Source organism: Rhodococcus sp. RD6.2, from assembly GCF_001040705.1.
Taxonomy (GTDB): Bacteria; Actinomycetota; Actinomycetes; order Mycobacteriales; family Mycobacteriaceae; genus Rhodococcus_G.
In genome coordinates, this window is sequence record NZ_CVQP01000005.1 from 114,805 (window position 1) to 169,725 (window position 54,921).

59 protein-coding genes and 1 pseudogene (1 of these 60 only partly in view) are annotated in these 54,921 nt (G+C 67.9%); 28 read left to right on the forward strand and 32 right to left on the reverse strand.

Annotated elements, in window-relative coordinates; genetic code table 11:
* The first annotated feature begins 66 nt into the window (after nt 1–66).
* Both RHCRD62_RS07010 and RHCRD62_RS07015 read left to right on the forward strand, forming a co-directional pair.
* Nucleotides 67–723, forward strand: coding sequence for a M50 family metallopeptidase (locus RHCRD62_RS07010; protein WP_050063991.1), 657 nt, complete (start codon nt 67–69; stop codon nt 721–723).
* Between the two features lie 112 nt (nt 724–835).
* Nucleotides 836–1,975 (forward strand): metallophosphoesterase, encoded by a 1,140-nt coding sequence (locus RHCRD62_RS07015; protein ID WP_050063992.1) that lies wholly within the window; start codon nt 836–838, stop codon nt 1,973–1,975.
* A gap of 75 nt (nt 1,976–2,050) precedes the next feature.
* Here the strand turns inward: RHCRD62_RS07015 and RHCRD62_RS07020 are convergent, their stop codons facing one another.
* From RHCRD62_RS07020 to RHCRD62_RS26340, 3 genes are all read right to left on the reverse strand, one after another.
* Nucleotides 2,051–2,626, reverse strand: a complete 576-nt coding sequence (locus RHCRD62_RS07020; RefSeq protein ID WP_050063993.1) for a type I restriction-modification enzyme R subunit C-terminal domain-containing protein — start codon at nt 2,624–2,626, stop codon at nt 2,051–2,053.
* Nucleotides 2,571–2,987, reverse strand: coding sequence for a hypothetical protein (locus tag RHCRD62_RS26040; RefSeq protein WP_172671018.1), 417 nt, complete (start codon nt 2,985–2,987; stop codon nt 2,571–2,573). The genes RHCRD62_RS07020 and RHCRD62_RS26040 overlap by 56 nt, the downstream gene beginning before the upstream one ends.
* A 234-nt stretch (nt 2,988–3,221) precedes the next feature.
* Nucleotides 3,222–3,518: a hypothetical protein gene (locus tag RHCRD62_RS26340; protein WP_253277274.1), complete on the reverse strand. Its 297-nt coding sequence runs from the start codon at nt 3,516–3,518 to the stop codon at nt 3,222–3,224.
* 78 nt (nt 3,519–3,596) lie between these two features.
* Here RHCRD62_RS26340 and RHCRD62_RS26345 point away from each other — a divergent pair, with 78 nt between their 5' ends.
* Nucleotides 3,597–3,755, forward strand: a complete 159-nt coding sequence (locus tag RHCRD62_RS26345; RefSeq protein WP_253277263.1) for an Ltp family lipoprotein — start codon at nt 3,597–3,599, stop codon at nt 3,753–3,755.
* A gap of 172 nt (nt 3,756–3,927) precedes the next feature.
* Here RHCRD62_RS26345 and RHCRD62_RS07030 read toward each other — a convergent pair whose 3' ends face one another.
* Entirely contained in the window at nt 3,928–5,400 is a 1,473-nt protein-coding gene (locus RHCRD62_RS07030) for an HNH endonuclease signature motif containing protein (RefSeq protein ID WP_050063994.1), read from the reverse strand.
* 71 nt (nt 5,401–5,471) lie between these two features.
* Nucleotides 5,472–6,456: pseudogene (locus RHCRD62_RS26350) on the reverse strand (N-6 DNA methylase).
* A 94-nt stretch (nt 6,457–6,550) separates the two neighbouring features.
* On the opposite strand from RHCRD62_RS26350, the gene RHCRD62_RS07045 reads away from it, so the two are divergent.
* Nucleotides 6,551–7,771 (forward strand): hypothetical protein, encoded by a 1,221-nt coding sequence (locus tag RHCRD62_RS07045; protein WP_050063997.1) that lies wholly within the window; start codon nt 6,551–6,553, stop codon nt 7,769–7,771.
* A gap of 20 nt (nt 7,772–7,791) precedes the next feature.
* On the opposite strand, the gene RHCRD62_RS07050 is transcribed toward RHCRD62_RS07045, so the two are convergent.
* The 3 genes from RHCRD62_RS07050 to RHCRD62_RS07060 are packed head-to-tail and all read right to left on the reverse strand — an operon-like array spanning nt 7,792 to nt 9,869.
* Nucleotides 7,792–8,454 (reverse strand): DUF6308 family protein, encoded by a 663-nt coding sequence (locus RHCRD62_RS07050; RefSeq protein WP_050063998.1) that lies wholly within the window; start codon nt 8,452–8,454, stop codon nt 7,792–7,794.
* Nucleotides 8,447–9,019 carry a hypothetical protein gene (locus RHCRD62_RS07055; RefSeq protein ID WP_050063999.1) on the reverse strand — a complete coding sequence of 191 codons (573 nt, stop codon included), beginning with the start codon at nt 9,017–9,019 and terminating at the stop codon, nt 8,447–8,449. The genes RHCRD62_RS07050 and RHCRD62_RS07055 overlap by 8 nt, the downstream gene beginning before the upstream one ends.
* 40 nt (nt 9,020–9,059) lie before the next feature.
* The gene (locus RHCRD62_RS07060; protein WP_050064000.1) at nt 9,060–9,869 is read right to left on the reverse strand and encodes a protein phosphatase 2C domain-containing protein; all 810 of its coding nucleotides are present in this window, start codon (nt 9,867–9,869) and stop codon (nt 9,060–9,062) included.
* A 187-nt stretch (nt 9,870–10,056) separates the two neighbouring features.
* On the opposite strand from RHCRD62_RS07060, the gene RHCRD62_RS07065 reads away from it, so the two are divergent.
* The 5 genes from RHCRD62_RS07065 to RHCRD62_RS07085 all read left to right on the forward strand — a co-directional run bounded on the left by RHCRD62_RS07065 (nt 10,057) and on the right by RHCRD62_RS07085 (nt 14,894).
* The gene (locus tag RHCRD62_RS07065; RefSeq protein WP_253277231.1) at nt 10,057–11,004 is read left to right on the forward strand and encodes a metal ABC transporter substrate-binding protein; all 948 of its coding nucleotides are present in this window, start codon (nt 10,057–10,059) and stop codon (nt 11,002–11,004) included.
* The gene (locus RHCRD62_RS07070) at nt 11,001–11,744 is read left to right on the forward strand and encodes a metal ABC transporter ATP-binding protein (RefSeq protein WP_050064002.1); all 744 of its coding nucleotides are present in this window, start codon (nt 11,001–11,003) and stop codon (nt 11,742–11,744) included. The genes RHCRD62_RS07065 and RHCRD62_RS07070 overlap by 4 nt, the downstream gene beginning before the upstream one ends.
* Entirely contained in the window at nt 11,741–12,610 is an 870-nt protein-coding gene (locus tag RHCRD62_RS07075) for a metal ABC transporter permease (protein WP_050064003.1), read from the forward strand. Before RHCRD62_RS07070 ends, RHCRD62_RS07075 begins: the two co-directional genes overlap by 4 nt.
* A 227-nt stretch (nt 12,611–12,837) precedes the next feature.
* Nucleotides 12,838–13,761 (forward strand): SMP-30/gluconolactonase/LRE family protein, encoded by a 924-nt coding sequence (locus tag RHCRD62_RS07080; RefSeq protein WP_253277232.1) that lies wholly within the window; start codon nt 12,838–12,840, stop codon nt 13,759–13,761.
* A 197-nt stretch (nt 13,762–13,958) separates the two neighbouring features.
* Nucleotides 13,959–14,894 (forward strand): alpha/beta fold hydrolase, encoded by a 936-nt coding sequence (locus tag RHCRD62_RS07085; protein WP_084734131.1) that lies wholly within the window; start codon nt 13,959–13,961, stop codon nt 14,892–14,894.
* 61 nt (nt 14,895–14,955) lie between these two features.
* Here the strand turns inward: RHCRD62_RS07085 and RHCRD62_RS07090 are convergent, their stop codons facing one another.
* Nucleotides 14,956–16,461, reverse strand: a complete 1,506-nt coding sequence (locus RHCRD62_RS07090) for a flavin-containing monooxygenase (protein WP_084734132.1) — start codon at nt 16,459–16,461, stop codon at nt 14,956–14,958.
* A 140-nt stretch (nt 16,462–16,601) separates the two neighbouring features.
* On the opposite strand from RHCRD62_RS07090, the gene RHCRD62_RS07095 reads away from it, so the two are divergent.
* Nucleotides 16,602–17,057 carry a MarR family winged helix-turn-helix transcriptional regulator gene (locus RHCRD62_RS07095; RefSeq protein ID WP_050064004.1) on the forward strand — a complete coding sequence of 152 codons (456 nt, stop codon included), beginning with the start codon at nt 16,602–16,604 and terminating at the stop codon, nt 17,055–17,057.
* Nucleotides 17,054–17,437, forward strand: coding sequence for a DUF5313 family protein (locus RHCRD62_RS07100; RefSeq protein ID WP_050064005.1), 384 nt, complete (start codon nt 17,054–17,056; stop codon nt 17,435–17,437). Before RHCRD62_RS07095 ends, RHCRD62_RS07100 begins: the two co-directional genes overlap by 4 nt.
* Here the strand turns inward: RHCRD62_RS07100 and RHCRD62_RS07105 are convergent.
* Both RHCRD62_RS07105 and RHCRD62_RS07110 read right to left on the reverse strand, forming a co-directional pair.
* Complete coding sequence (locus RHCRD62_RS07105) at nt 17,434–17,742, reverse strand: rhodanese-like domain-containing protein (RefSeq protein WP_050064006.1); 309 nt, start codon at nt 17,740–17,742, stop codon at nt 17,434–17,436. The two genes, RHCRD62_RS07100 and RHCRD62_RS07105, sit on opposite strands and share 4 nt — an antisense overlap.
* 29 nt (nt 17,743–17,771) lie before the next feature.
* Nucleotides 17,772–18,506 carry a lysophospholipid acyltransferase family protein gene (locus RHCRD62_RS07110; protein ID WP_050064007.1) on the reverse strand — a complete coding sequence of 245 codons (735 nt, stop codon included), beginning with the start codon at nt 18,504–18,506 and terminating at the stop codon, nt 17,772–17,774.
* 127 nt (nt 18,507–18,633) lie between these two features.
* Between RHCRD62_RS07110 and RHCRD62_RS07115 the strand changes: the two genes are divergently transcribed.
* Nucleotides 18,634–19,071, forward strand: a complete 438-nt coding sequence (locus RHCRD62_RS07115; protein ID WP_050064008.1) for a 6,7-dimethyl-8-ribityllumazine synthase — start codon at nt 18,634–18,636, stop codon at nt 19,069–19,071.
* A gap of 79 nt (nt 19,072–19,150) precedes the next feature.
* Here the strand turns inward: RHCRD62_RS07115 and RHCRD62_RS07120 are convergent, their stop codons facing one another.
* Together RHCRD62_RS07120 and RHCRD62_RS07125 are read right to left on the reverse strand one after the other, a co-directional pair.
* The gene (locus tag RHCRD62_RS07120) at nt 19,151–20,119 is read right to left on the reverse strand and encodes an alpha/beta fold hydrolase (protein WP_050064009.1); all 969 of its coding nucleotides are present in this window, start codon (nt 20,117–20,119) and stop codon (nt 19,151–19,153) included.
* A 4-nt stretch (nt 20,120–20,123) separates the two neighbouring features.
* Nucleotides 20,124–20,960 (reverse strand): alpha/beta hydrolase, encoded by an 837-nt coding sequence (locus tag RHCRD62_RS07125; RefSeq protein ID WP_050064010.1) that lies wholly within the window; start codon nt 20,958–20,960, stop codon nt 20,124–20,126.
* A 76-nt stretch (nt 20,961–21,036) separates the two neighbouring features.
* Between RHCRD62_RS07125 and RHCRD62_RS07130 the strand changes: the two genes are divergently transcribed.
* Nucleotides 21,037–21,996 carry a DUF5996 family protein gene (locus RHCRD62_RS07130; protein ID WP_050064011.1) on the forward strand — a complete coding sequence of 320 codons (960 nt, stop codon included), beginning with the start codon at nt 21,037–21,039 and terminating at the stop codon, nt 21,994–21,996.
* On the opposite strand, the gene RHCRD62_RS07135 is transcribed toward RHCRD62_RS07130, so the two are convergent.
* From RHCRD62_RS07135 to RHCRD62_RS07155, 5 genes are all read right to left on the reverse strand, one after another.
* Nucleotides 21,981–22,700, reverse strand: coding sequence for an SIMPL domain-containing protein (locus tag RHCRD62_RS07135; protein ID WP_050064012.1), 720 nt, complete (start codon nt 22,698–22,700; stop codon nt 21,981–21,983). The two genes, RHCRD62_RS07130 and RHCRD62_RS07135, sit on opposite strands and share 16 nt — an antisense overlap.
* Nucleotides 22,697–23,989, reverse strand: a complete 1,293-nt coding sequence (locus RHCRD62_RS07140; RefSeq protein ID WP_050064013.1) for a YhgE/Pip domain-containing protein — start codon at nt 23,987–23,989, stop codon at nt 22,697–22,699. The genes RHCRD62_RS07135 and RHCRD62_RS07140 overlap by 4 nt, the downstream gene beginning before the upstream one ends.
* Nucleotides 23,990–24,064: 75 nt before the next feature.
* The gene (locus tag RHCRD62_RS07145; RefSeq protein ID WP_084734133.1) at nt 24,065–24,733 is read right to left on the reverse strand and encodes a DedA family protein; all 669 of its coding nucleotides are present in this window, start codon (nt 24,731–24,733) and stop codon (nt 24,065–24,067) included.
* Nucleotides 24,730–25,323 carry a TetR family transcriptional regulator gene (locus tag RHCRD62_RS07150; protein ID WP_050064014.1) on the reverse strand — a complete coding sequence of 198 codons (594 nt, stop codon included), beginning with the start codon at nt 25,321–25,323 and terminating at the stop codon, nt 24,730–24,732. Before RHCRD62_RS07150 ends, RHCRD62_RS07145 begins: the two co-directional genes overlap by 4 nt.
* A gap of 53 nt (nt 25,324–25,376) precedes the next feature.
* On the reverse strand, nt 25,377–26,237 hold the full coding sequence (locus RHCRD62_RS07155; RefSeq protein WP_050064015.1) for an alpha/beta fold hydrolase: 861 nt from the start codon (nt 26,235–26,237) through the stop codon (nt 25,377–25,379).
* Between the two features lie 96 nt (nt 26,238–26,333).
* Between RHCRD62_RS07155 and RHCRD62_RS07160 the strand changes: the two genes are divergently transcribed.
* The 9 genes from RHCRD62_RS07160 (at nt 26,334) to RHCRD62_RS07200 (ending at nt 35,596) form a co-directional block, all read left to right on the forward strand.
* A complete protein-coding gene (locus RHCRD62_RS07160) occupies nt 26,334–27,122 on the forward strand; it encodes an SDR family NAD(P)-dependent oxidoreductase (protein ID WP_253277233.1) in 789 nt (262 codons plus the stop codon).
* A gap of 95 nt (nt 27,123–27,217) precedes the next feature.
* A complete protein-coding gene (locus tag RHCRD62_RS07165; protein WP_050064016.1) occupies nt 27,218–28,183 on the forward strand; it encodes a pirin family protein in 966 nt (321 codons plus the stop codon).
* Between the two features lie 16 nt (nt 28,184–28,199).
* Complete coding sequence (locus RHCRD62_RS07170) at nt 28,200–28,934, forward strand: pirin family protein (RefSeq protein ID WP_050064511.1); 735 nt, start codon at nt 28,200–28,202, stop codon at nt 28,932–28,934.
* A 157-nt stretch (nt 28,935–29,091) separates the two neighbouring features.
* A complete protein-coding gene (locus tag RHCRD62_RS07175; protein WP_050064017.1) occupies nt 29,092–29,868 on the forward strand; it encodes a pirin family protein in 777 nt (258 codons plus the stop codon).
* A 72-nt stretch (nt 29,869–29,940) separates the two neighbouring features.
* Nucleotides 29,941–30,882 (forward strand): PaaI family thioesterase, encoded by a 942-nt coding sequence (locus tag RHCRD62_RS07180; protein ID WP_050064018.1) that lies wholly within the window; start codon nt 29,941–29,943, stop codon nt 30,880–30,882.
* Nucleotides 30,879–31,784, forward strand: a complete 906-nt coding sequence (locus tag RHCRD62_RS07185) for a PaaI family thioesterase (protein ID WP_050064512.1) — start codon at nt 30,879–30,881, stop codon at nt 31,782–31,784. Before RHCRD62_RS07180 ends, RHCRD62_RS07185 begins: the two co-directional genes overlap by 4 nt.
* Nucleotides 31,785–31,849: 65 nt before the next feature.
* Nucleotides 31,850–32,476: a DUF4190 domain-containing protein gene (locus RHCRD62_RS07190; protein WP_084734134.1), complete on the forward strand. Its 627-nt coding sequence runs from the start codon at nt 31,850–31,852 to the stop codon at nt 32,474–32,476.
* Between the two features lie 91 nt (nt 32,477–32,567).
* Nucleotides 32,568–33,557: a peptidase associated/transthyretin-like domain-containing protein gene (locus RHCRD62_RS07195; RefSeq protein ID WP_050064019.1), complete on the forward strand. Its 990-nt coding sequence runs from the start codon at nt 32,568–32,570 to the stop codon at nt 33,555–33,557.
* A gap of 71 nt (nt 33,558–33,628) precedes the next feature.
* Nucleotides 33,629–35,596, forward strand: a complete 1,968-nt coding sequence (locus tag RHCRD62_RS07200; protein ID WP_050064513.1) for a M13 family metallopeptidase — start codon at nt 33,629–33,631, stop codon at nt 35,594–35,596.
* Nucleotides 35,597–35,620: 24 nt separating this feature from the next.
* On the opposite strand, the gene RHCRD62_RS07205 is transcribed toward RHCRD62_RS07200, so the two are convergent.
* Complete coding sequence (locus RHCRD62_RS07205; RefSeq protein WP_050064020.1) at nt 35,621–37,000, reverse strand: DUF2252 domain-containing protein; 1,380 nt, start codon at nt 36,998–37,000, stop codon at nt 35,621–35,623.
* Between the two features lie 59 nt (nt 37,001–37,059).
* Nucleotides 37,060–38,862: an ABC transporter ATP-binding protein gene (locus RHCRD62_RS07210; protein WP_253277234.1), complete on the reverse strand. Its 1,803-nt coding sequence runs from the start codon at nt 38,860–38,862 to the stop codon at nt 37,060–37,062.
* A 78-nt stretch (nt 38,863–38,940) separates the two neighbouring features.
* Between RHCRD62_RS07210 and RHCRD62_RS07215 the strand changes: the two genes are divergently transcribed.
* Complete coding sequence (locus RHCRD62_RS07215; protein ID WP_050064022.1) at nt 38,941–39,519, forward strand: TetR/AcrR family transcriptional regulator; 579 nt, start codon at nt 38,941–38,943, stop codon at nt 39,517–39,519.
* A 66-nt stretch (nt 39,520–39,585) separates the two neighbouring features.
* Here the strand turns inward: RHCRD62_RS07215 and RHCRD62_RS07220 are convergent, their stop codons facing one another.
* The 5 genes from RHCRD62_RS07220 to RHCRD62_RS07240 all read right to left on the reverse strand — a co-directional run bounded on the left by RHCRD62_RS07220 (nt 39,586) and on the right by RHCRD62_RS07240 (nt 44,063).
* Complete coding sequence (locus tag RHCRD62_RS07220; RefSeq protein WP_050064023.1) at nt 39,586–40,173, reverse strand: HdeD family acid-resistance protein; 588 nt, start codon at nt 40,171–40,173, stop codon at nt 39,586–39,588.
* Nucleotides 40,174–40,264: 91 nt separating this feature from the next.
* Nucleotides 40,265–41,305, reverse strand: a complete 1,041-nt coding sequence (locus RHCRD62_RS07225) for a DNA polymerase domain-containing protein (RefSeq protein ID WP_050064024.1) — start codon at nt 41,303–41,305, stop codon at nt 40,265–40,267.
* Nucleotides 41,305–42,369, reverse strand: coding sequence for an ATP-dependent DNA ligase (locus tag RHCRD62_RS07230; RefSeq protein ID WP_050064025.1), 1,065 nt, complete (start codon nt 42,367–42,369; stop codon nt 41,305–41,307). The genes RHCRD62_RS07225 and RHCRD62_RS07230 overlap by 1 nt, the downstream gene beginning before the upstream one ends.
* Before the next feature lie 47 nt (nt 42,370–42,416).
* Nucleotides 42,417–42,629 (reverse strand): dodecin, encoded by a 213-nt coding sequence (locus tag RHCRD62_RS07235; protein WP_050064026.1) that lies wholly within the window; start codon nt 42,627–42,629, stop codon nt 42,417–42,419.
* Between the two features lie 279 nt (nt 42,630–42,908).
* Complete coding sequence (locus tag RHCRD62_RS07240; RefSeq protein WP_050064027.1) at nt 42,909–44,063, reverse strand: magnesium and cobalt transport protein CorA; 1,155 nt, start codon at nt 44,061–44,063, stop codon at nt 42,909–42,911.
* 469 nt (nt 44,064–44,532) lie between these two features.
* On the opposite strand from RHCRD62_RS07240, the gene RHCRD62_RS07245 reads away from it, so the two are divergent.
* Nucleotides 44,533–45,699, forward strand: coding sequence for an Ig-like domain-containing protein (locus RHCRD62_RS07245; protein WP_172671021.1), 1,167 nt, complete (start codon nt 44,533–44,535; stop codon nt 45,697–45,699).
* A 90-nt stretch (nt 45,700–45,789) separates the two neighbouring features.
* Here the strand turns inward: RHCRD62_RS07245 and RHCRD62_RS07250 are convergent, their stop codons facing one another.
* The 7 genes from RHCRD62_RS07250 to RHCRD62_RS07280 form a co-directional block, all read right to left on the reverse strand.
* Nucleotides 45,790–45,996 (reverse strand): MTB12 C-terminal domain-containing protein, encoded by a 207-nt coding sequence (locus RHCRD62_RS07250; RefSeq protein ID WP_216596617.1) that lies wholly within the window; start codon nt 45,994–45,996, stop codon nt 45,790–45,792.
* A 126-nt stretch (nt 45,997–46,122) separates the two neighbouring features.
* Nucleotides 46,123–46,821 (reverse strand): signal peptidase I, encoded by a 699-nt coding sequence (locus RHCRD62_RS07255; protein WP_050064029.1) that lies wholly within the window; start codon nt 46,819–46,821, stop codon nt 46,123–46,125.
* Between the two features lie 16 nt (nt 46,822–46,837).
* Nucleotides 46,838–47,377 (reverse strand): hypothetical protein, encoded by a 540-nt coding sequence (locus tag RHCRD62_RS07260; protein WP_050064030.1) that lies wholly within the window; start codon nt 47,375–47,377, stop codon nt 46,838–46,840.
* Nucleotides 47,378–47,382: 5 nt separating this feature from the next.
* Nucleotides 47,383–47,910 (reverse strand): alternate-type signal peptide domain-containing protein, encoded by a 528-nt coding sequence (locus tag RHCRD62_RS07265; protein ID WP_050064031.1) that lies wholly within the window; start codon nt 47,908–47,910, stop codon nt 47,383–47,385.
* 65 nt (nt 47,911–47,975) lie between these two features.
* Nucleotides 47,976–49,694 (reverse strand): signal peptidase I, encoded by a 1,719-nt coding sequence (locus tag RHCRD62_RS26160; RefSeq protein ID WP_216596618.1) that lies wholly within the window; start codon nt 49,692–49,694, stop codon nt 47,976–47,978.
* Between the two features lie 7 nt (nt 49,695–49,701).
* Nucleotides 49,702–50,313: a SipW-dependent-type signal peptide-containing protein gene (locus RHCRD62_RS07275; RefSeq protein WP_050064032.1), complete on the reverse strand. Its 612-nt coding sequence runs from the start codon at nt 50,311–50,313 to the stop codon at nt 49,702–49,704.
* Between the two features lie 172 nt (nt 50,314–50,485).
* Nucleotides 50,486–50,992: an alternate-type signal peptide domain-containing protein gene (locus tag RHCRD62_RS07280; RefSeq protein ID WP_050064033.1), complete on the reverse strand. Its 507-nt coding sequence runs from the start codon at nt 50,990–50,992 to the stop codon at nt 50,486–50,488.
* A gap of 569 nt (nt 50,993–51,561) precedes the next feature.
* Here RHCRD62_RS07280 and RHCRD62_RS07290 point away from each other — a divergent pair.
* From RHCRD62_RS07290 to RHCRD62_RS07305, 4 genes are all read left to right on the forward strand, one after another.
* Nucleotides 51,562–52,251: a response regulator transcription factor gene (locus RHCRD62_RS07290; RefSeq protein ID WP_050064514.1), complete on the forward strand. Its 690-nt coding sequence runs from the start codon at nt 51,562–51,564 to the stop codon at nt 52,249–52,251.
* Nucleotides 52,248–53,432: a sensor histidine kinase gene (locus tag RHCRD62_RS07295; RefSeq protein ID WP_050064035.1), complete on the forward strand. Its 1,185-nt coding sequence runs from the start codon at nt 52,248–52,250 to the stop codon at nt 53,430–53,432. Before RHCRD62_RS07290 ends, RHCRD62_RS07295 begins: the two co-directional genes overlap by 4 nt.
* The gene (locus RHCRD62_RS07300) at nt 53,429–54,499 is read left to right on the forward strand and encodes a hypothetical protein (protein WP_050064036.1); all 1,071 of its coding nucleotides are present in this window, start codon (nt 53,429–53,431) and stop codon (nt 54,497–54,499) included. Before RHCRD62_RS07295 ends, RHCRD62_RS07300 begins: the two co-directional genes overlap by 4 nt.
* Nucleotides 54,500–54,626: 127 nt before the next feature.
* Nucleotides 54,627–54,921: the 5' portion of a response regulator transcription factor gene (locus RHCRD62_RS07305; RefSeq protein WP_253277235.1), read on the forward strand. It continues 17 nt past the right edge of the window; 295 of the gene's 312 nt are visible here — the first part of the coding sequence; it begins with the start codon at nt 54,627–54,629; its stop codon lies beyond the right edge, outside the window.

Here is a 54,921-nt window from a genome sequence, read left to right on the forward strand (position 1 = left end):
GGCAAATTCCTCGGAAACCGTTTTCGGCGTGAGCATTCACCTCGAACACCTTGGCACCATGGTCCGGTGAACTCGTACTGGGCCGACTGGTCGGCGTACCTGCCCCTCGCACTGGCGGCGCCGCTCGTCCTGTGGCGTCCGCTGTGGAATCTGACGCGGCACGTGGTGACGCTGGCGCACGAGGCGGGGCATGCGATCGCCGCGGTCGCGACGGGACGCCGACTCACCGGCATCCGCCTGCACTCCGACACCTCGGGGCTGACCCTCTCCCGCGGCAAGCCGCGGGGTCCGGGCATGGTGGTGACCGCTGCCGCCGGCTATCTCGCCCCGTCGCTGCTCGGCCTCGCGGGCGCCGCCCTCATCGCCGCCGGACGCCTGCCGATCCTCCTGTGGGGCGCGGTGGCACTGATCGCCCTGATGATCCCGTTCATCCGCAACGTCTTCGGGTTCCTCGTCCTCGTCGCCGCGGGCGGAGCCGTCGGCGTCGTCGCCTGGTACGGCTCCGACCCCCTGCAACTGCACTTCGCCTACACCGCGATCTGGCTGCTCCTCGCGGGCAACCTCCGCACCATCGTCGAAGCGGCCCGCACCCGCAGCGGGAACTCCGACCTCGACCAGCTCCGCCGGCTCACCCACCTCCCCCGATTCCTGTGGACGGCAACGCTCATTGCCATTGCCGTCGGCACCGGCATCCTCGCGTGGCGGGCGCAGTACCTGGCGTGACGGGCGAAACCTTCCTTCCACTATTGAACATTCGTCCACATTCAGGTTTGCGGCCCTGTTAACTCGTGGGCGAGTCAGCCATGCCCACCCCTTCCCCGAGGAACGAGGACACATGACGGAGTTCAACGGAATCGATCGACGCCAATTCCTGACCGGTGCCGCGGCTGCGGGCGCCGCCCTTCCGCTCGCCGCGATGATGCCGTCCATCGCGTCCGCAGCCGACACCGGCAGCGCCGATTCCCTGTCCGCCGCCGTGGCCGGTACCGGCAGCGCCGATGCCCCGTTCCCCACCGACCTCGACAAGTTCCCCTTTCCCACCGAGTCGACGCTCCGCGTCCTTCTCTGCGGTGACGCAGGCACCGGGGCGCCGCCGCAGTGGGCGGTGGCCAACGCGATTCGCGACCTCCACGCCCGCGAACCCCTCTCCCTGGCGCTGGGCCTCGGCGACAACATCTACGAGAGCGGTCCGACCAGCGACACCGACAACCAGTTCGCCACCAAGTTCGAGGACCCGAACCACGGCCTCGACTTCCCGTGGGTGATGGCACTGGGCAACCACGACAACAGCGCGGTCTTTCCCGGCGACGGCGGCTGGCTGGGACGGGGCGACGAGGAGGTCGACTACCACCGGCGCTCCCGGAAGTGGTGGATGCCCAGCCGGTACTACTCGGTGCGGCTGCCCGAGCAGAACCCGGTTGTCGAGTTCTTCGTCCTCGACCTCAATCCGCTCGCCGCGTACCTTCCGCCGCTGTTCTCGCCGTACTGGGCACCCGACGGACCTTTCATGACAGAGCAGCGGGCCTGGCTCGACGCCGCGATCTCCTCTTCGACGGCGAAGTGGAAGATCGCGGTCACTCATCATCCGTACCTCAGCAACGGATCCCACGGCGATGCCGGCATGTACGACGGGATCCCCATCGAACCGCTGAACGGCGTTCACGCGAAGCGGTTCTACGAGGATCACGTCGTCGGCCGATGCAACCTCATCCTGTCCGGGCACGATCACTCGATGCAGATCCTCGAGCCGACGACAGCGTCCAAGGGAACCCGTCAGATCGTGTGCGGCGCATCGGCGAAGAACAGCCACGGCAAGGCCGGCCCCGCCGTCGATCGCCCGAACCTCTTTCAGAACTACACGGATGTCGGATTCATGGTGATGGACCTCGACCAGGATGCCGTCACCGTCCGGGTGTACACGGTGGACATCGCCACCGCGACGTCGAGGGTGGCGTTCGAGCGCCGCCTGGCCTGATCGACCGGCCGTCGCACCGGCGCACGTTCGCGCCGGCTGCGACGGCCCGTCAGCCGGGCATCGCAGAACGGGCGGCTACGCCGTGGCGGCGTCGGCCGCGTCGTTGATCGACGTGATGACGTCGACGAGCTTGCGCGTCTGATCGAGGTCGAACAGCTGCGTCGGCCCCTGGGGTGCGGTGTCGGTGAACGGCGCCTCGAAGAGCAGACTCGGATCCATCTGGCCGTGCCGCGTCAGATGACTGACGACCAGGTTGACGAAATCGATCTGGCTCACGGTCGCGGTGCGTCCGGCGAGGAAGTCGGCGAACGCCTCCTGCACGGCCTTCTGATCGAGGCCGACGAGCGAGCGGATGAACCTGCCGAGTCCGTGAGCATTCTCGACCGCACGCGCGAGGTCCTCGGGTTCGCCCGCGCCGCTGCTCGCGAGCAGCCCTTCGAGGGAGTCCAGATCCACTGCGGTGAGCACCTTCCCCGACCTCACCTTCTGCAAGGCCAGGTTGTCGGGCTGGCGACGCAGGTAGTCCCGCACCTTCGCCGTGTAGCGCTCGACGTCGGTGCCGGACCGCATCTCCGGCATGTCTCGTTCCACGACCTCACCGAGGGTGTCCGTGAAGTCGGTGTAGACGACGACCCGCTTCTTCTTCTCCAACAGTCCGACGATGGAGCGGAGTTCGCGCCGCGATGCGATCGAATTCCCTATCGGGCACCGCCTCCCACAGTGTTTGTGCGGCGACGACGTCCGCGATGACGGCCGTCTCGGTCTCGGTGCACCCAAACACCGACACCCGCGCGGTGTGGCCGAAAAGCTCGGAGACCGATTCGATCGAGAAGCGATTCTCGTCGCCGATAGTTGTACTGACGAGATACCTGAGTTCATCGAGATCGACTGCGGACACCACCTCGGGTTGCGCATTTCGGGAGCGCACGCGCGGCGCGACGAACACTGCCCGCTCGTAGGACCAGCGAGGTTGCGTGTCTGGCTTGGAAGCTGAATCGAAAGCTGTTGGCATTGAATCACCGTGGCGAGGACTCCGCAGCACGTGAAGAGAAGGAACGTATCAGTGCCGCGTTTCCGTGTCCACCAATGCGATCCCACACCGGCGTCGGCGAACATGTCGGTGGGCTCTGTCATTCTGTCCGGCTCTCGCAAATGCGGGACGCGTCGACTGCGACGCACCATCTCCACAGGAGCACGACATGACCGAGCCCTTCCCCACCCCTGCGCCCTACCCCACCCAGCCCGGCTACCAGCCCGCCGCGACCGCGCCGAAGAAGAAGCGGAAGAAGTGGCCGTGGGTGGTCGGCGCCATCGTTCTGTTTCTCGCGCTTGTCGGCAGCTTCGGCGAAGCAGACAGGGAGAAGAGCGGCGCCGCCACCGCAGCGTCGCCGAGCAGCCAGGCGACGGTAGTCTCGTCGACCGCGTCGCGGCTCAGCAGCCAGACCACCGTTCCGAGCATCACTGCCCCTGCCGCATCTGCTGCACCTGTGGAGCCTGTGAGGAGCAGTGCGACGGCAGCGGCCATCGTTCCGCCGGTGACCACCGCAGCGCCTTCTCCCGCAGCGGACTGATCGACCAGCTCGAGTACGAAGACTTCTCCACCGAGGATGCGACGTATGCGGTGGACAGCCTGGATGCGGACTGGAACGAGCAGGCAGCACGGAGCGCCGAGCAGTACCTCGACTTCACCTCGTTCTCGAAGTCCGGACTGATCGACCAGCTGGTGTACGAGGGCTACACGTACGCGCAGGCCGAATACGGGGCCAACTCCGTCTACTGACAGCCGCTTTCGGCGCCAGAAGTGGACGCCTCGCTACCGTCCGAGCTCCGTTTCGCTCGGCGGTAGGTGGCGTGTCGGAACCGCGGCCAGCGGGTGAAGCCGTCGCTGAGGGGTGTGACGGCTTCACCCGCGACTAGACCGCGCGATCAGGGCGCGTCATCGCCACTGTCGGTCACTTCTGCGGGCTTCTCCGGTTCGGCCGCCCCCGTCGGATCAGCTGGCGGTCGAGGGCGCCTGCGACAAGGTGGTCCAGGTGGTGCCGGTGGTTGACCCGCGGCTGCCGGTCCGGATCGATGTGTGGCGGCGCAGTCCACTCGGTTCGGCCCGGATGCGCCGACTCGGTTGGTGCGACACGGGTTTTCCAGCCGCCGGGTCCGTCGTGGACGAGGGCGTGGCAGCTGTCGCAGGCGAGGTCCTCGTTGGTGATGTCGGTGGCGCCGCCGTCCTGCCATTCGGTGATGTGGTGGACGGCGGTGAGGGAGGCGGGCGCATCACAGCCGGGTCGCGTGCAGCCGCGGGAGGCGGCGATGAGCGCGAGTCGCTGATCCGCGGAGGCGAGGCGGCGGCTGCGGCCGAGGTGCAGGGGCCGGCCGTTGTGGTCGAACAGCGCGAGCACGGGGTGGGCGCTCTGGGCCATCCGCAGCGCGTCACTGATGGGGACGATTCCACCGGTCGCTGTGGTCGCCACGCCGACCGCCTTTTCGAGCTGCCCGATCGTCATGGTGATGATCGCGGTCACCGGAAGCCCTCGGTGGCTGCCGAGGATTCCGGACGAGAGCATCTGCTGTAGCGCGACTTTCAGCCCGTCATGGTTGCGTTGCACTGCGGTGCGTGTGTCGCGGGCGGCAGCCTTCGCCAGCGCTGTTCGATCCAAGTCCGGGGAATCGACGTCCCCGGGCGGGGAGTCAGGGTCGTCGGGATTGTTCATGCCAGGCCTCGCAAGCTTGGCGAGGACCGGTTCGAGTAGGGCCCGAGCCTCCGGGTCCAACAGCCCGGAGACAGGAGTCATGAGATCGGCACCCTGCTTGCCCAGCCTCAGCCCGCGGCGGCGCTTGCGTTCACGCTCGTCGGGGACACTGCCGTCCGGGCTGAGGTGGGCGAGCAGGTGGATGCCGACCTTGGTTACGTCCTCGGGCGTGGTGGAGCGTGCGGCGTCGGAGAGGATTCGCTCGGCGACATCGATCTCGTCGGACGTTGTGCCGTGCGGGATTTGCCGCATCGTCCGGGCGATCGCGGCGACATGGTCGGGGCCGATCGCGCCGTCATGGACGGCCGACGCGGTGGTGGGCAGCGTGGCCTCCATCGCCTCACCGCTGACCGTGTGCCAGGTTCCGGTCTTGGCGGCACCCTTCGCGCGCTTCGCGGCGTCGGCCGCCGAGATGCGGAGGGTCGAGACAAGGAAATCGTTGACGGACCGGCAGGCCAGATTGCCGGGGATCGAGCGCTCGACAGACTCGACGACGAGCCGGTGCCCGACCGCGGACGCCTTGCGCAGCGAAATCTCCATCCGCTGCAGTGCTTCGACGATCTCGGCCTCGGACAGCCCCGTCAGTGACTCAGCAAGCAGCCCTTCAACGGCGGCATCGATGGCGGCCAGGTGGTGTTCCACCTGGCCTGTCCCATCAATATCCGCGGTCGAAAGCATGTTCGAATCATAGCGCAGCCCACCGACACAAACTGGAGATCCAAGTCAACCTGTTCACGAGTGCGCTTCGATCACTCGAAGTAGTCCTCGTCGACCTCGACAACAGTGAACACTTGCCGGGCCTGGACTGCGACTCCATAGCGGATCATCAACTCCGCGAGGCGTTGTCCGTCGATGAGAATGACGCGCGTACCGATCTTCTGCGCGTACTCGCGGGCGCCGGAGGTGAATGCGCTGGTGGCGATGAAGACGCCACGGGCCGCGCCGACGCCGTGCAGGACACCGACGAATGCCTGGATCTCAGGCCTGCCGACAGTGTCACCTGCCGCGTAGGGCTTGAACAGGCCCGACGGCAACTTCACGACGGCATCGAGCTTCTGCTCCTCGACCAAGAACCGTCGAAGTTCCTGGTGCGCCTTCGCATCATCCGAACAGCACGCCGTCCGGCACGATCACAGCCGCGCGGCCACCCGGCTTGAGCAGGCGCAGGAACAGCGCGAGGAACAGCAGCTCCGTCTTCTTCGTCTTCGCGATCTGCTGCGAATCCTTCGCGGTGTTCTCGTAGTCCAACGACCCCGCGAATGGCGGGTTGACGAGGATCGGCGAATACGCCTCGGCATCAACGGTGTTCGCTTCGGCGAGAGAGTCCCGGTAGCGGATGTCGGGCTGTTCGATGCCGTGCAACAGCATGTTCAGCGAGCCGATTCGGAGCATCGTGTTGTCGAAGTCGAATCCGTGGAACATCTCGTGGTGGTACTGCTGCTTTCCGGCGCCCGCGTTGATCGCGTCGGCGTGGTTGGCGCGCATGTACTCTGGCGCGCCACCAGGAAGCCACACGTACATCCCCGCGCTCGGGATCGTCAGCCGCGCGTCCTTCATGAAGTGGGCGTAAGTGGACTCCTCGCCGCGCATGTTCTTGATGAACGGAAACACCTGCTGATCGACGATCGCGAACATCTCGTCGGGATGCTTGTACTTGAACTTCGACCACCGCAGGTCGTCGAACGGGCGCCCACCCCACCGACAAGAGCACCGTTGTTGCGACGGAGCCGCCACGCCCGACGATGCTGTGATCGCGCTCATGCGAGTCCGGGTGTGACACCCTCCCTGGGTGCTGATGGGGCAGCACCGGGCGAACACGGGGGAACGAGTGGCTGACGACCACGATCTGCAGGGAATTGACGCCGAAGACATCTTCGAGCGGCATCGACACAAGGTGCGGGACCTGATCGAATTCGGACTGATCGGCCTCATCCTGTACGGGATCTTGGTCGCGCTGGTCGTCGGGTACAACCGATCGTCCACACCGACCATCGGTGACGACGCCCCGAGGTTCGAATCCACGATCTCGGTCCCGGATGGCGCAGCGATTCTGGCGCTCCTCGCAACCCTGGTTGTCGCGTCGCATGTGGCGGTGTCGCAGATCAAATCATCCGGACCAGGTGACCCCACCGGATACGTGCGACGACGACTGATCGGCAGGACTTCCATCTTCGTCGGGATTGTCGCCACCGCCACCGGGGCGGCAACCTTCTTCCATGACCTGAACGAGTTCAACATCGGACAACTCGCGGTGGCAGCCGCCGCCTTCGCCGTTGCCGTGTTCGCTGGCGACGTGCGGTCCGTTCTCGGGACCGACTCGCGGATCGACATGGAGGTGGACGGCGTACGGCACCGCCGCGAAGTCGACGCGATCACCCGGGTCATCGGTCGATGGGAAACCACTCGCGCCCACACGAGGGTGACAATGGTTCGCGATGTGGCAGCTGTCGGCCTGGTCGGCGCGGCACCACTCGCCGTCCTCGCCGCTGTCCGCTCATCGCATCCACTCGCCGAACGTCCCATCGACATCGGCATCGCACTTCTCGCAGGTGTCGTTCTCGCCGGAATCACGCAGGAGGTCGTCTACCGGGGCGTCCTGGCATTTGTGACCCGCGACCCCATGATCCTGATCGCCTCCATCGGTTTCAGTGTGTTCATCGCCGTGGTCACTGCCGCCGCCACCATCGCAAGGTGGAATTCCAACGACGGGACAGCCGTGAGGCTCGTTCTCATCGCGGTGTTCATCTGGGTTTTCTACGCACCGCAAGTACTCGTCGCGGCAGGATTCTGGAGGGCGACGCCCGCATGGGTTCCCGGCACCACGGCCCGTCCGCGCTTGCATGCGGCGCTGACTCGACATCTCAACAGGCTGAAAAAGGCCGAGCCGAAGCCGACCTCAACTGCCGCCAAGCGGAACCCGATCTCGGCGCTGATCCACCGGTACCGACTTGCCACCGGCTTGGTTGGTGAAGATACGCCGGCGACCACCCCGGCCCCGGACCCCGACGAGGGCCCGCAGATGGTGGGAACTCCCCAGTTGATCCGCTGACACCTGCGTCGATCGGGCGGTCACCCAACGACGTTCGGCACGTACTTCTTCCCCTGCATCCAGGCGAGGACGTCGAGGATGCGCAGCGCGGGGACGCGCTCGTCGAGTCCGGCCTGCTCACGCAGTGCGATCAGCCGCCGGTGCAGTTCCCGGTTGTCCTCGCGCAGCGCGACGCGGATCGGTTCGGTGTGCTCGACCGTGGTGCCGAGTTGCAGCCCGATGACGCGGTCGTAGATCGGGTGCAGCCGGGGACGTTTGCGGGCAACGAGTTTGGTGGCGGTGGTGCGGCCGATGCCGTGCACCTCGGTGAGCGCCAACTCCAGCCGCGACACCGGCGACTCGGCTGTGACGGCCTCGGATTCGTCGGCGAGGTCGCGGTCCTCCCCCACCTCCTGCAGCAGCGCCGTCAGCTCGGAGCGCTTGTCCTGTAACAGGATCAGTGCCCCCTGTGCGGGCACCTTCACGGACAGCAGCGTGACGGCCACCAGGTCGTCGGCGGTGAACACGTCACGGTCGGCATCGCGTCGACCACTGGGATCCCAGGCGTCCCAGAGCGCGCCGGTGCGCAGGTACCCGGTCTTGACGAGTTTGCGGGTGAAGTACTCGTGCAGCACGTCGACGGCTGCAGCGTCGTCCCCGTCGCGCAGGACCCGGGGCAGCCGGAGCGCGGGAGCGTCAGGCATCGTCGGACGCCCGGTTCAGGACGTGCGCTGCGAAGGCACGGTTGTGCTGCTGCGCATAGGGTCCGCGGCCAGCCGCGGCGAGTCCGTCGGCGAGTGACCGGATCGCCGCAGCCAACGGCAGGTCGAAGAACTGGTCGTCCGCTCCGTCGTCGGAAACGAACCAGTCGACCACCACGACGTCCGAGTCGAGGGTGGACGGTGTGAACCGCAGCAGTGGGTAGCGCATCGTGAACCGGTCGAGGGCGAATCCCGACGCGGCGGTCATCGCGGACGCCGAGAGATGCAGGACCACGCGGTAGTCGACGATGTCGCCGTCCTCGAGGAACCGCTCGACGTGCAGCACCTCCGCGGGACCGATGGCGAGGGTGAACAGCCGGTGCCGGTCCGCCGCGTGGTTCGTCGCGGGCAGGGCGCTGAGCGTCCAACGGTCCACTTCACCGCCGGCCGGGTCGTCGAATGCGTCGGCCAGACAGTCGCCGATCAGGTCGGTGACAACCTCGAAGAACGGGTCGCGTTGCAGTTCCTCGAAATTGGCATCGCTGGCGGCCGGGTCGATGGTGGTCATCCGGTCAGGCTACAGCCGGGCCGCCCGCCTGGACCGGACGTCAACGTGGCGTCCACACCCCGACGACGGTCCGGTCGTCGACCTGCCGGTCGGCGTCGAAGGCGATGCGGTCGGCGAGGTCGCTGATGCGGGGCGGGTTGCTCCACCCGGACGCGAAGGACGCGGCGACGGCGCTGCTGCCGTCGTCGAAGGCGTCGGCGACCCCGTCGCTGCACACGAGCAGCAACTCTTCGTGGCCGATCTCGAAGCTGGCGCCGGTGACGACGGCATCGTCGGGCAGGGGCAGGACGAGCGCGCCGGAGGTGGCGATCTGGTGCCTGGTGAGCCGTCCGCCCGACATGAGGAGCCACGGCTCGAATCCGAGTGCTCCGCCGCGGGTGCGGCGCCACCAGGCGCTGCTGTCCCCGACGGTGGCGGTGTGTGCGAGCCACGGTCCCCGGCCGATGTCGGTCGGTTCCACGACGAGTGCGGTCGCCGTGGTCGCCATGACGGAGTACACGGCGCCGAGGCTGGGGGCGCGGTCGCCGAGCAGGTCGCCTGCCGCTCGGGTCACGGCCAGCGAGGCGACCTTGAGGTGTGCGGTCCAGTCCCCCGACACTTCGAGGTCGGCGGTGAGCAGGTGCTCGGCGAGCGCGGCGCTCGCGGCAGCGGCCGCGAGGTGCGAGTGTTCGGCGGCCCCGACTCCGTCACAGACGACGACGGCGATCCGGCCGCCGCCATGACGCACCGCGTAGGCGTCCTGCCTGCGGGTTTTCTGCCGGGTGTCGCCCTGGCGTGACGCGGCGCGCACGGTCCAGCCGTTCGCGTCGACGGCGTCGTGGACGCTGTGGGGTACCACGCCACCGCGCATCGAACTACTGCGTATCGGGTTTCCTGTCGCCATGTTGCCCTCGATCGGTCGAGACGGTCCGCGTCGTATTGTCGTCGCCGCCGCCGCCGATCCCGCGCCTCTCCGGACACGCGGCGTGTCCACCGACAGATCAACGCCACACCGACCCCAATTGAATTGTTCGGCCACCCGAACTTAGAATCTCGCCATGCCAATGTTTCGCCGTGCCGGCGATCGCCGCGCGTCGCGCCCGTGGGTGGCGGCGGCAGCCGCCGCCGCGATACTCACCGTCACGCTCACCGGGTGTGGACAGGTGTTGACCAGCGACGACGACCGCCCGGTCGTGCTGACGACCTTCACTGTGCTCTCGGACATCGCGAGCAACGTCGCGGGCGACAGGCTGAGGGTCGAGTCGGTCACGAAGCCGGGCGCAGAGATCCACGGCTACGAACCGACCCCGGGCGACATGCGGCGCGCCGCGTCTGCCGATCTCATCGTCGACAACGGCCTGAACCTCGAAGCCTGGTTCGAGCAGTTCGTGCACGAACTCCACCGCCCGCGGGTCGTCGCGACCGACGGAATCGAACCGATCGACATCGCCGCCGACGCCTACGCGGGCAAGCCCAACCCGCACGCCTGGATGAGCCCGCTGAACGTGCAGACCTACGTCGACAACCTGGTCGTGGCGTTCACCGACCTCGACCCCGACGGCGCGGCGGTGTTCGCGGCCAACGGCGACGCATACAAGCAGCAGTTGCAGCAGGTGCAGGACGAGATGACCGCCCGGCTCGCGACCCTGCCCGAGCGGCAGCGCGCCCTCGTCACCTGCGAGGGCGCCTTCTCCTACCTCGCCCGCGACACCGGCCTCACCGAGCGGTACATCTGGCCCGTCAACGCGGAACAGCAGGCCACACCCCAGCAGCTGACCGCGGCGATCGAATTCGTCAAGGCCAACGATGTTCCGGCCGTGTTCTGCGAGTCGACGGTCTCGGACGCGCCGATGCGGCAGGTGGTCTCCGCGACGGGCGCGCGGTTCGGCGGCACGCTCTACGTCGACTCGCTGTCCGAGGCGGACGGCCCGGTGCCCACCTACCTGGACCTGATCCGGCACGACGCCGACACGGTCGTCACAGCCCTCACAGGAAGTGAGTCATGACCGCAGACACGGCCGTTCGGATCAAGGACGTCACCGTCCACTACGGTCCGGTCCTCGCCCTCGACCACGTCTCGCTGGACCTCGAACCCGCGTCGATCTGCGGCCTGATCGGCATGAACGGGTCGGGGAAGTCGACGCTGTTCAAGTCGGTGATGGGCATCGTCCGCCCCGATACCGGTTCGGTGGAGATCGGCGGCGGATCGCCCGCGGCGGCCCGTAAACGCGCCGCCGTCGGCTACGTGCCGCAGTCCGAGGAGATCGACTGGGCGTTCCCTCTGTCCGTGCGGGACGTGGTGATGACGGGACGCTACGGCCACCTCGGCTTCACGCGCAGGCCCCGCCGCCGCGACCACGACGCCGTCGACGTCGCGCTCGATCGCGTGCACCTGACGGACCTGCAGGATCGGCAGATCGGGCAACTGTCCGGCGGCCAGCGCAAGCGCGCCTTCGTAGCCCGCGCGATCGCGCAGGAGGCGTCGGTGCTGCTGCTCGACGAACCGTTCGCGGGCGTCGACAAGCGCAGCGAACAGACCATCACGACCTTGCTGCGTGAACTGGCCGGGGACGGCACCGCCATCCTGGTCTCCACCCACGACCTGCAGGCGTTGCCGCGCCTGGCCGATCGGGCGGTACTGCTGATGCAGCGCATTCTCGCGGACGGGGACATCCTCGACGTCCTGCGGCCCGAGAACCTGGTCCGGGCATTCGGTATCGACCCGCTGGAAGGACCGGTGCGGTGAATCTCGTTGACCTGCTTCTCGATCCGTTCGCGTATTCATTCATGACACGGGCACTCGCCGCGACGGTGATCGCATCGGTGGTGTGCGCGGTGCTGTCGTGCTGGCTGGTGTTGATCGGCTGGTCACTGATGGGCGACGCCGTCTCGCACGCCGTGCTGCCCGGTGTCGTGCTCGCGTACGTCGTCGGGGCACCGTTCGCGATCGGCGCGGTGATCTTCGGGTTCCTGGCGGTCGCGCTCATCGGAGCGGTCCGCGGCACGAGCCGGGTGAAGGAAGACGCCGCCATCGGCATCGTCTTCACCACTCTGTTCGCGCTCGGTCTGGTGCTGATTTCGGTGACGCCGAGCCAAACCGACTTGAACCACATCATTTTCGGCAATCTGCTCGGGGTGTCCACCTCCGACCTGGTGCAGATCGCGATCCTCGGCGCGCTCGTTCTGCTGGTTCTCGTGCTCAAGCGCCGCGACTTCACCCTGTATGCGTTCGACCCCATCCACGCGCATGCGATCGGGCTCAACCCGCGGATGCTCGGTGCGACGCTCCTGGGTCTGCTCGCGTTGACCTGTGTGGTGGCGTTGCAGGTCGTCGGCGTGGTGCTGGTGGTGGCGATGCTGATCATTCCGGGCGCCACCGCATACCTGCTGACCGACCGGTTCAGCCGGATGCTGCTGATCGCCCCCGCGACCTCCGCGGCCTGCGGGGTCGTCGGCCTGTATGTCTCCTACTACCAGGACACCTCGCCGGGCGGCATGGTCGTCCTCACGCAGGGCGTGCTGTTCACGCTTGTCTACCTCTTCGGCCCCCGCCACGGGCTCGTCGCGACACGCTGGCAGGCCCGTCGCCGCCGTGCCCTCCTGTCCGGGTGAGCCACCCCGCGACAGTTACTCGACCAGCCCGAACTCCTTGAGCAGTTCCCCGATCTCGGTGGCCTCAACCTTCCCGAGCAGCCACTTCCGCAGGATCGCCGGACCGGGAATGCCGAGTTCCTTGCCGTCTCACAACAGGGTCGTCGCCGCGAGCAGGGAGCGCACGGCGTAGGTCCGAAAGCCGTGCGAAAATCGCAACCACGCGCACCCGACCCAAGGGGATCACGATGGTGGCAGCTCCAGCATTGGGACGACTGGTCGCGGCGACGGTGACCGCCCTGGTCCTCGGCACCGGGTCGGCGTCGGCGTTCCCGGCCTCCCCCACCACGACGCCCATGTGCGCGGGCGTGGGCACACCGAGGACCCTCGTCGCCCAACCGAGCGCCTTCGAAGCCGTTGCCTTCGACCGTGACGGCCGGATGCTCCTGAGCAACGCGTTCGGCAACTCCGTCGACATCGTCGACGGTCCGGGTGCGCCACCGCGGCCGATCGCCACGGTGCCCTCGCCGGGTGGCCTCGCGCCGGTTCCGGACGGCACCGTGCTCGCCGGCTCCGGTAACGCGCTGACGGCGTTCCTGGCACCGACCGCCGAACTGCGACAACTGAACCCGGCGACCGGCGAGCAGGCGGTCGTGGCACGCGGGCTGTCGATGGCGAACGGTGTCGTGCGCGCGTCCGACGGCACAGTGTACGCGTCGAGCGATGTCGAACCCGCGATCGACCGTATCTCCCCGGACGGTCGGGTGGAACGCGCCTGGTACCGGGCATCGACGGGCAACGGTCTGGCGTTGTCGGCCGACGGGCGCACCCTGTTCGCGAACGTATCGACGGGCGACACGGGCATCGTGGCAATCGACACCGAGACCGCCGAGTCGCGCGTCCACTTCCGGCCCCCGGCCGGGCTCGAGTGGGTGTTCTTCGACGACCTGGATATCGACGCAGCTGGACGCCTCTACGCCGCAGCCTATTTCGGCGGCCAGGTGTGGCGTATCGATCCGGACGGCACGCACTGCGCGATCGCGTCGGGACTCGTTCTCCCCGCGGGCATTTCGGTTGGCGCCGAGGGAGCCGGGTACAGCCGTGACAGCGTGTACGTGACCACGCATGCCGGATCGGTGCTCGAGATCCCGAACGCCGTCCCCCACCTCTAGCGCGTGGCAGCACGGGTCGTGGTCCCCGCCTCCCTGCCGAGCACCTCGACTTGCCCGCCGTGCGGGCTGCACCGCACCCGCGACCGCTATACGATTCCAGGGTGGTGGCCCTCGACGGCCGACCCAGACCACGTGTCCTCCTCCCCACACCGGAGGTGCCTACGTCCGATCGCAGTGGTTGTCTGACGGCGACGTCCGTGGCGGTCCTCCTGGCCTTCGCCCTGACGTCCTGCGGTGCCGACGTCACGACGCCGGAGGCGGCCGGGCACGACATCGCGGGGACGGTCCGCATCAGCGACGGCCGCGGCCTGTACCTGGAGTGCCGCGGCACCGGCAGCCCCACCGTCGTCCTGCAGTCCGGTTACGGCAACGCCGCCGACATCTGGAGTCTCGCGGAGGCGTACCCGCCCGCGGTGCTGCCCGGGTTGGCCTCGTCCACCCGGGTGTGTGCCTACGACCGCCCAGGGGCCCTGCTCACCACCACCACCGATTCCGACGGCACGATCGTCCCCTCACCCACCGATAGTCCGGATCGCAGTGACCAGGTACCGATGCCCCGGAACACCGCGGACGTGGTCGCCGAACTGCACGAACTACTCACCATCGCCGGCGAGCAGGGCCCGCTCGTTTTGGTCGGACACTCGCTCGGTGGCCCACTGAGCCTGCTCTACGCCCGCACCTACCCGGACGACGCGCAGGGCCTGGTGACCGTCGACGCCGCGCAGCCGGAACTGCGGTCGATGCTCGCACCGACGGAGTGGGCGCTGTTCGCCGACCTCCGGATGCCGCCGGACTCCTACCCCTCCGGCTACCAGGCCGAGGCCTACAGCGTGGACGAGTTGTTCGATCAGATCGAGGCGGCACCGCCGCTGCCGGACATCCCGGTCGTCGTCATGGTGCGGGGCGAACCCAACCCGATACCCGATCAGCTGCCACCGAACGTGACCGCCGAGTCGCTGCAGAAGGTCAACGACATCTGGCCGCAGTCGCAGGCCGCGTTCGCCGCAGGCATTCCCGGTGCCGAAGTGGTCACCGTTCCCGGCACCACCCACTACGTCCAGACCCAGCGCCCCGACTCGGTCATCGACGCCACGAAGTCCGTCATCGCCCTTGCGACGTCTGCGCCCCGCTGAGACTGCAGGTCACGGTGGCTACAGGGGTGTCCGGTCACGACGACCGTCTGCCCGCCCGAGCTCAGCCCACGACGGCCGGTGAGCTCAGCGTGTAGTCGTCGAGGGGAAACGAGTTGGCCTCCTTGAACGCGTTGGCGGTCGACGTCGGCCGTAGCAGCGCCGCTTCACCCTGCGGGTTGAAGTAGTAGCTGCGCGACGTGGAGCAACTGCCCGCGTAGAAGACGGAGTCGTCGAGGTTTGCCGTCATCCGGTCGAGGAAGTGGGCGTTGGCCTGGTCGGTCACCTCGAACACGTCGGCGCCGCGACGCTTCATCTCCCCGAACAACCGCGTCATGTGCGCCATCTGCGATTCGATGGTCGTGAAGTACGACAGGCCGCTGTACGAGTACGGGCTGGCCAGCGTGAGGAAGTTCGGGAACTTCGGCACGGCGACACCCTCGTAGGCCTGGAAACGGTTGTCACGCCACCACTTTCCGAGGTTGCGCTCCTCACGTCCGACGACCTCGATGGCGGGGAAGTTCACGTCCCACAGGTTGAAGCCGGTCGCGAGGACGAGCGTGTCGATCTCGGTCTTGCGCCCGTCGACGGTGACGATGCCATCTGCTTCGACATGGTCGATCGACGTCGTCTCCAGGTTCACGTGCCGCCGGGTGAAGGTGCGGAAGTAGCTGTTGGAGAACGTGGGTCGCTTGCAGCCGAAGTCGTAGTCCGGGGTCAGCGCGCGGCGCAGCTTCGCGTCACCGACCTGGGTGCGCAGGAACAGCCGGGACGCCGCGGCGGCGATCTTGTTGAGGATCTTCGCCTGCTTGTAGTGCAGGACCGCGGTGACCATCAGGCCCTCGAGCAGTCCGTCACTGACGGCGCGGGCGGCGCGTTGAGTGGCGGGGACCTTCGCGAACAGTCGGCGCACGACAGCGGGAATCGGGGCATCGAGCTTCGGTACCACCCAGATCGGGGTCCGCTGGTAGACGGTGAGCGCGGAAGCCTTGCGCGCGACCTCGGGAATCAACTGCACGGCGGTCGCGCCGGTCCCGATTATGGCGGCCCGGGTGCCGGTGAGGTCGATCGTGTCGTCCCACGCGGTGGTGTGCACGACGCGGCCCGCGAAGCTGTCGATGCCCTCGATGTCGGGCAGGTGCGGCTGCGACAGGAAGCCGGTTGCGGTCAGCAGGTAGCGTCCCGTGACCGGTTCCTGTCCGTCGATCGACACCACCCAGTGCCGGGCGTCGTCGTCCCAGTGAGCGCCCGAGACGACCGCACCGAACCGCATGTAGCGGCGCAGGTCGTATTTGTCGGCAACGTGGTCGGCGTACGCCTTCAACTCGGAGCCCGGCGCGAACAGCCGCGACCAGTGCGGGTTGGGCTCGAACGAGTACGAATAGGTGACCGATGCGATGTCGACGGCGAGGCCTGGGTAGCGGTTGACGTGCCAGGTGCCACCGAGGTCGTCTTCACGTTCGACGATGACCAGGTTGGTCATGCCGAGGCGCTTGAGCGCGATCGCCGCACCCATGCCGCCGAAGCCGGCGCCGACGATCACCGCGTCGAACTGCGTCGTTCCGTCCACGAGCCACCCTTCCGAAAAGTGTGTGTCACCGTAAGTACTACTTACTTTACCTTCAAACCGTGCGCGGGGCCGCTGATCCCGAAGAAAGTTCGAGCTCCGGATATAGTTAGTGCCCTAACTATTCGTGTACACTCCAATCCATGACCACGACCGACGCCGACCCACTCGCACTCGACCGCCAGGTCTGCTTCGCGCTGGCCGTCGCGAATCGGGCCGTGCTCTCCGTCTACCGACCACTGCTCGAACCGATGGGCCTCACCCATCCGCAGTATCTGGTGATGCTCGCGCTCTGGGGCGAGGCACCCATGTCCGTCAAGGCGATCGGCGCTGCGCTGCAACTGGATTCACCGACGCTCTCACCACTGCTCAAGCGCCTCGAGGCATCCGGGCTGATCACCCGCACCCGCAGCGCCGAGGACGAGCGCGCACTCGTCGTCGACCTGACCGACACCGGCCGCGCACTGCGTACCGAGGCCGAGAAGATCCCCCCGGCCGTCGTCGCGGCACTCGGCGTCGGGCTCCCGCAGCTCGAAGAACTGCACCGCGTACTCACCGACATCAACCAGGCAGCACTCAAGGCAGGAGCACTCGCATGACCGGCAAGATGGGCGTCACCCGCCCCAACCCGCTGCAGTGGATCGCGTACACGTTCGGCGCGAAGCTGCCCGAGTCGATGAACGACTGGGTGCTCAACGACATCACGGGCGACCACTACTTCGTCCGGCACATGCTGCGCGCCCAGGTCCCGTTCGTCCCGCTGTACGCGCTGTTCATGCTGTTCCCCGGCCCGCTGTGGCTGCGTGCGTCGATGGTGCTGCTCGGCGTCAGCCTGGCCGTCTTCTACTCGATCGTCTACATCCACCAGAACCGGGCACGTCGCCTGCAGAAGAACGGCCTGCCGATGGACCTGGACAACGACAAGCGCCGCGCCGCCCGCGAATCGGAGATCGACGCGTACTCGCGCGCCTGGCGCTAGTTTCCGGAGTCGACTGCGCGGCCCGACGCGATCCATGCGTCGGTTCCACCCGCGACGTTCACCGCAGTGACCCCGGTCCGACCGAGGTAGTCGACGACCTGCGCGGAACGCCCACCCTTTGCACAGATCACGTACAGGGTGTCGGCGGACGGAATGTCGCCCAGGCGGGCCGTGAACTCGCTGAGCGGAACGAGCACCGCACCGGGGACGCGGGCCTGCGCGTACTCGTCGGCCTCACGCACATCGATCAACGCGGCACCGGCGGCGAGTGCCTGCTCCAGTGCTGCCACATCCACTTGCTGCATGGTCGTCCTCCAGACGGGTCGGCGCCAGCTTACCGACGGCCGTACGCGACGGCCCCGTCGACGGCCTCCTGCAGCTGGTCGTGAACGAGCCGAGCGATGGCGGCGGGCTTGTCCGGCAGGTCGGTGACCGGCTCGGAGAAGTAGACGCTCGCGTTCCTGGCGTCGTCGCCGTAGCTGATGCCCATGTGCAGGAGCGCGGGCGTCACACCGAGCTTGATCGCCCGGCTCGTGATGTGCCCGACGCCGCTGCCGACGGACTGCAGCCGCGTCGGGTCGCCCTCGTTGCACGTGCCCTCCGGGAAGATCGCGACGCTGTCACCGCGGCTCATCCGCGTCGCGCACACGTCCATCATCTGCTGACCTGCGGCGTTGACGGCCCGCATGCCGTGGTTCTTGCCACGGAACACCGGTATCGAACCCATCAGGTCGATCCTGTCCCGCAGCTTCCGCTCCTCGAACAGTTCGTCCTTCGCCAGCACGCGCGTGCGCCCGATCACCGCGCGCAGCGGACTACGCCACGCCGCCGCCGCGACCGTGTACGGATCGGACTCGGACAGGTGGTTGACCGACAGCACCAGGCTGGTGTTCGAGCGCACGAGTGCCCGGATCGCGTCTCGCGCACCATCCGCGTACCGCACCCGAGGCCGGAACTTCGCGGCCAGCGTCGCGTAGGCGGCCTTCGCGAGCAGCCGGTTCTGACGGTGTCCGAGGTAGTAGTCGTAGACGGCGTCGGAGTTCTCGAGGGTCACGTCTGGCTTGGTCACGCTACCTACGGTACCGTAGGTTAGGGGCGATTGCCGAGAACGACCGTCCGCCAGAACCTTTCGCACGCGGTCCCGCGCACCGGACGGCGAGACCACCGATCGGGCGGCCCGGGACTAGCATTTGCCCATGACCATTGCGTTCGTTCAGGCCACCTGGCACAGGTCCATCGTCGACCACGCCCGCGACGCCTTCGTCGCCCGCTGGCGTGAACTCGGACACGACCCCGCCGACATCGAGTTCTACGAGACGCCCGGCGCCTTCGAGATCCCCCTCCACGCGCAGCGGCTCGCCCGCACCGGACGCATCGACGCCGTCGTCACCGCAGGACTCGTCGTCGACGGCGGCATCTATCGCCACGACTTCGTGGCCACCGCCGTCATCGACGGCCTCATGCGTGTCCAGCTCGATACCGACGTGCCCGTGTTCTCCGCCGTGCTCACCCCGCACCACTTCCACGACCACGCCGACCACGCCGACTTCTTCACCGCGCACTTCGACAAGAAGGGCGCCGAACTCGCCGACGCCTGCTCGGCCACCCTCGCGTCGCTGGCCACCATCAAGTAGCCCCACCCCGGGTTCCCTGATGTCACATCGAGTCACTTGACGACCCCCGATGTGACATCAGGGAACCAGCGCGGCGACGTCAGGCGTCGAGGCTCGCGAGGAAGTCGAGCCAGATGGCGGTGACCTCGGCGGGCTTCTCCATCTGCACGAAGTGACCCGCGCCGTCGACGACATGGGTGCCGACGAGTCCGGGCACCAGAGCCCGCATTGCGGCGAAGGGGTCGCGCCCCATCATCTCCAGCACGGGGTCCTTCGCGCCTGCGACGAAGACGGTCGGCACGTCGATCGGCTTGTCGTGCAACGCCGCGTTCTGCTCCCACACGGCGTCCTCGGCGCGATACCAGTTGAGTCCGCCGGTGAAGCCGGTTCTCGTGAATTCGCTGACGTAGTAGTCGAATTCGTCCTCGCTGAGCCATTTCCACGGCAGCGCGGGCGGTTCGGGCAGGACGTCGAGGTAGCCGTTGCCCTCGGACGGGAAGTCCCAGCAGTCGAGGTACCGGTTGGCGCCGGACAGGGCGTGCAGGATCTTCGCGAGGAACTCGCGCGGATGCCCGTTCAGTTCGGCGTCGGCGACGCCGACCTCCTGGAAGTAATGGACGTGCGCGAAATGCCGGGCGGCCAGGTACGCGAAGCCGACGCTGGGCTGCACCGGCAACCGCGGGGTGCGCGGGACGCTGAGCTGCATCAGCGCCCGTACCCGTCCGGGCGCCCACGCAGGCAGGTCCCACACGAGGTGCGCACCGAAATCGTGGCCGGCGAACACCGCCTGGTCGATGTCGAGTGCGTCGAGCAGGCCGACCATGTCACCGACGGTGTGGACGCGGTCGTAGGAACTCGCCTCGGCGGGCGCGCTGCTGCGTCCGTACCCGCGCATGTCCGGTGCGATCACGCGGTAACCGGCCCGCGACAGCGCGTCGATCTGGTGTCGCCACGTGAACCAGAGTCCGGGGAAGCCGTGGCACAGTACGACCGGTTGCCCGGTGCCCTGTTCGGCGATGTGCAGGTCGATTCCGTTCACCGCGATGGTGCGGTGCGTCAACTGGGACACGGCGTCAGCTCAGGTGCGCCGTGAGCCACCCGGTGACGTCGGCTATCACCTCGTCCTGCTCGGGTTCGTTGAGAATCTCGTGGTAGAGACCCGGATACTCCTTGTAGGTGAGGTCCGACGTCCCGGCGGTGGACGCGATCATCCGGCTGCCGTCGACCTTGGCGAGGCCGTCCTGCTCACCGTGCAGCAGGAGCAGCGGCAGCTTCAGCGACGGCAGGCGCGCGGGAAGTGACTCGGCGTTGAGGATCATGCCGCGGGCGATTCCTGCCGGGACCTTGCCGTGATGCACGAGCGGGTCGGCGTTGTAGGCGGCGACGACCTTCGGGTCGCGGGAGACGAGGTTGGAATCGAGGTTCTCGACCGGCAGGCCGGGCAGGTACTTGCCGAGCACCTTGCCGAGCGTGACGACGATCGCGGGCGTGCCGGACGTGACGTCGACAGCAGGCCCGGACAGGATCAGGCCGGCGAGATCGTCCTGGTGATCGAGGGCGTAGTCGAGCGCCATCGCGCCGCCCATGCTGTGCCCGAGCAGATAGACGGGCAGCCCGGGGTGTGCCGCGCGGGCGATGTCGAAGACGCGGTGCAGGTCGTCGGTGAAGTCCCGCCATTCCTTGAGCTCGACCCGCTTGCCGCCCGAGCGACCGTGGCCGCGATGGTCGGGCGCGTACACGACGATCCCGATGTCGAGCAGTCGCGCGACGACATGGTCGTAACGCCTCGCGTGCTCGCCGAGCCCGTGCGCGAGGACGAGCAGGGCGACGGGGTCGCCGTCCGGCGTCCAGACGTCGTAGTCGATCCGGGTGCCGTGATTACCGGTGAAGGAGTCCTGTGTGTGCGCCACGCCCCCACGATAGGCCTGGCCTAGACTCGAGAACACCTCTTCGTTCTCTTCGCCCCGAGCAATCGAGGGAGACGCGATGACCGACCGGAACGACTCCGACGGTTCGTGGCCGTCACTGCGTGTGGACGACTGGACGCCGACCCGGGACACCCTGCACATGTGGACGCAGATCGTGGGGAAGGTCCGCATGACGCTGTCCCCGCTGATCAATCACTGGTGGCAGGTGACGTTCTACGTCTCGGCGCGCGGACTGGCGACGGGCGCGATCCCCGTCGGCACGCGCATGCTGGACATCGAGTTCGACTTCGTCGATCACGCACTCGTGCTCCGCACCAGCGACGGGGGAATCGCGACCGTCGCACTCGAACCGAAACCGGTGGCGCGGTTCTACGGCGAGGTGCTGGAGGCACTCACCGCTCTGGGTGTCGACGCGCCGATCAGCGCGACGCCGAACGAGGTCGATCCGGCAATCCCATTCGCCGACGACCTGGTCCACGCGTCGTACGACGCCGACGCCGCGACACTGTTCTGGCGCCAGCTCGTGCAGGCCGACCGGGTGATGCGCGCATTCCGCGCGCATTTCATCGGCAAGGTGTCGCCGGTCCACTTCTTCTGGGGCTCATTCGATCTCGCGTGCACCCGATTCTCGGGTCGCAGCGCTCCCCCTCATCCCGGGGGCGCGCCGAACTGCGGCGACTGGGTGATGGTCGAGGGGTATTCGCGTGAACTGAGCAGTTGCGGCTTCTGGCCGGGCGGCGGCGAGGAGGGCGCGTTCTACGCGTACGCATATCCCGAACCGGACGGATTCGCCGACGCTGCGGTCGGGCCGGACGGCGCCTTCTACAACTCCGACTTCCGACAGTTCCTCTTTCCGTACGAAAAGGCCCGCACCGCAACGGATCCCGATGCCGCGGTCGCAGAGTTCCTGCAGAGCACCTACGCCGCGGCAGCGGACCTCGCGCAGTGGGATCGCCGCAACCTCGAATGCGATCCGCGCCGCTGGGATGTCGAGCCAGGCCGTCAGTCGATGTCGTAGACCACCGACACGGTGACGGTGAGGTCCTGGGTTCCCGGTTGGACGGGCGTCGCGGCCATCTGGTCGCTCAGGATCCGTCCCTGCATCGGCGCCGGTGTCTCCGCCGAGACCTCCGTGATCGACCGGACGCCGCCGAGCGAGACCCCCGCGGCGTCGGCGATCTGGCCGGCCTGCGTCTGAGCCTGCTGGACGGCCTTCGAGCGCGCCTGAGCCCGCAGCTCGCTGTCGTCGTCGACAGAGAACGACAGCGACTGCACGCGCACGGCGTCACCCGCCGCTGCGGCCGCGGCGTCGATCAGCTCACCGGCCCCCGCGATGTCGTGGACGGTCGCGGTGACCTGGTTGGTCACCTGGTAACCCGTGATGTCCGTCGACGAGTTACCGAAAGTCGGCTGCACGGACAGTCCGCTGGTGGCGATGTCGCCTTCCGCGACGCCCTTCGCCTTGAGACTGTCGATCAACGCGGTGGCGCGTTCGGCGTTCGCGGCGAGCGCGGCGTCCGCGGTCGCGGCCTGCGTCTGCACCCCGAGCACGACGGTCGCGGTGTCGGGCGCCGCGGTGACCGTCCCGACCGCCTGGGTGCTGATACCCGGAGGCGCGGACCCGGAGTCCCCGGAGGTCGAACCGCTGGAACATCCGGCGACGAGCACGAGGCCGACCGCCGCCGTCGTCGTCGCCACCGTCAGTGGCCGCAGAATCTTCATGCCTCACTATGACGCATCGACCGGCCCGCATACTGCCAACCGAGCACGGCGGCGAGCACGATCGTCGTCGCGGCGAATGCGACCATCAGCGTGTTCGCGGTCAGCAGCGGCCCCGAGGACGGTTCGCCGGCGAGGGTCACCGCGACCGGGGACGCGAGACTCGACGACACCGCCGCGACACCGCCCTGGAGCGGGATCGCTCCGATGCCCTCGCCGAGTTGGGCGCTCAGCGTGGCCGACACCGTCTTGAGTTGGGTGACGCCTGCGAGGACCTGATCGGTCGCGCCCGCCACCAGGTCCGGGGCCTGCGCGGCGATCGGTCCGATCCCGGACTGCAACTGGGCTCCCGCGCTCGACAGCTGCGCGGACATGCCCTCGACCTGACGGAAACCGCTGTCCAGAGCCGCACCGAGATCGGTGCCGTCCCCCACGTCGGTGCCCAGCAGTGCGGTGATCTCGGAAAGTTGCGCGGTCAGCGCCGTCAGGTCGGCTGCCGTGCGGTCGAGCGTGTCCGCCGCGGCCGCGTCGACTCCCGTCGACCGCAGGACGCCTGCGGCTGCGGTGAGCCCGCCCTCGAGTTCCGCGGCACCGGCGTTGACGTCCCCGATGGTCATCCCGAGTTCGGACAGTCGCGCGGACGCCTCGGCCGCGGGTCCCCGTGCGCCGTCCACCATTCCCGACACCTGCCCCGCGACGTCGGCGAGCTGGTTCGCACCGTCGTTGGCGGTCTGCAACAGCGGAAGGATGTCGTCGACGCCGCCCAGCATTTCCTGCGCCTGCTTCTCGGCCGCCGCGGTCGCGCTGGTCAGGATCTGTGCGGGCAGCGTCGCCTGCTGCAGTTGGGAGCGGGCCGACGCGACGCCCGACAGGAGGTCGCGGATACCGGCCGCCGAGGTCGTCGCGGACACCGACGCAGTCAGCTCCGACACCTGCGCGTCGTCGGCCTCGGGCCCCCGTTCGACAGTCACCTGGGCCTGCTGCGGGTTCGCGCCGCCCAGCGCCGAGATCCGGTCGGTGAAGTCGGATGGAATGGCCACCACGGCAACGTGTTCCGCGGTGATGTCGGGGGCCGCGTCGACAACCTCCCACTCGAAGTCGTCCGACGCCGTGAGCGCGGAGGCGACCTTCGCGCCCACCGGACCGGTGTCCTCGTTCACGACCGCGACGATGCGCGGGGACTCCGGCGACCGCAGGGCGAGGAGGACGCCCGACACTGCGACAACGGCAACGGCGACAACGACTGTCGCGGCCCACAGTCGGCGGACATGCGGCGCGGAGGAGATAGGCATGACGCCCGAAGGTACCGCCGATTCGTGTGGTCGACGGGTGGTGATCGGTGAGAGATCTCTGAGGATCCGGAAATCTCAGCTGCCGCTGGGACAGTTCCCAGGGTTCCCCATGAGCAAGGCGGTGGACTCCTGGTCGTGGGACACCTCACGCCGAACACGGATCCGGCGCCGTATCCCCCACACCACCGCGGCGGCGACGAGTACCCCCAGAATCACCCAGACACCGCCGCCGAGAACGGATTCGACTGTGGCGTACGAGTTTCCCACCGCATAGCCGACCAGGACACTCACCGAACCGAAGAGGGTCGCGGCGACGACGTTGAAGCCGAGGAACCTGCGGTACGGCATGCCGCTCATGCCCGCGAGCGCGGGCATCGCCGTGCGAACGAACGCCACGAATCGGCCCAGGAACACCGCGGGGCCACCGCGTCTTCGTAGGAGATCGGCGGCGTGGTCCAGACGCTGACCGGAGATCAGCGGAAGCCGATGCACTCGCGGACCGAATCGCCTGCCGATACCGAACCCGACGGTGTCGCCGAGCACGGCCGCGACCACGACGACGGCGATCATCACCCACAGGTGCGCGTGCGACTGACTGGCGATCACGCCGCCCGCGATCGCCGCGGTCTCGCCGGGGACGACGAATCCGATCAGCAACGCGTCCTCGAAGAACACGAAACCGCTCACGACCAGGTAGGCGATGAAAGGTTCGACGCCGTGCAGCTTCTCGAGCAGGGTGGTCATGTGGCGACCCCCATGGCGAGCAGCCCGGCACCGAGAGTGTCGAATCCGTAGCGCAGCTGGTCCTCGAAACGGGCGTGCCCGTCCTCGGGTCGCCACGCGCGGTACGCGGTGTGCGCGACCGCGAACGTGGAGTTCACGACCAGCGCGGTCAGGATCGGGTCGTCGGGAAGCCTGCCCGCCACCCAGTCACGAAGGAAGCGGCGGAACGGTTCGCTCGCAGCGAGCGCGGGTTCGAGCGGCGCCTGGCACTGCTCGATCATCGTCTTGCGGGTGAGGAGCTTCGCCTCGTCGCCGCACACCGCGCCGACGATGATCTCGCGCACCGACACCCAGACCGGTTCGTCGTCGGGCCGGGCGGCGGCGAGGGCGCGCCAGCGGTCCGGGTCTTCGGGGTCGGGGTCGAGGAGCAGCGCTTCCTTGGACGGGAAGTAGTTGAAGAGGGTGCTCTTCGAGACTCGGGCGGCGGCCGCGATCTCCTCGACGCTGACGTCATCGAATCCGCGTGCGGTCACCAGCTCGATCGCGGCGGCGCGCAGCGATCGCCACGTGTCGAGCTTCTTGGCCGCACGCAGGCCGGGAGTCTGGGTCACCCTCCGAGCGTACGCCGATTCCTGAACTCGGTCCAAATTTATTCTCGGTCCGCTTAGCCCTCTCTCGCGCCTCCGTGGACCCGGGCCAGCACCGCCGTCGCCACCTCCCCGGGCACCTCCTCCGGAAGCCAATGACCGACTCCGTCGAGTTCGACGAATTCGTACTCACCGGTGACGAATTCACCGCAGCGATCGACTCCCGAACGCATGACGGCGATATCGCCGCTGCCCCACAGGAACGTGGCGGGTACTCCGACGGGCGGCACCGCGGCCCAGTCGTCGCCCTTCGCCCGGTACCAGTTGAGGGCGGCGGTCATCGCCCCCGGTTCGCCGAGCAGCCGGATGTGCCGGTCGGCCAGGCCGGCGGGAACGGCGTCGCCGAATCCGATCCGCAGACCGGCCGCGTTGTCGGCCAGCAGAAGTTCCTCGGCGGGACCGGTCTGCTGGAAGAACTCCATGTAGCCCGACTTCTCGCGCTGCTCGGGGTCCCGCCGAATCGCCCACGCGAAGGCCGCGGGATGGGGCACGGACAGCGCGGTCAGCGAGGCGACGAGGTCGGGATGGCGAGCTGCGACAGCCCAGGCCACGATCGCTCCCCAGTCGTGCCCGACGAGATGCACCCGATTCAGCTCGAGTGCATCGCACAGGCCGACGACGTCGCGGACCAGCGCGTCGAGGCGATAGTCGTCGACGTCGCCGGGTCGGGCTCCCGGCGAGTAGCCCCGTTGATCGGGGGCGAACGTCGCGACACCGGCGTCCGCCAACTGCCGGGCAACGAGGTCCCAGGAAGCCGAACTCTGCGGGAACCCGTGCAGCAACAGAGCCACCGGAGCCCCCTCCGCCTCACCTGCGACGGAGACGTCGAAGACGAGATCACCAACCCGCACTGCGCGCGTTTTCGACGGGGTCGTCATGCCCCGTGATGCTAGCGACGACCTCTGTTGACAACTAGACACTTGCATGAATACTTGTCCAGCAAGTGATCCAGGTCTCATCGAGGGGAGCGGGCGTTGAGCGCGTGTGCGGCGGGAACTCAGCGGGTGTCGGTGATCGTGGGCGGCGCCTCCGGCCTCGGGTGGGCGACCGCGCAACTACTCCACTTCCAGGGTGATGTCGTCGTGATCGCCGACGTCGAGACCGAGGCGGCAACGCAGCGAGCAGCCGAGCTGGGCGGCTCGGCGATGGCACGGCACGTCCAGGTCAGCGACGAGGAGAGCGTTCGCGCGCTGTTCGAGGGTGTTCGCGACGAGCACGGGTCGGTGGACGCCGTCGTGAACTGCGCGGGCATCTCCCGCCCGGGAGCGCTCGTCGACCTCTCCGTCGACGACTGGCAGGACACCGTCGACGTCTGTCTGACCGGGTCGTTCCTGGTTCTGCGCGAGGCCGCGAAGGTGATGCGCGGGGGTGGCGCGATCGCGTTGATCGCATCACTGAACGGCCGCCAGCCGGGCGTCGCGATGGGCGCCTACTGCGCGGCCAAGGCCGGGGTCCTCATGCTCACCGAGGTCGCCGCGCTCGAACTCGGTCCGCGGCGGATTCGAGTGAACGCGGTGTCTCCCGGCTTCGTCCCGACCCCGCTGACCGCGGGAGCGGCACTGGTCCCGGGCCTGGTCGAGGACTTCGTGGAGAACATCCCGCTCGGCCGAGCGGGAGATCCCGACGACGTTGCGAACGCGATCTCGTTCCTGCTGTCCGATCAGGCGAGCTGGATGACGGGCGCCTCGCTCGACCTCAACGGCGGCGCACACACGCAGCGGTACCCCAATGTGCTTCGACACCTCGCCGCGATGACGGGCTGACACGGCCGGGAATACCTCCCGCCTCCACGCGTTGACTCCGGTGAAAGTAGTTTATCTCTCAACTACATGCCCGACATCGACCCGAGGAGCACACCATGCCCGCCGTGACCGTCGACAACATCCTCGCCCTGCCGCGCCTGAACGAGACCACTCCCGACGCGACGCCGCGGCCCGTCCTGGCGGTCACCACCGCCCCGACCGGCTACGAGGGCGAGGGCTTCCCCGTCCGGCGCGCCTTCGCGGGCGTCGAGATGCGCCATCTCGACCCCTTCATCCACATGGACCAGATGGGCGAGGTGAACTACGCCCCCGGTGAGCCGAAGGGCACTCCGTGGCATCCGCATCGCGGCTTCGAGACCGTCACCTACATGATCGACGGGACAATGGAACACCAGGACTCCAACGGTGGCGGCGGCGTCATCAGTGGCGGCGACACTCAATGGATGACAGCGGGTGGCGGCATCCTGCACATCGAAGCCCCGCCGGAGAAGCTCGTCATGAGCGGAGGCCTCTTCCACGGCGTCCAACTGTGGGTGAACCTGCCCCGCGACAACAAGATGGCGGCCCCGCGCTACCAGGACATCACCGGATCCAAGGTGGCCCTGCTGTCGTCCCCCGACGGCGGCGCACTGATCCGCGTCATCGCGGGCGAACTCGACGGCCACCAGGGCCCCGGCTCCACCTACACCCCGATCACCCTGCTGCACGCGACCATCGCGCCCGGCGCGAGCGTCACCCTCCCCTGGAATCCCGAGTTCAACGCTCTCGCCTACGTCCTCGCAGGCGACGGGACCGTCGGTACCGAGCGTCGGCCGGTGCACATGGGCCAGACCACCGTGTTCGGGCGTGGAGACACCATCACGATCGGGGCGGCCGACACGCAGGACTCGCGTACCGAGTCGCTCGAGGTGTTCGTCCTGGGCGGCAAGCCGATCCGTGAACCCGTCGCGATGGCCGGGCCGTTCGTCATGAACACCAAGGCCGAGGTCATCCAGGCGTTCGAGGACTACCAGGCCGGCCGACTCGGCTCGATCCCGGCAGCCCACGAGACCCTGGGCTGACGTCGTGCCCGAGGTGATGGTGCAGCGGGCGGGCGATCGCAGGCACCTGAGATACGGCTGGCTCGATTCGCGCCACAGCATGCCCGTCGCGGGGAATTTCGATCCGGCCGAGCACGCCCACGGACTGCTGGTGGTGAACAACGAGGACATCGTCGACTTCGGCGAGGGCTTCGACACCCACCAGCACCGGGACGCCGAGATCGTCACCTGGGTGCTCAGCGGATCGCTGGTCCACCAGGACTCCGAAGGTCACTCCGGTGTGGTGTACCCCGGCCTCGCGCAACGGATGAGCGCGGGCCGGGGCATCTTCCACTCGGAACGCAACGACCGCGTCGGCTCGGCCGGCCCCAGAGCGGCGGAGCCTGTGCATCTGGTCCAGATGTGGGTTCCGCCGGACGAGTTCGGCATCGAGCCCAGCTATCAGGAACTGCCGATCGGTGACGAACTCGATGCTGGCGGCCTCGTCGTCGTCGCTTCGGGCCTGCCGAAACACCGTGGGGACGCGGCGATCGGACTCCGCAACCGCAACGCCGGGCTACACGCCGCACGGCTGCAACCCGGCCGGTCGGTGACGATCCCCGACGCCCTCTACGGGCACCTGTTCGTCGCACGCGGCACGGTCGACGTCGAAGGCGCGGGCAGGCTCGACCACGGGGACTCGTTGCGGCTCACCGACTCCGGCGGCCAGCGCGTCACCGCGATCGAGGCGGCAGAGGTGCTGATCTGGGAGATGCACGCCGGATTGCGGTGATCGTCACTGCCGCAGACACCGGGCAGCATCACCACCGAAGACACGGCAGTGTGAACACCTGGTTACCGCAACGTTCAGGCATCGGAGCGATCACGAGAGAAGGCAACGGCGAACTGCCTGGTTATGTTGGAGGGCGAGGTTCTCGAAGGAGGTACATATGACGGCAGCGACGACGCCTCGCGTCGACATCCGGCGTGCCCAGGATCGGCTCTCGACGCAGATCGCCTGGCTCGACTCGAAGCACTCCTTCTCCTTCGGCCAGCACTACGATCCCGACAACACCCATCACGGCATGCTGCTCGTGCACAACGACGACATCGTTTCACCAGGTCAGGGCTTCGATACCCACCCGCATCGCGACATGGAGATCGTGACGTGGGTGCTGCGCGGATCGCTCGTGCACCAGGATTCGATGGGTCATGCAGGCGTGATCTATCCGGGGCTCGCGCAGCGGATGAGCGCGGGCACAGGAATCCTGCACTCCGAGAAGAACGACTCGTGGCGGCTCGCCGGCTCCGCGAGCCCCGAACACTCCGAACCGGTCCGGTTCATCCAGATGTGGGTGCTTCCGGACGAGGCGGGCGTGGCCCCCGGCTACGAGCAACTCGAGGTCGAGGACGAGTTGATGCGCGGCGGACTCGTGCCGGTGGCGTCGGGGATGCGCAAGCACCGCGGCGGATCGGCGATCAGCATCAACAATTCGGGCGCCGCGCTGTACGTCGCGCGGATGCAGGCCGGCGACACCGTCACCCTACCGGAGGCGCCCTACCTGCACCTTTTCGTCGCCGAAGGAGAGGCGGACCTCGAGGGCGCCGGTCGCCTGTCCGAAGGCGACGCCGTGCGGTTCACCGCGACGGGCGGCCAGCGGCTCACCGCGACCGACCGCGACACCGAAGTCCTGATCTGGGAGATGCACGGGCGACTCGGCGGCTGACGCGGCGTATCACCGTCCCGTCGACCGGGAATCCGGGACGGTGATCGACGCACCCCGGCTAACCATGTCTGCATGACCACCACCCCGGCTCGACCCCGCGGCGTCGATCCCCTCAACACCATGATGGGGGTGCGCGTCCTCGCGATGTCGCCCGCAGGAACGGACCTCACGGCCGCCGCGGGCGTCCGGTTCCACGACCATCGCGGCCGCACGACGCTCGCCTCGGTGGGAGTCCTCGCGGACTCGGCGGTCGCCGGGGCGTTCTTCGCGTCGGTCCCGGCGGGGAACCGCACGGTCGTCTCGCAGTTGACGGCGGTCGCGACGGCGCCACTGCCCGACGCCGGTGTACTGACCGCGACGGCGGCCACCGATCACCTCGATCTCGAATCGGGGACCGGCCTGTCCGTCGGCACGATCACCGCCGACGGCGCCACCCGAGTCCACCTCCTCGCCCGCAGCGTCGTCGTCAGCCGCGCCGCCCGCGACGACATCCATCTCGCGCCGGGACCGACCACCGAATTCCCTGCCCCGGCCCCGGTCACGCCAGTCGACGGTGCGGCCGGCCGTGCCATCGTCGAGGGCATCGCGGGTGGCAGCGTGTCCGGTGGTCCGCTGGCAGGGCTCGTCGGACTCACCGTCACCGACGTCGGCAGGGACACCGTGACGGCGACCCTGCGTCCCGAGCCGTGGATGAGCAATCAGGTCGGCTCCGTGCAGGGCGGCATCCTGTTCGCCGCCGCGGCCCTGACGAACGGACTCCTCGCCCAGACGCTCACCGCGCCCGGCCAGGACTACACCCTGCAGGACCAGACCATCGACTACGTGCGGTCCCCCGCCGTCGACGGCCCGCCCATCACCGCACTGGCCCGCGTCGTGCGGGCGGGGCGCCGGATCGCCTTGATCGAGTCGGCCCTGTGCGGCCCGGGAGGCGTCCTCCTCGCGCGGACGACTGCGACCGCTCAGCTGACCGGGCAACGGCAGGTTGAAACGGCAATGATAGAAAAGTGGTCATGACCTCTACCGATACCCCGCGAGTCGACCGGCTGATGGCGATGATGGGCGCTCGCCAGGGTGCCGTCGAACCCGGCCGAATCGAGTTCACGCAGGAGGTCGGCTCTCGATTCCACGACCATCGCGGCCGCACCGTCCTCGGTTCCATCGGCGTCCTCGTCGACAGCGTCCCGGGCAGCGCCGCCGGGCGGGCCGTGCCGCGGGGCACCCAGACGGTGCTGTCGCAGATCACCGCGACTCTCGCCGCTCCCCTGCCGGACACCGGCGACGTGCTCGCCCGCGGGCACGCCGTGCACCTCGACCTCGACACCGGAATCGGGCTCTCCGCGGGCGAGCTGACCGGCCCCGACGGACAGACCCTCGCGGTACTGACCTCACGATCCGTCGTGGTCACGCGCGGCGCGACCCACGCCGACACCGTGTTCGGAGGCGAGGCGCTGCCCGTCCCCGAGGCCGAGCCGGGCACGGATCCGGCCGAGTTCGCCGAGCTGACCGGGCTGGACGTCGTGTCCGCGATCGCGGCCGGCAAGGTCGCCCGAGGGCCGCTGGCCGGACTGTTCGGCGTCGAGGTGACCGAGGTCGAACGCGGCCGGGTCGTCGCGGAATTCGTGCCACAGCCGTGGATGGCGAACTACCTGGGAACGGTGCAGGGCGGCAACCTGATCTCCGTGTCGGACGTGACGGCCGGTCTGGCGTCGCAGACCCTCACCGCCGCCGGGCAGGACTACCGGGTGCTCGACCTGCGCATCGACTTCGTGCGGTCCCCCGCCCTCGACGGCGGCCCGGTCCGCGTGCGCTCCGAGGTCGTGCGTGCAGGCAGGCGGCTCGCGCTGATCGACACCGAACTCGTCGACACCTCGGGCATCCTGCTCGCCCGCGCACAGACCAGCGTCCAGCTTTTCTGACGCATCCGGGTCTACTCTGCGATGAGCGGGCGTCGCCCGGCGCCGGCCTGCCGGAGGAGCGTGCGATGACGAATCAGCCACCGAATCCCGACGGAACACCCGAGGGTCAGCCGCCGCAGTACGGCCCGCCCGGATCCGGCCCCGGCCAACCCGGCCAGCAGTATCCCGGCGCCCAGCAGTATCCGGGGGCACAGCAGTACGGCCAGCAGTACCCGGGCGGCTATCCGCCCCCCGGCTACCCACAGGGTGGTTATGCACAGGGTGGATATGCACAGGGTGGTTATGCGCCTCAGCCGTCGAGCTCGCCGAGGAACGGGGCGGGTATCGCGGCGCTGATCCTCGGCATACTGGCTCTACTCACCGTGTGGACGATCATCGGCGGTGTCGTCTTCGGCATCCTCGCGATCATCCTCGGCATCGTCGGCCGATCGCATTTCAAGAAGCAGCGGGCCACCAACGGTGGGATGTCGGTGGCGGGAATCATCCTCGGCGTCCTCGCACTGATCGGGGCGATCGGGTTGGCGGTGCTCGGAGTCGGCCTGTTCACCATGATCGGCGGCCGCGACTTCGTCGACTGTGTACGTGATGCAGGCAACGACAGGGCCGCCGTCCAACGTTGCGAGGACGAATTCCGCCAGAACGTCGAGGATCAGCTCTCGATCACCCTCACCCCCGTTCCGGTCCCGCGCTGACGCTCACAGCAACCTCTCGGGTAGGTCCGAGCGAGGTCACAGCGTCTGTCGACAGGATCAACCTGTCAACGGACAGCGATCGGAGTGAAACGTGAACAAGGATGTCGAGCGCAGTCGCGCACGGGTCAGCCGCCGCAGGGCGCTGGCCCTCGGTGGCACGGTCGGTCTGAGTGGACTGATCGCCGCGTGCGCGGGCAACCGGTCCGACACCGCGACATCGTCGACGACGGCGGGTGCGTCAACGGCCGGGGCAGCGACTTCGGGCGACGATGCACTGGCCCTCCTGACCCGCGCACCCCAGTGCGTCGCGAGCAAGGAGGAGACGCAGGGACCGTACTGGTTCGACGTCGACTCGATCCGCAACGACATCCGCGAGGACCGTCCCGGAACGAACTTCGAACTTGTTCTGCGAGTACAGAATTCGGCGACATGCACACCGGAGGGCGGCGGCGGGATCGCGAACGCGGTCGTCGAGATCTGGCACTGTGATGCGGGCGGCGTGTACTCCGGATTCGAGTCCGGATCCATGGGCGCGAACGGCGGTCCTCCGTCGGGCGGCGCCCCGGGCGGCATGCCCCCGAACGGCGAGATGCCGATGGGTGAGCCGCCGACGGGCGACATGCCGATGGGTGCGCCGCCGCAGGGCGGCCCCGGCGCAGAGGGCGGACCGGGCGCCGGAGGATCCGGCATCGAGGGGTCGGGTGAGACGTCGAACGGCTCGTACAGCGTCGGCGACGCCGAGGCAACGCCGGCCGACGACGGAACGTACCTGCGCGGCGCGCAGACCACGGACTCGAACGGCGTCGCAACGTTCACGACGATCTTCCCCGGCTGGTACACGGGCCGGACGACGCACATCCACCTCAAGGTGCACGTCAACAAGGAAACGGTCCTGACCACGCAGCTGTTCTTCGAGGAGGACCTGGTCGGCGAGGTCTACGCGACCAGCCCCTACGACGAGCACTCCGGGTGGGAGAACAACGTGACCAATGCGACGGACACCATCTTCGACGAGTCCGGCATGGTGACCGTCGTGAGGACCGACGACGGCTACCGCGGCGCCATCAACATCGGGATATAGGCACTTCGCGCTCGCGCGCGGACGGGAGGTCCTGCACCCGCAAACCGCGCCCGGGCCGCGGAGCGGCCATGATGGAGGGCATGACGCGTTCCGGAATCGACCTCACCCACCTCGACACGGGCGTCCGCGCCCAGGACGACCTGTTCGCCCACGTCAACGGCCAGTGGCTCGACAACTACGTGATTCCCGCCGACCGGGCCGTGGACGGCGCCTTCCGCACCCTCTACGACCAGGCCGAAGTCGACGTGCGGGCGATCATCACCGAGGCCGCCGACACCGGCGGTGCGGACGGCACGGCCGGCCAGCAGATCGGCGACCTGTACCTGTCGTTCATGGATGCCGACGCGGTCGAGAACGCGGGCCTGGACCCGATTGCCGACGAACTCGCCGCCGTCGACGCCGTCACGACCACCACCGAACTGGCCGCGCTGCTCGGCCGTCTGCAGCGCACCGGTGTCGGCGGAGTGATCGGTAACTACGTCGACACCGACGCCAAGGACTCCACCCGCTACCTGGTGCACCTGACGCAGTCCGGTATCAGCCTCCCCGACGAGTCCTACTACCGCGAGGACGCGCACGCCCCGATCCGGGACGCCTTCGTCGCGCATGTCGAGGCGATGCTCGCCCTGGCGGGACGTCCCGACCCGGCCGGCGCCGCGAAGCGCATCCTCGATCTGGAGACGGCGATCGCCTCCGGCCACTGGGACGTCGTCAAGCGACGCGACGCCGAGCTGAGCTACAACCTCGTCACCCTCGCCGACCTCGCCACCGAGAACCCCGGATTCGACTGGAACACCTGGATTTCCGAGCTCGGGGGCACACCCGAGGCGTTCGCGGAGCTGGTGGTCCGGCAGCCGAGCTTCCTCACCAACCTGACCGCACTGTGGACCGGGCGTCCCCTCGTCGAATGGCAGGAGTGGACGGCGTGGAAGGTGATCCACGCGCGCGCACCGTATCTGACGGAGGCACTGGTCGCCGAGAACTTCGCGTTCTACGGCAAGGCCCTGTCGGGGACGGAGGAGAATCGGGAACGCTGGAAGCGCGGTGTCACCCTGGTCCAGGATCTGCTCGGCGAGGCCGTCGGGCAGCTGTACGTCGAGCGGCACTTCCCGCCGGCCGCGAAGGCCCGCATGCAGGAACTGGTGGCGAACCTGCAGGAGGCGTACCGCCGCAACATCTCCGACCTCGAGTGGATGGGCCCCGACACCCGCAAGGCGGCGCTGGCGAAGCTGGAGAAGTTCACCCCGAAGATCGGCTACCCGGACAAGTGGCGGGACTACGCTGGGCTGTCGATCTCGGGCACCGACCTCGTCGGCAACTACCGTCGCGGATACGCCCACGACCACGACCGTGACCTCGCCAAGCTCGGCGGCCCCGTCGACCGTGACGAGTGGTTCATGACGCCGCAGACCGTCAACGCGTACTACAACCCCGGTATGAACGAAATCGTCTTCCCCGCAGCGATTCTGCAGCCGCCGTTCTTCGACGCCGACGCCGATGACGCCGCCAACTACGGTGGCATCGGCGCGGTGATCGGCCACGAGATCGGCCACGGCTTCGACGACCAGGGCGCCAAGTACGACGGTGACGGCAACATGGTCGACTGGTGGACGGACGAGGACCGTACCGAGTTCGGCAAGCGCACCACCGCGCTGATCGCCCAGTACAACCAGTTCGAACCGAAGGCGCTCCCCGGCCACACCGTCAACGGCGAGTTCACGATCGGCGAGAACATCGGCGACCTGGGCGGACTGTCGATCGCGTTGGAGGCGTACCGGATTGCGACCGAAGGGCAGGACGCTCCGGAACTCGACGGGCTGACGGGTCTGCAGCGTGTCTTCTACGGGTGGGCGCAGGTGTGGCGCACGAAGGCCCGCAACGAGGAGGCGCTGCGGCGCCTCGCCGTCGACCCGCACTCGCCGCCGGAGTTCCGCTGCAACGGCGTCGTCCGCAACCTCGACAGCTTCCACGAGGCGTTCGACGTCGAACCCGGCGACGCCCTCTATCTGGAGCCGGAGAAGCGCGTCAAGATCTGGTGACCGGTGTGGTGCGCCGTCGGACGCTCAGGCGTCCGACGGCGCACCCTTGCGGCTGGCCAGCACCCGCTCGTAGTCCTCACGGTTCTGCTTCTCGTATCCGAGGGCGTACTCGACGATCGCTTCCTCGAACGCCGTCCCGGACCCCAGGTAGCCGGCGATAGCGACGGGGTCCCCGGTGCGGGCGTGGGCCTTGACCAACGCGATCGCGCACATGCGCGCGTACAGGCGCATCCCGTTGGGGCGCATGGTGGCGACGTCGAAGCCGCCCTTCTTGTCCCGCAACTGCCGCACGTAGAAGTTGCGGCCGAGCGGACCGGAGCCGGTGAACCAGCCGAGGAACGGATCGGACGCGCTCTGGATCATCCGCTGCCCTTCGACCACCCGCTGGCCCTGATCCGGACAGTGCTGACCCTCCACGTAGGGAGCGAGCACCGACCTCTGAGCCTCCTTGATCTGAAGGAACAGCGGATCGTTCGCGGTGTCGCCGACGAACAGCGCCATGAGGCACATCGTTCCGACGGATCCGACCCCGACGACCTTACGCGCGATGTCCTGGAACCTGTACCGCTGCAACAGTTGCCGACGATCAGGGGCAAGTGTCTCCTGATAGTCGGCGAAGGCGTCCATCAGCATCCGGGTGGCCTCGACATGCCGTTCGTAGGGCAGGCGCACGATCAGGGGCGGCTCCTCCTTGATCCGCCACCCGACCTCGGTCTGCTGCGCGAACCGCTTCAGCGCGCCGAGCTGGGTGCGCCGCTCGGCCTTGGCGAGCGCGGCTTCCGCCACGCCGATCTGGGACTTCTTGAAGTCGCCGCGCACCGTTTCGAGTGCGGCCTCGACCTCGATGCGCGCGTACCAGATGTCGAGTGCGGTCATACCCGCTGCGCGTCGCATCAGCTCGCAGTACGACTGAACCGCGGACTGCGCCGCGGATCGGGCGTCGGCGACGCTGTGACCGTTGTCCAGTGCGGCGACGACGAGGGACGCGGCGAGGCGTTTGACGTCCCACTCGAACGGCCCGCGGTGCACCTCGTCGAAGTCGTTGAGGTCGAACACGAGTCGACGGTCGGGGGCTGCGAACAGTCCGAAGTTGGCGAGGTGCGCGTCCCCGCATGCCTCGACGAGCAGGTCGGTGCGGGGGCCGTGCGCGAGGTCCCAGGCCATGATCCCCGCCGACCCCCGGAAGAACGTGAAGGGCGAGACGAGCATGCGTTCGTAGCGCAGCGGGACGAGGTCGCGCACCCGCAGTGCGTTCTGCTGCTCGAGCACGACAACGGGATCGGGACGCCCACCGGCAGGCTCCCACTGGGCGTGGGATGTTCGCGGGACGCTCGTCCGCAGGGCTTTACCCGCCCTGCGGCGTTCGTCGACGGGAATCGGATTCGCGTACGCCGGGCCCACCATCGCCCGAGGATACCGCTGACGCGCCGTCGTCACCCGGTGAGCGACGGCGCGTCGCCGCATCAGCCGGCCAGTGCCACGTCCGTCGAGATCCTCAGGGCGGTCACCAGTTCCCGGTACAGGTCGTCGGACTGCATCAACTCGGAGTGGGTGCCCCGCGCCCGAATCCGACCCTTCTCCATGACAAGGATGGTGTCGGCGTCGATGACCGTCGACAGCCGGTGCGCGATGGTGACCACGGCGCCTGTCTCCGCGAGTTCGGTGATGACCTCTTGGATCGCGGCCTCGGTACGGCCGTCGATCTGCGCGGTCGCCTCGTCGAGCAGCAACACCTCGGGGCGCCGCACGATCGCCCGCGCGACGGCGATGCGCTGACGCTGTCCGCCCGAGACGTTCGTCGACGTGAGGACGGTGTCGAGTCCGTTCTCCATCGCGCGGACCGTGTCCTCGAGGTGCACGGCACGCAGCGCGTCCCAGATCTCGTCCTCGGTCGCTTCGGGGTAGGTGAACTGCAGGTTGGACCGGACGGTGCCCGGGACGACGGGCGTCTCCTGCTCGACATACGCGAGCCTCGACCGCACCTGGTCGAACGGCAGCTGACTGTACGGCGTGCCCTCGAGGAGGATCTCGCCGTCCTCGGCGTGCAGGAAGCGCAGCAGCAGGGAGAACAGGGTCGTCTTTCCCGCACCGGACGGACCCACAATGGCGGTGTGGCCTCGGGAGGGGATGGCCAGGTCGACGTCGCGCAGGGCCGGTTCGGATCCCGGCGCGTATCGGGCCGTGACGTTCACGAATTCGAGGACGGGCGCCACTGGTGCGATGGTCCGGCTCGACAGCCCGACGACGACGTTGTCGAGGGATTCAGAGACGACGGTGTCGTCGGTGTCGGTCTCCTCGACCTCCATTTCCTGCACTTCCCGAATTCGGGACGCCGCGGCGAATCCGGACTGGATGGTCGTGAGATCTGCCGCGAGCTGCGCGACCGGCGGCGCGAGCTGGAAGGCGTACAGCAGGAACGCGACCAGGCCCGACACCTCGAGTGCACCGGCGCCGACCCGCCACGCGCCGAACGCGAGGCTGCCCGCGATGGCGAGCTGCATGCCTCCACTGACCACCGCCCACACCACAGCGGCTCGGCGTGCGGCGCTGACACTGTGGCGTCGGGACTCTCGGGCGTCGACCATGATCCGCTCGTGTTCACGGGACTCGGCGCGGGACGCCTTGACAGTGCGGATCGCGTGGAGCGCTCCTTCGAGCCTGCCTCCCAGTTTCCCGACCGATTCCTGAGACAGTCGCTGCGACCTGCCCATTGCAGGCATCAGGACCGCGGCCGCTGCTCCGACCAGGACCAGACCGCCGAAGGTCACGAGGAACAGCACGGGATCCAGCACGGTCATCATGACGAGGGTCCCGATGATCGACACCCCGGACAGGACGACCTGAGCGAGGGCCGTCGACGTGGCTTCGCGCAGCAGAACGGTGTCGGAGGTGACGCGGGTGACCAGTTCGCCCGACGGCCGTTTGGCGATGCTTGCGATAGTGGCACGGAAGTAACGCCGGACCATCGATTCCCTCGCCTCGAACACGACCTGGGCGGCGAGCACTCCCATCAGATTGTGGTAGACGAACCCGAGGATGCCTGCGAACACCAGTAGCCCGCCGAGGACTGCGGCCGGGCCCGCGATGCTCTCACCGCCTGCGAGTGCATCGAGGATCAGCTTGATCAGCATCGGCATCGCGATGCCTGCGGCGGCAAACAGAAGTCCGAGCACCATTCCGGCGTAGAGCGACCAGCGGTTCGGTCGGACGAACGACCACAGCAGCCGTACATTCGGCCAGGACTGCTTCGCAGGGGAGTCAGACATACCCATAGTGGTACATGCATGTCCCATTTATGTCAACGGATGTTCCGTTTGGAACGTTCACACTGCTAATATGAATCCATGACGACCGCCGAAGCACCCGAATCGGGCACCAAAGCCCGAACCCGACGGGCCATCCTCGACGCCGCCGTCGAGATCCTCAGTCAGAACCATGCCGCCCCTCTGAGTGAGATCGCCACCGCCGCCGATGTCGGACGGAGCACCCTGCACCGCTACTACCCGGAGCGAAGCGACCTCGTCGCCGCGCTCGGCGACCACGCCCTCGACAAGCTCGACGCCGCCCTGGTGCGCGCGCGCCCCACCGAGGGACCGGCCGACGCGGCGCTGCGGCGCATGAGCCACGAATGCTTCGAGATCGGCCCGACCTTGGCCCTCGTGTACGGCGACCCTCAGGTCCTGTCCAACACGGCGTTCTGGATTCGCCTCGACAGCACTGACGCGCCGCTGATCGAACTGCTGGAACGAGGATTCGCCGAGAACACCTTCACCAGCAACCTCCAGGTCCGATGGATCAGGCGAATGTTGTGGTGGAGTCTGCTCACCGGGTGGGAAGCGTTCAACCACGAGCAGTACTCCCGAACCGAAGCGCTCGAGGCGATCGACGAGACCGTCGCCCGGCTCACCGGTACCCGGACGTAGCGACCGGACGCCACGGGGGTGTGCCGAGCTGGGTCGGCATCGCCTTGATCACCTCGGCGACAGGCGTCAGACGACGCCGGCCCGCCGGGCGGCGCTGCGGACCTGGAAGGCACCGACGATGAACAGCACCCCGAAGGCGATCGCGAAGATCCCGACCAGCCACATCAGCCCGATGATTCCCGAGCCGGGCCAGATCACCAGGATCAGGCCGAAGATCAGCGCGAGGGCGCCTGCGACCATGGACCCGATCCACTGCCCACCGTTCGCCATCACCTGGAACGAGCCGATGATCTCGAGGATGCCGACGAGGATCGCCCAGAAGCCCATCAGGTAGGCGAAGGCGAGAGCGGTCAGGTCCGGCCACACGAACAGCACGACGCCGGCGACCACGGATACCAGCGCACCCGCCAACCACCACACCCAGCTCATCACGACCTTGCGGGCCTGGATCGCGCGGACGGCGGACACGATGCCGTCGATGATCCAGAAGATGCCGACGACGACGATGAGCGCCTTGACGGTGACGTCCGGCCACACCAGCGCCACGATTCCGAAGATCACCGCGATGATGCCGCGGAGCAGGAGCAGCCACCACACGTCCTTGGCGATCCGCAGAATCGCCTCGTTCGTTCCGACGATCGGACTTTCAGTCATCGCAGCCTCCGCGCCAGGGGGTGCGCGTCCACCAGCACCCGCTCGTTCGCGAGCCTACTGGCGGGTCGGCCGGAATGCGCGCAGAAAACGCCTACTTCCGGTCACGATCCCGGCTGGGCTGCACCCGTTTCGGCTCGCCCGGCATCTTCGGGAACTGCGGCGGGTACGGGAGATCCCGGAGTCCGTCGGCGAAGTCCCGCTCTGCCATCTCGAGCAGCCCGTCGAGGGAGTGCGCGACAGCATCGATGTCCGCAGCCGGGTCACCCCGCCGCGCCAGCAGGTCAGGGACCGTCGCGATGGTGAAGTCATCGGGCTCGGCGTCGACGAGTTCGGCCCACGTGACCGGGGTGGACACGGTGGCGCGTGGCGTTCGGCGCGCCGAGTACGCAGACGCGACCGTCTTGTCCCGGGCAGTCTGGTTGTAGTCGACGAAGATTCGCGCGCCCCGCTCCTCCTTCCACCACGCGGTGGTGACCCGGTCGGGGGCGCGCCGCTCGACTTCCCGAGCGAGTGCGATCGCCGCGTGCCGGACATCGATGAAATCCCAGAGCGGTTCGATCCGGACGTACACGTGCACACCCCGCCCTCCGGAGGTCTTCGGGTACCCGATCAGTCCGTGCTCGTCGAGGACGGGTGCGAGCAGGTCGAGTGCGACGGCCCGGGCCTCCGCGAATCCGGTGCCGGGCTGCGGGTCGAGGTCGATTCGCAGTTCATCGGGCCGATCCACGTCCGCACACCGCACCGTCCACGGATGGAACGTCACGTTGCCCATCTGCGCCGCCCACACGATGTCGGCGGGTTGGCGAACCAACAGGGCGTCCGCGGTGCGACCGTTCGGGTTGGTGACGGTACAGGTCTCGATGTACTCGGGATGCTTCGCGGGAATCCGCTTCTGGTACACCTCTTCTCCGTCGATCCCGTCCGGGAAGCGCTGCAGGTGCGTCGGCCGCTGTCCGAGCGCCGTCATGATCCCGCCCTCGCGGAACAACGCGACGGTCCGGTAGTACTCGGCGAGGTGACGCTTCGTACCGCCGTCAGCTCCCAGTTCCGGGAACATCACCTTGTCGGGGCTCGACAGCCGCACGGCGATGCCGTCGACATCCAGTTCGATCGCGGGCGTCCTGGCCGCCATCACTTGCCTCCCGCGAGGACGTCGGCGAGGTCGTAGCGCACCGGCACCTCCAGTTGTTCGTACGTGCAGCTGCGGGGTTCTCGGTCCGGTCGCCAGCGCAGGAATCGAGCGGCGTGCCGCAGGCGATCGCCCTCCATCTGGTCGTACGCCACCTCGACCACGAGTTCCGGGTTGAGCGGCACCCACTGCCGGTCCTTCCCCGCGGACCACCGACTGGCCTCGCCGTCGTGGACGACGTCCTCCCCGACCCGCAGTGGGTCGAGAATCTCCTGCAGTTCGACGCGCCTCACCGCGGTGAACGCCGACGCCCCACCGATGAAGTGCATGTCGTCGCCGTCGTACAGACCCAGCAGCATCGACCCGATCCCGGGCTGGCTCTTGTGGGGCCGGTACCCGATCACCACGCAGTCCGCGGTCCGCGAGTGCTTGACCTTCACCATCTCACGCTTGTTCGGGACATAGTGACCGGCAAGCTTTTTCGCGATCACCCCGTCGAGTCCGGCACCCTCGAAGGTGTGGAACCACTCGGCCGCGACAGCGGCGTCGGTCGTGGCCGTGGTGACATGGCAGTACCGGCTGCCGTCGGCTGATCCCGCACCGCCGAACGCATCGAGCAATGCCGCGCGGCGGTCCACGAACGGCAGACCTGTCAGGTCGTCGTCGCCGAGGGCGAGCAGATCGAATCCGATGAACTGGGAAGGCGTCTGCTCGGCGAGCAGCGCGATCCGGCTCGCCGCCGGATGAATACGTTCGGACAGTGCTTCCCAGTCCAGCCGTGTCCGGCCACCGACTTCCCGCGGTACGACGAGTTCGCCGTCGACCACACACCGCACGGGCAGTTCCTCTCGGATCGCGTCGAGCATCTCCGGGAAGTACCGGCCGAGGTCCTTGCCGGACCGCGACCCGAGGACCACGTCGTCGCCGTCACGAAACACGATGGCGCGGAAACCGTCCCATTTCGGCTCGTAGGACCACACGGGGTCCCCGCCTGGAGGCTGTTCGGGCACGCTGGGAGCGGATTTCGCGAGCATGGGCTGCAGGGGCGGGCTCAGGGGGAGGTCCACTCCCCCATCCTGACCCAGCGGGGACGGGTTGGCGAGGGGACGCGCGGTCAGTCCGCATCCAGGCGGAAGCCCAACTTGATCGTCACCTGCACGTGCGCGACCTTCCCGTCGACGATGTGCCCGCGGGTTCCGACCACCTCGAACCACTCCAGGTTGCGGACCGTGTCGCTCGCGCGTGCGACGGCTTGGGAGATGGCGTCGTCGATGCCTTTCGTCGACGACCCGACGACCTCGGTGACGGAGTACACGTGATCGCTCATGGGTCTTCCTCACTCTTCGGTGATGCCAGACCCGTCCAGCGTAGGCGCAGCCACTTGTCGATCGGCCGGTAACTGTGGTCAAGTTTCGGCCGACGTTTCCGTTTAACCGACATAGGGGGACACCCATGGAGAAGCTCAAGAACTACGGACTGCTGGTCAAGTACCTGGTCAGCACCCAGTGGAAGAAGATCACCGGCAAGGGCCAGCAGCAGGGCTGACGCGCCGGCGGCGCCGGTGAGTCCTTTCGGCCCGGCTACGGACCAGAAGGACTCACGGGCGCTAGAGCCAGCCGCGGCGTTTGAAGATGGTGTACAGCCCGGCGCAGATCAGCGCCATCAGACCGAGGGCGAACGGATAGCCACCCGCCCAGTGCAGTTCCGGCATGTTGTCGAAGTTCATGCCGTACACGGTGCCGATGAGGGTGGGCGCGAACAGGATCGCGGCCCACGCCGACACCTTCTTGATCTCCTCGTTCTGCGCGTAACTCGCCTGGGTCAGCGCCGACATCTCCTCGTTCTGTGTCTGCGAGACCAGGGTCGCGTTCACGGTCAGGATGTTGCCGAGCAGCTGCCGGAACCCGTCGGCCCGCTCGACGACCGTCGTGGCGTGGTCGGTGACGTCGCGGAGGTAGCGCTGCAGCTCCTCGTCCGTCTTGTACTTCTCGAATCCCGCCGACAGGCCGGACAGCATGCCGAGCAGCGGCTTGGTGGCGCGCTGGAACTCGATGACCTCGCGGGTGAGTTCGTAGATGCGCCGCGACACCTTCGGGTCACCGCTGAACACTTCGGTCTCGATCTCGTCGATGTCGTTCTGCAGCCCCGCGACGACGGGGGCGTACCCGTCTACGACGGCGTCGAGGATCGCGTACAGCACTGCCTCCGGACCCAGCCGCAGCAGTTCGGGGTCGTGCTCCATGCGGCTGCGCACAGCGGAGAGGTCGGGAGACTCGCTGTGCCGCACCGTCAGCACGAACGTCGGACCGCAGAAGACGTGCAGTTCACCGAAGTCGACGCGTTCGGTTTCGTCGACGTAGCGGGCCGCGCGCAGCACCACGAACAGGGTGTCGCCGTAGCGCTCGAGCTTGGGCCGCTGGTGCGCGACGATGGCGTCCTCGATGGCGAGTTCGTGCAGTCCGAACTGCTCGGCGGCGGCGAGAAGTTGTTCCTCGGACGGCCGGTACATGCCGATCCATGCCATCGACGCCGCGTCGGGCAGGCTGCGAAGCGCTTCCGCCAGGTTCGACGGCGACCCGATCCGCACACCGTCCCGGTAGACGGCGCTGTTGACGACGCTGGCCTCGATCGGAGCGGTTACGGGCCGCGACGTCGGCGGAGTCGGGTGCGGCGCCATCGAATGTTCGGGAACGAGCGAATCCCGTGTCGGGTCGGCGGCGCGGCGCGGCAGGAGGGGACGGAAGGTACGCATGTCACGCATGGTGATGACGGCTTTCGCGGAGGTCGGTAACACGGACGGCCCACAATCGGTGGGCGCATGTGATTGACGCGAAATCGCCGCTGCGCGAGGCGCGGAACTCTACGGTTCAGCGACGACTTCGGCAGATACTCGGAGGTTGACTCGTCATTGCAAGCCTCACCTCCTCGTGTCACGCTCCGCCTGCGACAGTCGCATTCGGCGCTCCTGAATCCCCGCGTACCCTACCGCGACGCCACACGCGCCACCAATCAGACAAATGACACCGACATTCCCAGTATGCGGGACCTCCACGCCGTCGATCGCAGTGACACAGCCCTCGATGGCGGCCCGCGAGTCGCGGGGACTCGCCGAGCACCGCGTCGAACGATCGACATCCACGATCGAACACCGAACGATCGGCCGAGGTGACGCCGCCGGAATCTCCGCCATTCTGGACGCTCGACCTACATATTGCCTCTACGCTGCCGCAATGACTTCCACCATCAACACACAGGGCAGCGTTGCGCGCACTGCCACTGTCATTGGCGGCGCGGTCGCGGCTCTGTTCCTGGCGCTCTGCGCCGTGCTGGTTCCGGCGACCGCCCAGGCGGATCCCAGCGTGATCCAGTACTCCGCCGACAACTCCACCTGGGGCGGCATGGAACAGATCCCCGCCCTGTCCGGCGAACTGATCCCGGGTGGCGAATCCACCAGCACGTTCTGGGCGAAGAACACCACGTCCGACGGCGGACGCCTGCAGGTGTATCTCGGCAACTGGACCGCCTCCGAGAACATGCAGGCGTACGTGCGTGCCGAGATCAACGACGAGACCGGCGACATCGTCGATCTGGTCAACGACGTCGCGCTGCCCGGCACCGAACTCAAGAGCATCCACCTGAACCCGGGCGAGACCGCGAAGGTCCTGCTCGTGGTCGGGATGCCCGCCGACGCAGGCAACGAGTCGCAGAACGGTTCCGTCGACCCCGACTTCGCCCTCGACTTCGAGCTCGATCCGGCTGCCGTGTCCACCAGCACCACCGTCACCGCAGCCCCGACCGCCGTCGTCGGCACCTCGGTCGAACTGACCGCGACGATCGACCCGTCGGACGCAACCGGCACCGTGCAGTTCAAGGACGGAGCGACCGACATCGGCGGGCCCGTCGCGGTGACCGCAGGCGTGGCGTCGTACACGCACACCTTCACCGTGGCCGGTGCACACGACATCACCGCCGTCTACTCCGGCGACACCGGATTTGCCACATCCACCTCGGCTGCACACACGGTGACGGTGTCGGATCCGACGAAGCTGTCCACGAGCATCACCATTTCCGGCGGCACCGCCGTCAACCGCGGTACCAACATCGAGTTCACCGCCACGGTGATCCCGAACGCCGCGACCGGGCAGGTCCAGTTCACGGCCAACGGCGTCAACCTCGGCTCCCCCGTGACCCTGGTGAACGGTGTCGCGAAGATCAATCGGTCGTTCGGCGTCGACGGCGAACAGGTCATCATCGCCAAGTACCTCGGCGACAGCACCTACGCGGCATCGGCCTCCGCTGATCACACCGTGACGGTGTCGAGCGTGGCCCCCGAGCCCGGCGGCAGTGGCTCGGCAAGCTCGTCCGGCTCGCTGGACACGGGTTCACTCGGCGGCTAGCAAGCCCAACGTGCCCTGACGTCGAAGGCCCCCAGTCCTTTCCGAACTGGGGGCCTTCGTCGATCTACCGGCGCCGGACGATGGTCAGGCTCACTGGCAACCCCCGTCGGGCCCCGGAAGCGTGGCCAGGATGCCGCACACGTGGAGGTGGGACAGCTTCCACTCGTTGTCGGAGCGCACGAAGAGAATTGGCGCCACCGGGTACGGGGTCATGCCGTCGACGTGGCCCTGTCCACGCGCACGGACACGGTCCGGGCCATCGGGTTCCACGGTGGTGAACCGGATGTATTGGGGCATCGACAAGAGCACCGGCACCCCTCACGGCATTCCTCACCATGACAGTGTGCACCGCGAAACGACCGATTCGGCTCCGATCGAAAGTTCACAAGGCGGGTCTGATCGCCGACTCGAGTGCAGGGGCGATCAGTAAGGTCGCCCGCCACCCTCGATCCGGGGAATCACGGTCGTGTCGGCGTCGTACACCTGGTGCCGGTCCTGGTTTCGCACGCGCGCGAGTGGCGAAGTGGGCGCCTCGTCGACCGGAATCTCCGTGGCGACGGCCGGCGACCCCTTCCCACGGGAGCGGTCCCGGAACGCGCCGACGAACATGGCGCCGGCGTAGAGGAACAGCCCACCGACAACGACGGTCACCATCACCGCGCGCTGTTTACCGGTGATGACGTTGTTGACGTAGCCGAGGTACGGGACGCTGTACCAGACCTTCCCCCGGACCTGTTCCATCACAACGGGATTCTTGTCGCGGGACGGGTTCGCGTCGCCCTGGGTGACGAAGGTGGTCTCGCCCTTCGAGTTCTGCCGCGACTCGATGATCCGGTGCGTCACCACCTCGGGGTCACCCGACTCCTTCTGGAAGGTGATCGCGTCTCCCACCCCGAGTGTCGTGGGGTCCTGTGGCTTCACCACGATGAGGGTGCCAGGGGGATAGGTGGGGCGCATCGAGCCGGTGAGCACGGTGTACGGCGTCGAGCCCGTCAGCCTGGGTATGACGATCGTCAACGCCAGGATCGCCAGCACCGCCAGGAGGACCAGCCAGGAGACGATGCTCTTGACCCATCCCCACACGCCGAGATCCGGGCTTTCGTCCTGCACCGTGTCACTCATCGGACCCGAACCCCGGTTACCGGGACTGCGCCGAGAAGGTGAACGTCGCGGTGGTGCTCTGGCTGTGCGCTGCGGCCGCGCCGATGGTGCCGCGCAGGCACAGCACCTCGGTGGCGCCGGGCTGCACGGTCCGCTCGGCGAACTGCGCGCCGATGAGCGGACCGCTGTAGAGCTGTGTGGCTCCGGCCGGACTTCCGGTCGCCGGGCAGGCCGCCTCGTTGGGCACGATCGACGCCGTGAGATCCAGCGGCACAGCGGGGTTCGACTGCGACCCGTTCAGCAACCGGTACTTCATCAGCACATTTCCCGAGTTGTAGACCTTCACGGGCGCCTGCGCGTAACCGCCCGGCATCAGGTTCGCGCCGGCGAGCGCGGTGAACGGGTAGGAGTTGAGCCCGTTGCCACCGACGGACAGGTCCAGGACACCGGAGTGGATGGTGCCTGCGTCGACAGTCTGGCTCTGCGTCCACAGGGCCCCGGTCTGTTGCGCAGACAGCAATCCCACACCGACAACGGCCGCGCCGCCGATGACCAACCAGCGAGTCTTGTTCGACATGGTGACTACACCTGCTTCAGGGTGATGGTGAAGTTGGACAGGTCCAGTCGGGCGGTCTGCGCCACGGCACCCGCCGTCGCGGGATCGAACGTGAACACGACCTTGACGTCGACCGTCTTTCCGTTGTGCGCCGGAGTGACCACGGCGCCACCCGAATTCGACGGCAGGGACACGCCGTTCGTGGTGGCGGTGACCGAGGTGGTCATTGCCGCCTTCAGCGCCTGGTCGCCGGTGATCGCACCGCTGTCGGCACCGAGGTTCGCCTTCAGGTTGGTCCCTTTCGCGGTGATGACGTAGCTCGCCGTGTAGGTGACCACGTCGCCGGGAACCGCACGGTAGGTGGCGACGTCGATGGCACCGTGCTCGTCGGTCCACGCCGGGCCGCCTGCAGCCGTCAACGCCAGGCTTCCGGCGCCGACGCTGCCACCGACGCCGCCGGTTCCGGCGTTGAACGCGGCCATCGTGCCCGCCCCGCCCGCGAGCAGCACCGTGGCGGCACCCGCCGCGATCGCGCCCTTCATCTTCGAGTTCATCTGCTGGTCAGCTTTCGTCGAACCCCTTGCGGGGTAGAGGAATACGACAACATTCGCGCAACCCCCTAGTTGGTGACGAGCACGGCGATCTCGGCGGGCACCTGATCGGACGACGGATCGACGCTCGTCACGGAGCCCGAGGCCGCATCGACCACGGACAGCGAGTCGCCGTCGATGATCCACAGTTCATCCGAGTCGGCCGCCCACTGCACGACGGCCTTCTTGCCGACTGTGCTGCTGAACACCGTTGCACCCGACTTGTCGGTGATCGTCGCAGAGGTACCGCTCACCGCAGCCGTGTACTCACCCGACGTCGAGACGTTCGCCATCGCAAGATCGCCGGACGGGGCGGTGACCGCCTCAGCGGCCTCTTCCGTCGTCGTGGTCGTGGACGGTGCGGTGGTGGTGGCGGCGGTTTCCGTTGCTGCCACGGATTCCTCGGCCGAGGTGGTCGGCGCCGTGGTCGTGGTCGGTTCGACCGTGGTCGTCGTCGGTGCCGTCGTGGTCGTCGTGGCGGACGTGGTGGTGGGCTCCCCCGTGGTGGTGGAGGAAGCCGCTGTTGTGGTCGGCTCCGCCGTCGTGGACGGGGCGGGCGCCGCCATCCGAGCTGCCAGGGCATCTGTTCCACCGCCGCTCGGGGCGGCGAGCGAGCTCTGGTCGCCGCCGCCCACGTGTGCGCCGTCGCACCAGGCGGTCCAGATCGTGCTCGAATAGATCTTTTCGCCGATCCACGACGTGCCGGTCACGCCGTTGCGGATGGTCCGGACCTCGACGTACGAAGTCTTTGCGGTCTTGTAGATGTTGTTGTAGGTGCTGATGTTGAGGGTGACGGTCTCGCCCTTGTTCGCCGGGATCGACGGTGCCACCGTGCTGCTGTACGCGTTGATCAGCTGCACCTGGTAGGTGTATCCGGGACCGAGGTGTTCCCACCTCAGGGTCTGGCCGCTGTTGCCCGACGCCGTGGTGCAGCCGAGGTACTTGGGTGCCGGAACCAGGGAGCTTCTCGACGCGAACGAGGTTGCGGCGCCAGCCGAGTCGGTGAACGCGGCACTGGTGCCTGCGGTCATTCCGACCAGCGCGGTCAGGCCGAGTGCACCCGCGGCCATCATGGTGCGGGCTGGCATCCTGCGGCGCAGCGACAGGTGTGGTGCCCGGAACTGCTCGGTCGAGGCGTCGAACCCGCTGTGCGCGTGTGCAACCGGATGCTCGACTGCCTCGTGCGCACCGGGACCGCCCCTGCCGTGATCCGCGTCCGAGTCGGAGTCGTTGTCGTCCTTGCGCTTCGACGCCGGTCCGAACGCAAGCACCATCACGCCACCGACCAGTGCACCGCCGAGGAAGATCGCGGCGGGTGACGACAGCCACGACACCGCGTAGCCGAGGCCGGGCACGCTGAAGAACACCCGATCGGCTTCGGTCACCGTGTAGGGCGAGATGTCGGCGTCCTTGTTGGCGTCGCCCTTGAGGATCAGCACCGAATTGGTGCCGTCGGTGGAGACGACCTCCTGAATGCGGTGCGTGATACGAACGCCCTGGTCGCTCTCGACGCTGACGACATCACCCACCGCGAGGTCGGACGCGGGAGTCGCCTTCGAGAGGGCAAGGGCACCGGTCGGGATGTCCGGTGACATCGAGCCGGACCGGAAGACGAGCGGTTTGATGCCAAAGAGGAAGGAGGCTGCGGCGGCGAGCACGCAGATCAGGCCGGCGATCGCACCGATGTTGAGCGCGATCTCGCGGCCGCGTGAACGGCCGGATGCTGGGGCGTTCTCGTGATTGGTCATGGCGCGCTCAGGCCGTCGTCGCATTGAAGTTGAAGGAGGTGTTCACCGTCTGGTTCTGAACGGACACCGGTGCGTTCGGATCGAGGGTCACCTTGAAGCACAGGGTTTCGCTGCCGCCGACTGCCAGCGGCCGGGCCGTGGGAATCAGGTTCGCCGCACCACCGGACACCAGCGGCACATCGGGAGCGATCACGGTGCCGCCGGTACACGTTGTCCCGTTCGAGGTTCCGGTCGAGACGAGCACTTTCAGTTGCGGCGCGAGCGCGGACGAGGTCGCGTTGGCAACCATGGTGTAGTTGAACGGAGTCGTACCGGTGTTCTGCACGGGTAGCGTTGCGGCCACGGAGTCACCGGGCATCATGCCGGTCTTGGTCAACGTGGCGAAGGCGTAGGCCCCGGGGTTGCCTTGGTTCCCGTTGAGCTGCAGGTCGATCGACCCTGTCGAGAAGACTCCGGAGGTGGCCGTGGCGGAGTCGCTCCACGCGGCGAGGGTTCCGATCGCGCCGAGGCCGAGCACGATGCCGAGCGAGGCGATGGCCCTCACCTTGCCGCCCGCCCTGAGCGAGCGTGCCCGGGCACCGAATCCTGCCGGAATACTGGGATTCTCGTGACGCGACATGCGGATGCCTTTCGTGCGTGGGTCGTGCCGGGCGTGGTGCGCCGAAGCGGAAGCCGTTGTGGTGAACAAATGTTCGTGTGACGCCGGCCGGACGATCCCAGTCGGGGTTGGGACCGGCCGGCCGACGTGTTCACGGGCTCACCCGAGGAGAGGCGAGCGGGTTTCGAACGCCCTACTGCTGGGTCAGGGTGACGGTGAAGTCGGACAGGTCGGCGTCGACGTTCTGGTAGTTCGTGCCCGAGGCATCGAAGTTGAAGGTGACCTGGGCCTGGACCACCTGCCCGTCGTTGGCGTCGGTGATCACGCCACCGGCGAGCGGCGCACCGTTCAGCGTGACGGTGACCTCGGGATCGAGTGCGGCTGCCAGATCGCCGGAGATGGAACCCTCGTCGACGTCCAGGGTTGCCTCGAGGTTGTCGCCCGCCGCACCGATCTTGAAGGCTGCGTTGTAGACGATCACGTCACCCGGCACCGCGAGGTAGGTCGCGATGTCACTCACGGCGGTTCCGTTGACGGTCCAGCCCGTGGCGCCTTCCTGCGCCAGCGACAGCTTGCCGGAGTTGATCGCACCGCCTGCGACGTTCGACGAGGCGTTCCACGCCGCCATGGTCCCCGCGCCACCGGCGAGGAGGAGGGCTGCTGCGCCGGCGGCGATGGCGCCCTTGGTCTGCTTGTTCATCTGAACTCGGCTTTCGTCGGACCCCGTTGGGGTCGGTGGATCGAGTTTCGGATCAGTTACGTGCGCACACGTAATGGTTGTGCGGGTGCTCGTGCGTGTCCGTGCTCGTTCTGGGATCGCGACGGTGACAGTGGCGTCCAGGAACGGCCCCAGTGGCCGACGCCGGAATCGCGATGCGAAGTGTTTACCACGCCAGCGAATTGGCTCGCGGCGGAATTCTGTCATTCATCCGGATGATTCTGGTCGAACGTCCAAGTTGGCGTTTCGATCGAACGTACAGAATGTAATTACGTTACCGACCTGCACATATATAAGCCGCTGCAACCGAATTCGTGCCTATCATTCGATGGCAATCGGGCGTCGGGCTTCCCGGTGCACCGTTCCGCCCGGACTCCGGAACACCTGCCGAAACGACCGACGAGCTATCCCATCGCAACAGGACTGCCGAAGCTCGCTTCCCTGTCCGCACGGGCTGCTACCGTCAACGCCGAGTTCAGCACGCGCCAGGCGGCGACACCCTGCACCGACCGCCCCGCGACCATCACCTGCGAGGAGCACAGTTGACCGAGATGCCCTCGGCCTCCGGGACACCGGACGCACCCGGAGTGCTCCCCCGCCGCATCGGCATCGTGGAGGACCACGAATCCGTGGTGATGGGACTCGAGGCGATGCTCGCCGATCAGCCGGACCTGACGATCGTGGCGTCGGCACCGACCGTCCCCGACCTGCTCGCCGTAGGCGCGGAATTCGACGTGGTGATTCTCGATCTCCGGCTCGCGGACGGTTCGTCGCCCAAGTCGAATGTGGAGCAACTGCGATCCGTCGGCGTCGAAGCTCTCGTCTTCACCAGCGCAGAGGACCCGTACCTCGTTCGCCTCGCCGCGAAGGCGGGCGTGCTCGGAGTGCTTCGCAAGTCCGAGCCGACCGCAACCGTGATCGCCGCGATCACCGCGGCCGCGAACGGGGAACAGGTCGTGACCACCGAGTGGGCGGCCGCGATCGACGGCGACCCCGGACTGCAGGACGTCGGCCTGAGCCCGCGCCAACGCGACGTGCTGGCCCTGTACGCCTCCGGCGAGAAGGCCGCCCGCGTCGCCAGCCTCACCGGACTGGCACCCCACACCGTGAACGACTACCTGGGACGTATCCGCGCCAAGTACGCGGAGGCGGGCAGACCTGCACGCACCAAAACCGACCTGTACAAGCGGGCAGTGGAGGACGGCTGGCTTCCGATCCCCACGCGCGATCAACTGAAGTGACCGTCGCGGTCGTCCCACGCCGGGACGCCACCGATCGCATCACGCGGATGTTCGCCGTGTTCACCGGCTCGGGATACCTCGTCTACCTCCTGCTCCTTCTCCCGTCGATCGTCAGACAGGCCGACCGGACGGCGTCGCTGTGGACGCCGGTCGCAGCAGTCGCGGTGTTCGGGACCGGCCTGCTGTTCGGGTTGTCCGCGCTCGCCCGTAACGGGACCCTTCTGCGGGCGACCGGTGGACTCGCCGCCGTCACCTTCCTGGTCGCCGTCGCGACCGGGTTGTGGGCCTGGCACGGTCCCCCCCTCACCGACGGACAGGGGGTGTGGCTGTCCGCGTTTCCCGGTGTCGCGAGTCTCGCCGCGGCCGCCTCGTGGCGTCCGGCCGCTGCGTTCGGATACATGGTCGTCGCGTGTGCCGGTGTCCAGTACTTCAATTCCGTGGCACGCGATCCCGCGATGACCAGCCCATTGATTCCGGACATCGCCTTCACGATCATGTTCTGCTCGCTGTTCGTCGGCGCGGCGGTGATGGCGCTGCGTACCGGCAGAATCCTCGACTCGACTCTGGACGCCACCCACGCCGCTGCTGCTGCCGCCGCGGCCAGTCGGGCGCGGACCGTCGAACGCGCGCGGTTCGACGCGATGATCCATGACGGGGTCATGTCGACACTTCTGGTCGCCTCACGCCAGGGCACCACCGCCAGCCTGAGCGCCCAGGCAGCGCACACGCTGCGCAAGTTCGACGGTTTGCGGGCCGGACCGGGTTCGGACGAACGCTTCGACGCCACGGAGATCGTCACTCATCTGCGTACCGCGGCAGGCGATGTCGAGGAGGGCCTCGTCCTCGACATCCGCCGCACGCCGGGCTCCGAGAAGTTGTCCATACCCGCCGACGCGACCAGGGCGATCGGCGCCGCTCTCGCGGAAGCACTGCGCAACAGTCTCGGACACGCCGGTCCCGACGCCGACCGGTCGGTGACGGTGACGCTTGCCGCCGGCCGCCTCGACATCGAGGTTGCGGACACCGGACGAGGGTTCGACCCGAAAGCGGTTCCCGCCGACCGACTGGGTTTGGCCGTGAGCATCACGGGTCGGATGGCACAACTGTCCGGCGGTAGCGCGCACATCGATTCCCGCCCGAACAACGGCACCCGGGTCCGACTCGGGTGGAGCGGCGAATGAGCCCCGAACGGTTGCGCGGCGCCCGCGACGTGCGCGCGCTGATCGGGATGACGAGCCCCGCGGCCAGGGCGATGGTGACGCTCTACGCCGCAGCGAGTGCACTGATGGCGGTCATGTCGCGGGAGGGGGTGGTCGCGTTCTGGCCGATCGCCGTCGCCCTCCTGGTGGTCGTCCTCGGCGCGGTCGCGCTGATCCGGGTACCCGGCGATCCCATACCGCTTGGCCACTCGGTCGCGCTCGCCGCGACCGGACCGGCGGCGTGCACGCTCGTACTCGGGGTGCTTCCGGTCCCCATCGCGAGCCCACTGCAGCTCTGGCCGCTGGGTGCGGTGACCGCGATCTACGCCTTCCTGGCGGTCCGCGGGAGGACCGGATTCGCGTGGCTGGGGATGCTCGCGACGATCGCCGTCTGTGTCGTGTGGTCCACCACGACCGGGCAGGGGGCGGCGTACGGCCTGGCGATGTCCGTCATCAACGTGGCGCCGCTGCTGATGTCGACGTTCTTCGCCTTCACCCTGCGTCCCGCCGCACGCAAGATCTTCGCGCTGCGCGATCAGACCACTCGGCGGGCGGCCGCCGAGGCCGCGGACTCGGCGATCCTCGAGGAGCGGGATCGTCAACTCCGCCGACTCGACGAGTTGGCGCGACCGATCCTCGAGCACATCGCCGCAGGCGAGCCGCTCGACGAGGACCAGCGCATCGCCTGCGGACTCCTCGAAGCACATCTGCGGGACAGTGTCCGGGCGCCCGCGCTGTCGGATCCCGGGGTCGTGGCGGCGGCCCGCGGTGCGCGGGCACGCGGCGTCGAGGTGATCCTTCTCGACGACGGCGCCATGGACGGGGCTGCGCCCGACGCGAGGAGGCGATTCCTGGGCAGCGTCACCGACGTCCTCAGCGGAACGGAGAAGGGCGCAGTCACCGTTCGGGTGCTTCCACCGGGACGGGCCGCGATGGCAACCATCCTGACCAGCACGCCACAGGGTGTGCGGCGCACCGAGTTCGGGCCGGACGGTGACGCCGTCACGCGATCCGGCCGGCCCGATGAGGAACGGGCCACAAGACCGTGATGTGCCCCTATTTCTACGGGCACGGAATTCGTGTCTCGTGGACGTCCGTGCCGCCGAATACGCTCCGATGAGAGTCCGGCGCACCCACCGGAGTCCATCTCTCCACGCGAGCTTCCCGGGAGCCGACATGACCACTGCTTCGCTCGATCATCTTCGCCCTCCGCAGATCCACGCGGTACCCGGCCAGGCCCATCCGATGGCTCGGGGACTGCGGCGTCCGCATCTCTCACCGCGGGAGATCGAGGTGCTTCTGCACTGGCTCCGGTGCGATTCCAAGAACGAGGTCGCCGCGGGCCTCTTCCTGTCGATCGGCACGGTCAACACGCATCTCGCCCGGATTCGCACGAAGTACCGCGACGTCGGCCGATCCGCGCCGACGAAGGCTGCGCTGGTGGCTCGTGCGGTCCAGGACGGGCTGATCG

What these genes read in the sequence shown, in the direction of transcription:
- RHCRD62_RS07200 (WP_050064513.1), top strand. Translation starts at nt 33,629, where the DNA reads ATGGAGGGCATGACGCGTTCCGGAATCGACCTCACCCACCTCGACACG.
- RHCRD62_RS07095 (WP_050064004.1), top strand. Translation starts at nt 16,602, where the DNA reads ATGACCACGACCGACGCCGACCCACTCGCACTCGACCGCCAGGTCTGC.
- RHCRD62_RS07030 (WP_050063994.1), bottom strand. Translation starts at nt 5,400, where the DNA reads ATGCTTTCGACCGCGGATATTGATGGGACAGGCCAGGTGGAACACCAC.
- RHCRD62_RS07240 (WP_050064027.1), bottom strand. Translation starts at nt 44,063, where the DNA reads ATGCGTGACATGCGTACCTTCCGTCCCCTCCTGCCGCGCCGCGCCGCC.
- RHCRD62_RS07140 (WP_050064013.1), bottom strand. Translation starts at nt 23,989, where the DNA reads ATGCCTATCTCCTCCGCGCCGCATGTCCGCCGACTGTGGGCCGCGACA.
- RHCRD62_RS07155 (WP_050064015.1), bottom strand. Translation starts at nt 26,237, where the DNA reads ATGACGACCCCGTCGAAAACGCGCGCAGTGCGGGTTGGTGATCTCGTC.
- RHCRD62_RS07245 (WP_172671021.1), top strand. Translation starts at nt 44,533, where the DNA reads ATGACTTCCACCATCAACACACAGGGCAGCGTTGCGCGCACTGCCACT.
- RHCRD62_RS07145 (WP_084734133.1), bottom strand. Translation starts at nt 24,733, where the DNA reads ATGACCACCCTGCTCGAGAAGCTGCACGGCGTCGAACCTTTCATCGCC.
- RHCRD62_RS07015 (WP_050063992.1), top strand. Translation starts at nt 836, where the DNA reads ATGACGGAGTTCAACGGAATCGATCGACGCCAATTCCTGACCGGTGCC.
- RHCRD62_RS07100 (WP_050064005.1), top strand. Translation starts at nt 17,054, where the DNA reads ATGACCGGCAAGATGGGCGTCACCCGCCCCAACCCGCTGCAGTGGATC.
- RHCRD62_RS07050 (WP_050063998.1), bottom strand. Translation starts at nt 8,454, where the DNA reads ATGCCTGACGCTCCCGCGCTCCGGCTGCCCCGGGTCCTGCGCGACGGG.
- RHCRD62_RS07290 (WP_050064514.1), top strand. Translation starts at nt 51,562, where the DNA reads ATGCCCTCGGCCTCCGGGACACCGGACGCACCCGGAGTGCTCCCCCGC.
- RHCRD62_RS07275 (WP_050064032.1), bottom strand. Translation starts at nt 50,313, where the DNA reads ATGTCGCGTCACGAGAATCCCAGTATTCCGGCAGGATTCGGTGCCCGG.
- RHCRD62_RS26040 (WP_172671018.1), bottom strand. Translation starts at nt 2,987, where the DNA reads ATGCCAACAGCTTTCGATTCAGCTTCCAAGCCAGACACGCAACCTCGC.
- RHCRD62_RS07210 (WP_253277234.1), bottom strand. Translation starts at nt 38,862, where the DNA reads ATGTCTGACTCCCCTGCGAAGCAGTCCTGGCCGAATGTACGGCTGCTG.
- RHCRD62_RS07175 (WP_050064017.1), top strand. Translation starts at nt 29,092, where the DNA reads ATGACGGCAGCGACGACGCCTCGCGTCGACATCCGGCGTGCCCAGGAT.
- RHCRD62_RS07280 (WP_050064033.1), bottom strand. Translation starts at nt 50,992, where the DNA reads ATGAACAAGCAGACCAAGGGCGCCATCGCCGCCGGCGCAGCAGCCCTC.
- RHCRD62_RS07235 (WP_050064026.1), bottom strand. Translation starts at nt 42,629, where the DNA reads ATGAGCGATCACGTGTACTCCGTCACCGAGGTCGTCGGGTCGTCGACG.
- RHCRD62_RS07115 (WP_050064008.1), top strand. Translation starts at nt 18,634, where the DNA reads ATGACCATTGCGTTCGTTCAGGCCACCTGGCACAGGTCCATCGTCGAC.
- RHCRD62_RS07225 (WP_050064024.1), bottom strand. Translation starts at nt 41,305, where the DNA reads ATGGCGGCCAGGACGCCCGCGATCGAACTGGATGTCGACGGCATCGCC.
- RHCRD62_RS07220 (WP_050064023.1), bottom strand. Translation starts at nt 40,173, where the DNA reads ATGACTGAAAGTCCGATCGTCGGAACGAACGAGGCGATTCTGCGGATC.
- RHCRD62_RS07135 (WP_050064012.1), bottom strand. Translation starts at nt 22,700, where the DNA reads ATGAAGATTCTGCGGCCACTGACGGTGGCGACGACGACGGCGGCGGTC.
- RHCRD62_RS07070 (WP_050064002.1), top strand. Translation starts at nt 11,001, where the DNA reads ATGACCGCAGACACGGCCGTTCGGATCAAGGACGTCACCGTCCACTAC.
- RHCRD62_RS07190 (WP_084734134.1), top strand. Translation starts at nt 31,850, where the DNA reads ATGACGAATCAGCCACCGAATCCCGACGGAACACCCGAGGGTCAGCCG.
- RHCRD62_RS07185 (WP_050064512.1), top strand. Translation starts at nt 30,879, where the DNA reads ATGACCTCTACCGATACCCCGCGAGTCGACCGGCTGATGGCGATGATG.
- RHCRD62_RS07255 (WP_050064029.1), bottom strand. Translation starts at nt 46,821, where the DNA reads ATGAGTGACACGGTGCAGGACGAAAGCCCGGATCTCGGCGTGTGGGGA.
- RHCRD62_RS07300 (WP_050064036.1), top strand. Translation starts at nt 53,429, where the DNA reads ATGAGCCCCGAACGGTTGCGCGGCGCCCGCGACGTGCGCGCGCTGATC.
- RHCRD62_RS07055 (WP_050063999.1), bottom strand. Translation starts at nt 9,019, where the DNA reads ATGACCACCATCGACCCGGCCGCCAGCGATGCCAATTTCGAGGAACTG.
- RHCRD62_RS07180 (WP_050064018.1), top strand. Translation starts at nt 29,941, where the DNA reads ATGACCACCACCCCGGCTCGACCCCGCGGCGTCGATCCCCTCAACACC.
- RHCRD62_RS07105 (WP_050064006.1), bottom strand. Translation starts at nt 17,742, where the DNA reads ATGCAGCAAGTGGATGTGGCAGCACTGGAGCAGGCACTCGCCGCCGGT.
- RHCRD62_RS07165 (WP_050064016.1), top strand. Translation starts at nt 27,218, where the DNA reads ATGCCCGCCGTGACCGTCGACAACATCCTCGCCCTGCCGCGCCTGAAC.
- RHCRD62_RS07205 (WP_050064020.1), bottom strand. Translation starts at nt 37,000, where the DNA reads ATGGTGGGCCCGGCGTACGCGAATCCGATTCCCGTCGACGAACGCCGC.
- RHCRD62_RS07060 (WP_050064000.1), bottom strand. Translation starts at nt 9,869, where the DNA reads ATGCGCGGTGGCGTGGTACCCCACAGCGTCCACGACGCCGTCGACGCG.
- RHCRD62_RS26160 (WP_216596618.1), bottom strand. Translation starts at nt 49,694, where the DNA reads ATGACCAATCACGAGAACGCCCCAGCATCCGGCCGTTCACGCGGCCGC.
- RHCRD62_RS07130 (WP_050064011.1), top strand. Translation starts at nt 21,037, where the DNA reads ATGACCGACCGGAACGACTCCGACGGTTCGTGGCCGTCACTGCGTGTG.
- RHCRD62_RS07170 (WP_050064511.1), top strand. Translation starts at nt 28,200, where the DNA reads ATGGTGCAGCGGGCGGGCGATCGCAGGCACCTGAGATACGGCTGGCTC.
- RHCRD62_RS07265 (WP_050064031.1), bottom strand. Translation starts at nt 47,910, where the DNA reads ATGAACTCGAAGATGAAGGGCGCGATCGCGGCGGGTGCCGCCACGGTG.
- RHCRD62_RS07065 (WP_253277231.1), top strand. Translation starts at nt 10,057, where the DNA reads ATGCCAATGTTTCGCCGTGCCGGCGATCGCCGCGCGTCGCGCCCGTGG.
- RHCRD62_RS07250 (WP_216596617.1), bottom strand. Translation starts at nt 45,996, where the DNA reads ATGCCCCAATACATCCGGTTCACCACCGTGGAACCCGATGGCCCGGAC.
- RHCRD62_RS07260 (WP_050064030.1), bottom strand. Translation starts at nt 47,377, where the DNA reads ATGTCGAACAAGACTCGCTGGTTGGTCATCGGCGGCGCGGCCGTTGTC.
- RHCRD62_RS07215 (WP_050064022.1), top strand. Translation starts at nt 38,941, where the DNA reads ATGACGACCGCCGAAGCACCCGAATCGGGCACCAAAGCCCGAACCCGA.
- RHCRD62_RS07080 (WP_253277232.1), top strand. Translation starts at nt 12,838, where the DNA reads ATGGTGGCAGCTCCAGCATTGGGACGACTGGTCGCGGCGACGGTGACC.